General features: G+C 73.0%; 45 protein-coding genes, 2 pseudogenes and 1 riboswitch (2 of these 48 cut by a window edge). Of the genes and pseudogenes, 24 read left to right on the forward strand and 23 right to left on the reverse strand.

Annotated features, from left to right (window positions below; all coding sequences use genetic code 11):
- On the forward strand, window positions 1-260 hold the end of the coding sequence (locus IG64_RS14595; RefSeq protein ID WP_037855822.1) for a hypothetical protein. 1,276 nt of this gene lie to the left of the window's left edge; only the last 260 of its 1,536 coding nucleotides appear in the window; its start codon lies beyond the left edge, outside the window; the stop codon is at window positions 258-260.
- Window positions 261-297: 37 nt separating this feature from the next.
- On the opposite strand, the gene IG64_RS14600 is transcribed toward IG64_RS14595, so the two are convergent.
- Complete coding sequence (locus IG64_RS14600) at window positions 298-1,797, reverse strand: NAD(P)/FAD-dependent oxidoreductase (protein ID WP_037855823.1); 1,500 nt, start codon at window positions 1,795-1,797, stop codon at window positions 298-300.
- Window positions 1,798-2,412: 615 nt separating this feature from the next.
- Entirely contained in the window at window positions 2,413-3,309 is an 897-nt protein-coding gene (locus IG64_RS14605) for a TIGR01777 family oxidoreductase (RefSeq protein WP_037855826.1), read from the reverse strand.
- Window positions 3,310-3,398: 89 nt separating this feature from the next.
- On the opposite strand from IG64_RS14605, the gene IG64_RS14610 reads away from it, so the two are divergent.
- Window positions 3,399-3,977, forward strand: coding sequence for a GNAT family N-acetyltransferase (locus IG64_RS14610; protein ID WP_037855829.1), 579 nt, complete (start codon window positions 3,399-3,401; stop codon window positions 3,975-3,977).
- A 71-nt stretch (window positions 3,978-4,048) separates the two neighbouring features.
- Here IG64_RS14610 and IG64_RS14615 read toward each other — a convergent pair whose 3' ends face one another.
- Window positions 4,049-5,242 carry a MarP family serine protease gene (locus IG64_RS14615; RefSeq protein ID WP_037855831.1) on the reverse strand — a complete coding sequence of 398 codons (1,194 nt, stop codon included), beginning with the start codon at window positions 5,240-5,242 and terminating at the stop codon, window positions 4,049-4,051.
- 498 nt (window positions 5,243-5,740) lie between these two features.
- On the opposite strand from IG64_RS14615, the gene IG64_RS14620 reads away from it, so the two are divergent.
- Window positions 5,741-6,562, forward strand: a complete 822-nt coding sequence (locus tag IG64_RS14620) for a peptidoglycan recognition protein (RefSeq protein ID WP_037855835.1) — start codon at window positions 5,741-5,743, stop codon at window positions 6,560-6,562.
- A gap of 24 nt (window positions 6,563-6,586) precedes the next feature.
- On the opposite strand, the gene IG64_RS14625 is transcribed toward IG64_RS14620, so the two are convergent.
- From IG64_RS14625 to IG64_RS14655, 7 genes are all read right to left on the reverse strand, one after another.
- The gene (locus IG64_RS14625) at window positions 6,587-7,105 is read right to left on the reverse strand and encodes a DUF4240 domain-containing protein (RefSeq protein WP_037855838.1); all 519 of its coding nucleotides are present in this window, start codon (window positions 7,103-7,105) and stop codon (window positions 6,587-6,589) included.
- A gap of 151 nt (window positions 7,106-7,256) precedes the next feature.
- Window positions 7,257-8,399, reverse strand: coding sequence for a helix-turn-helix transcriptional regulator (locus tag IG64_RS14630; protein WP_051812916.1), 1,143 nt, complete (start codon window positions 8,397-8,399; stop codon window positions 7,257-7,259).
- 104 nt (window positions 8,400-8,503) lie between these two features.
- Window positions 8,504-11,206 (reverse strand): pyruvate dehydrogenase (acetyl-transferring), homodimeric type, encoded by a 2,703-nt coding sequence (gene aceE, locus IG64_RS14635; protein WP_037855840.1) that lies wholly within the window; start codon window positions 11,204-11,206, stop codon window positions 8,504-8,506.
- Between the two features lie 315 nt (window positions 11,207-11,521).
- Window positions 11,522-12,145: a GntR family transcriptional regulator gene (locus IG64_RS14640; protein ID WP_037855842.1), complete on the reverse strand. Its 624-nt coding sequence runs from the start codon at window positions 12,143-12,145 to the stop codon at window positions 11,522-11,524.
- A 261-nt stretch (window positions 12,146-12,406) separates the two neighbouring features.
- The gene (gene sucB / locus IG64_RS14645) at window positions 12,407-14,185 is read right to left on the reverse strand and encodes a 2-oxoglutarate dehydrogenase, E2 component, dihydrolipoamide succinyltransferase (RefSeq protein WP_037855844.1); all 1,779 of its coding nucleotides are present in this window, start codon (window positions 14,183-14,185) and stop codon (window positions 12,407-12,409) included.
- Between the two features lie 61 nt (window positions 14,186-14,246).
- Window positions 14,247-15,635: a dihydrolipoyl dehydrogenase gene (gene lpdA / locus IG64_RS14650; RefSeq protein ID WP_037855847.1), complete on the reverse strand. Its 1,389-nt coding sequence runs from the start codon at window positions 15,633-15,635 to the stop codon at window positions 14,247-14,249.
- Window positions 15,636-15,987: 352 nt separating this feature from the next.
- Complete coding sequence (locus IG64_RS14655; RefSeq protein ID WP_037855850.1) at window positions 15,988-17,514, reverse strand: leucyl aminopeptidase; 1,527 nt, start codon at window positions 17,512-17,514, stop codon at window positions 15,988-15,990.
- A 299-nt stretch (window positions 17,515-17,813) separates the two neighbouring features.
- On the opposite strand from IG64_RS14655, the gene IG64_RS14660 reads away from it, so the two are divergent.
- A complete protein-coding gene (locus IG64_RS14660) occupies window positions 17,814-18,725 on the forward strand; it encodes an endo alpha-1,4 polygalactosaminidase (RefSeq protein WP_078884002.1) in 912 nt (303 codons plus the stop codon).
- Here the strand turns inward: IG64_RS14660 and IG64_RS14665 are convergent.
- Window positions 18,685-19,446 carry an RDD family protein gene (locus IG64_RS14665; RefSeq protein WP_037855948.1) on the reverse strand — a complete coding sequence of 254 codons (762 nt, stop codon included), beginning with the start codon at window positions 19,444-19,446 and terminating at the stop codon, window positions 18,685-18,687. The two genes, IG64_RS14660 and IG64_RS14665, sit on opposite strands and share 41 nt — an antisense overlap.
- Window positions 19,447-19,555: 109 nt before the next feature.
- Entirely contained in the window at window positions 19,556-20,371 is an 816-nt protein-coding gene (locus tag IG64_RS14670; RefSeq protein ID WP_051812928.1) for an adenosylcobinamide-GDP ribazoletransferase, read from the reverse strand.
- A 187-nt stretch (window positions 20,372-20,558) separates the two neighbouring features.
- Here IG64_RS14670 and IG64_RS14675 point away from each other — a divergent pair.
- Window positions 20,559-21,302: pseudogene (locus IG64_RS14675) on the forward strand (hypothetical protein); the annotation flags it as partial.
- A gap of 341 nt (window positions 21,303-21,643) precedes the next feature.
- On the opposite strand, the gene IG64_RS14680 reads toward IG64_RS14675, so the two are convergent.
- Window positions 21,644-23,413, reverse strand: coding sequence for a phosphatidylglycerol lysyltransferase domain-containing protein (locus tag IG64_RS14680; RefSeq protein ID WP_037855855.1), 1,770 nt, complete (start codon window positions 23,411-23,413; stop codon window positions 21,644-21,646).
- Between the two features lie 708 nt (window positions 23,414-24,121).
- The gene (cobT, locus tag IG64_RS14685) at window positions 24,122-25,282 is read right to left on the reverse strand and encodes a nicotinate-nucleotide--dimethylbenzimidazole phosphoribosyltransferase (RefSeq protein ID WP_078884004.1); all 1,161 of its coding nucleotides are present in this window, start codon (window positions 25,280-25,282) and stop codon (window positions 24,122-24,124) included.
- 289 nt (window positions 25,283-25,571) lie between these two features.
- Here cobT and IG64_RS14690 point away from each other — a divergent pair, with 289 nt between their 5' ends.
- On the forward strand, window positions 25,572-26,663 hold the full coding sequence (locus IG64_RS14690; protein WP_199811591.1) for a class I SAM-dependent methyltransferase: 1,092 nt from the start codon (window positions 25,572-25,574) through the stop codon (window positions 26,661-26,663).
- A 22-nt stretch (window positions 26,664-26,685) separates the two neighbouring features.
- Here the strand turns inward: IG64_RS14690 and IG64_RS14695 are convergent, their stop codons facing one another.
- Entirely contained in the window at window positions 26,686-27,897 is a 1,212-nt protein-coding gene (locus IG64_RS14695) for a bifunctional adenosylcobinamide kinase/adenosylcobinamide-phosphate guanylyltransferase (RefSeq protein ID WP_037855857.1), read from the reverse strand.
- Window positions 27,898-28,223: 326 nt separating this feature from the next.
- On the opposite strand from IG64_RS14695, the gene IG64_RS42200 reads away from it, so the two are divergent.
- Window positions 28,224-28,442, forward strand: coding sequence for a hypothetical protein (locus IG64_RS42200; RefSeq protein WP_037855860.1), 219 nt, complete (start codon window positions 28,224-28,226; stop codon window positions 28,440-28,442).
- 469 nt (window positions 28,443-28,911) lie between these two features.
- Here IG64_RS42200 and IG64_RS38795 read toward each other — a convergent pair.
- From IG64_RS38795 to IG64_RS14715, 3 genes and pseudogenes are all read right to left on the reverse strand, one after another.
- Window positions 28,912-29,820 (reverse strand): annotated as a pseudogene (locus IG64_RS38795) (S1C family serine protease); the annotation flags it as partial.
- Between the two features lie 576 nt (window positions 29,821-30,396).
- Window positions 30,397-31,098 carry a methyltransferase domain-containing protein gene (locus IG64_RS14710; RefSeq protein WP_037855864.1) on the reverse strand — a complete coding sequence of 234 codons (702 nt, stop codon included), beginning with the start codon at window positions 31,096-31,098 and terminating at the stop codon, window positions 30,397-30,399.
- Between the two features lie 83 nt (window positions 31,099-31,181).
- Window positions 31,182-31,811 carry a DUF3043 domain-containing protein gene (locus IG64_RS14715; protein WP_199811592.1) on the reverse strand — a complete coding sequence of 210 codons (630 nt, stop codon included), beginning with the start codon at window positions 31,809-31,811 and terminating at the stop codon, window positions 31,182-31,184.
- 255 nt (window positions 31,812-32,066) lie between these two features.
- Between IG64_RS14715 and IG64_RS14720 the strand changes: the two genes are divergently transcribed.
- From IG64_RS14720 to IG64_RS14740, 5 genes are all read left to right on the forward strand, one after another.
- Window positions 32,067-32,864, forward strand: coding sequence for a PspA/IM30 family protein (locus IG64_RS14720; protein WP_078884006.1), 798 nt, complete (start codon window positions 32,067-32,069; stop codon window positions 32,862-32,864).
- A 64-nt stretch (window positions 32,865-32,928) separates the two neighbouring features.
- Window positions 32,929-33,207: a PspA-associated protein PspAA gene (gene pspAA / locus IG64_RS14725; protein ID WP_037855870.1), complete on the forward strand. Its 279-nt coding sequence runs from the start codon at window positions 32,929-32,931 to the stop codon at window positions 33,205-33,207.
- Window positions 33,208-33,382: 175 nt separating this feature from the next.
- Window positions 33,383-34,696, forward strand: a complete 1,314-nt coding sequence (locus tag IG64_RS14730) for a sensor histidine kinase (protein WP_234438516.1) — start codon at window positions 33,383-33,385, stop codon at window positions 34,694-34,696.
- The gene (locus IG64_RS14735; RefSeq protein WP_037855872.1) at window positions 34,693-35,370 is read left to right on the forward strand and encodes a response regulator; all 678 of its coding nucleotides are present in this window, start codon (window positions 34,693-34,695) and stop codon (window positions 35,368-35,370) included. Before IG64_RS14730 ends, IG64_RS14735 begins: the two co-directional genes overlap by 4 nt.
- A 215-nt stretch (window positions 35,371-35,585) precedes the next feature.
- Window positions 35,586-38,711 carry an efflux RND transporter permease subunit gene (locus tag IG64_RS14740; RefSeq protein ID WP_037855873.1) on the forward strand — a complete coding sequence of 1,042 codons (3,126 nt, stop codon included), beginning with the start codon at window positions 35,586-35,588 and terminating at the stop codon, window positions 38,709-38,711.
- A gap of 112 nt (window positions 38,712-38,823) precedes the next feature.
- Here the strand turns inward: IG64_RS14740 and nadA are convergent, their stop codons facing one another.
- Window positions 38,824-40,008: a quinolinate synthase NadA gene (gene nadA, locus IG64_RS14745; RefSeq protein WP_037855959.1), complete on the reverse strand. Its 1,185-nt coding sequence runs from the start codon at window positions 40,006-40,008 to the stop codon at window positions 38,824-38,826.
- A gap of 306 nt (window positions 40,009-40,314) precedes the next feature.
- Between nadA and erpA the strand changes: the two genes are divergently transcribed.
- A complete protein-coding gene (gene erpA / locus IG64_RS14750) occupies window positions 40,315-40,671 on the forward strand; it encodes an iron-sulfur cluster insertion protein ErpA (RefSeq protein WP_037855876.1) in 357 nt (118 codons plus the stop codon).
- 84 nt (window positions 40,672-40,755) lie between these two features.
- Here the strand turns inward: erpA and IG64_RS14755 are convergent, their stop codons facing one another.
- Window positions 40,756-42,570: a hypothetical protein gene (locus IG64_RS14755; protein ID WP_037855877.1), complete on the reverse strand. Its 1,815-nt coding sequence runs from the start codon at window positions 42,568-42,570 to the stop codon at window positions 40,756-40,758.
- A 406-nt stretch (window positions 42,571-42,976) separates the two neighbouring features.
- Window positions 42,977-43,201, reverse strand: coding sequence for a hypothetical protein (locus IG64_RS14760; protein ID WP_037855879.1), 225 nt, complete (start codon window positions 43,199-43,201; stop codon window positions 42,977-42,979).
- 131 nt (window positions 43,202-43,332) lie between these two features.
- Here IG64_RS14760 and IG64_RS14765 point away from each other — a divergent pair, with 131 nt between their 5' ends.
- Window positions 43,333-44,307, forward strand: a complete 975-nt coding sequence (locus IG64_RS14765; protein ID WP_037855881.1) for a carbohydrate kinase family protein — start codon at window positions 43,333-43,335, stop codon at window positions 44,305-44,307.
- 35 nt (window positions 44,308-44,342) lie between these two features.
- Here the strand turns inward: IG64_RS14765 and IG64_RS14770 are convergent, their stop codons facing one another.
- On the reverse strand, window positions 44,343-45,722 hold the full coding sequence (locus IG64_RS14770; RefSeq protein ID WP_037855882.1) for a cysteine desulfurase/sulfurtransferase TusA family protein: 1,380 nt from the start codon (window positions 45,720-45,722) through the stop codon (window positions 44,343-44,345).
- Window positions 45,723-46,067: 345 nt separating this feature from the next.
- Here IG64_RS14770 and coxB point away from each other — a divergent pair, with 345 nt between their 5' ends.
- From coxB to IG64_RS14790, 4 genes are all read left to right on the forward strand, one after another.
- Window positions 46,068-47,027: a cytochrome c oxidase subunit II gene (gene coxB, locus IG64_RS14775; protein ID WP_037855884.1), complete on the forward strand. Its 960-nt coding sequence runs from the start codon at window positions 46,068-46,070 to the stop codon at window positions 47,025-47,027.
- Window positions 47,024-48,769 (forward strand): cytochrome c oxidase subunit I, encoded by a 1,746-nt coding sequence (ctaD, locus tag IG64_RS14780; protein WP_037855886.1) that lies wholly within the window; start codon window positions 47,024-47,026, stop codon window positions 48,767-48,769. The genes coxB and ctaD overlap by 4 nt, the downstream gene beginning before the upstream one ends.
- Window positions 48,766-49,164, forward strand: coding sequence for a cytochrome c oxidase subunit 4 (locus IG64_RS14785; RefSeq protein WP_037855887.1), 399 nt, complete (start codon window positions 48,766-48,768; stop codon window positions 49,162-49,164). The genes ctaD and IG64_RS14785 overlap by 4 nt, the downstream gene beginning before the upstream one ends.
- 132 nt (window positions 49,165-49,296) lie before the next feature.
- Window positions 49,297-50,568 carry a L,D-transpeptidase gene (locus IG64_RS14790; RefSeq protein ID WP_037855889.1) on the forward strand — a complete coding sequence of 424 codons (1,272 nt, stop codon included), beginning with the start codon at window positions 49,297-49,299 and terminating at the stop codon, window positions 50,566-50,568.
- Window positions 50,569-50,628: 60 nt separating this feature from the next.
- Here the strand turns inward: IG64_RS14790 and IG64_RS14795 are convergent, their stop codons facing one another.
- The gene (locus tag IG64_RS14795; protein ID WP_037855891.1) at window positions 50,629-51,024 is read right to left on the reverse strand and encodes a hypothetical protein; all 396 of its coding nucleotides are present in this window, start codon (window positions 51,022-51,024) and stop codon (window positions 50,629-50,631) included.
- Between the two features lie 195 nt (window positions 51,025-51,219).
- On the opposite strand from IG64_RS14795, the gene IG64_RS14800 reads away from it, so the two are divergent.
- The 6 genes from IG64_RS14800 to IG64_RS14825 all read left to right on the forward strand — a co-directional run.
- Window positions 51,220-51,840: a cytochrome c oxidase subunit 3 gene (locus IG64_RS14800; RefSeq protein ID WP_009188180.1), complete on the forward strand. Its 621-nt coding sequence runs from the start codon at window positions 51,220-51,222 to the stop codon at window positions 51,838-51,840.
- A 62-nt stretch (window positions 51,841-51,902) separates the two neighbouring features.
- Window positions 51,903-52,712, forward strand: coding sequence for a c-type cytochrome (locus tag IG64_RS14805; RefSeq protein ID WP_037855895.1), 810 nt, complete (start codon window positions 51,903-51,905; stop codon window positions 52,710-52,712).
- The gene (locus IG64_RS14810) at window positions 52,709-53,767 is read left to right on the forward strand and encodes a ubiquinol-cytochrome c reductase iron-sulfur subunit (RefSeq protein ID WP_037855896.1); all 1,059 of its coding nucleotides are present in this window, start codon (window positions 52,709-52,711) and stop codon (window positions 53,765-53,767) included. Before IG64_RS14805 ends, IG64_RS14810 begins: the two co-directional genes overlap by 4 nt.
- A complete protein-coding gene (locus tag IG64_RS14815; RefSeq protein WP_037855897.1) occupies window positions 53,764-55,401 on the forward strand; it encodes a cytochrome b in 1,638 nt (545 codons plus the stop codon). The genes IG64_RS14810 and IG64_RS14815 overlap by 4 nt, the downstream gene beginning before the upstream one ends.
- Window positions 55,402-55,550: 149 nt before the next feature.
- On the forward strand, window positions 55,551-56,615 hold the full coding sequence (trpD, locus tag IG64_RS14820) for an anthranilate phosphoribosyltransferase (RefSeq protein ID WP_037855898.1): 1,065 nt from the start codon (window positions 55,551-55,553) through the stop codon (window positions 56,613-56,615).
- Window positions 56,616-56,698: 83 nt separating this feature from the next.
- Window positions 56,699-56,815: riboswitch (SAM riboswitch) on the forward strand.
- A gap of 179 nt (window positions 56,816-56,994) precedes the next feature.
- On the forward strand, window positions 56,995-57,671 hold the beginning of the coding sequence (locus IG64_RS14825; RefSeq protein WP_037855899.1) for an aminotransferase class V-fold PLP-dependent enzyme. Its footprint extends 685 nt past the window's final position; 677 of the gene's 1,362 nt are visible here — the first part of the coding sequence; its start codon is at window positions 56,995-56,997; its stop codon lies beyond the right edge, outside the window.

The following is a 57,671-nucleotide window of genomic DNA, read 5'->3' on the forward strand; positions in this document are numbered from 1 at the left end:
CCGAGCGCGCACTGCAACTGCGCCCACCGGCGTACGCCCGCAGCCGCCTGTTCTGCCGGGTCGTCCTCGCCACGGCCCGCCTCGCCCTCGGCGATCTGGAGCAGGCCTGCCGCCTGGGCGCGGAGGCGGCCGCCCAGGCCGCGGACATGCGTTCGGTACGGGCCGACGAGTACGTCCGCGACTTCGAACGCCGTCTGGAACCGTACAAGGACGCGCCGCCGGTCCGGACCTACCGCGACAAGGTCGCGGCCCTCGGCTGACGGGGGAGGGGGCGGGGCCGGGGCCCCGCCCCCGGTGTCAGGCCGCCGCCGCCCGCGGGGCCTGTGTCGCGCGGGGGTCCGCGCTGTGCATCGGGCGGCCGGCGCCCAGGTCGGCCAGGATCGCCGCCGCCGCGCGGTGGGCCGAGTGCAGGGCGCCCTGGAGCGTGCTGGTGTCACGGTGGTCGCCGCAGACGTACAGGCCCGCCAGCAGCCGCACCGGCCGCCTCGCGTCGTGCGGGGGACGCATCGCCGGCACCGCCTCCGCGGTGTGGTGGACGGCCAGCGTCTCCCAGCGCCCGGTCGGGGTTCCGTACAGGCGGGCCAGATGGCGGCGTACGGCGGTGTCGACGTCGGCCGGCGGCTCGCCCAGGACCGTCGAGGAGACCAGGGCGCGGCCGGCCGGGGCCCGGGACGGGTCGACCCGGCTGATCACCGCCGTGTGCGCGACCGGGCCGCCCCGTTCCGCGTCGAGCAGCAGGTGGCCGCCCGTCCGGGGCGGCTCGTCCGTCGTGTGGTGGACGACCGTCACGGGGTGGAAGTCCGGCACGTGCAGCCCGGGCAGCAGCTCGGCGGCGGTCCGCGCGCCGGTCGCCACCAGCACCGCGTGGCAGCGGATCTCGCCGTGCTCCGCGGTGGTCACCGCGTTGGTGGACACGGAGGTGACCCGGACACCGGTGCGCACGGTGCCCGGCGGCAGCGTGTTGGCGAGCAGTTCCGGCAGCACCTCGGCCCCGCCCTCCGGCAGACACAGCCGGCCCGTGGCGAAGGCGCGCAGCGCCAGGTCCGCGCACCGGCTGGAGGTGGTGAGGTCCGGGTCGCACAGCAGCGCGGACAGCAGCGGGCGCAGGAAGCCGTCGACGGTGCGGGCGGGCAGCCCGCGGTCCGCGAGGGCCTGGCCGGCCGGGAGTTCGGGCCGGGCCATGAGGCGTTCGACCGGGGTGGCGGCGATACGGGCGAGCGCGGCGCGCAGCCGCAGGGGGGTGCCGATGCCGAAGGGCTGGGCGCGGTCGGCCGGTGCCGCGGAGCGGCCGGCGCTCCCCGGCACCGCGAAGCCGGGCCCTGCGGCCTCGTCGAGCAGGGCCGCCGCCGGTGCCGCGCCGGCCCGGGGCCGCAGCGGCGGGACGGCGCGCAGGGCGCGGCCGGCCCGTCCGCCCGGCGCGGCCGGGGAACGGGGGGCGCTCGCCAGGGCGCGCACGGCGTGGAATGCGCTCCGCGCGCTTCCGCCGCCCGCTGGGGCGCCCGCGCGGTGGTGGCGTCCGTCGTTGTGCAGCAGGACCCCCGGCGCGAAGGGCCGCAGCACGAGCGCGTCCAGCCCCGGGCTGCGGCCCAGTTGGGGGTAGGACGTGAACAGCAACTGCCCGATCCGGTCGAGCCGGAAGCCGTCGATCTTCTCCGTCGACATGCGGCCGCCCACGTAAGGGGCGGCCTCCAGGACTGCGGTCGTTACTCCTGCGCTGGTGAGCCGGTGCGCGGCGGAGAGCCCGGCGACTCCGGCTCCCACCACCACGACATCCACCTGGTACGCGGGCTCAAGCACGTGCCCCTCCTCGAGGTTGCGCGGCCGGTGGAGCGGTGATGCCCGCGACCGGCTTGAGGAATACCCGAGTTCGGCACGAGGTTAGGGCCGCGTCCGGTCAGGAACAGTCGCGCATCGGCAGGGCACGGTCGCACAGCGGTCGCATGCGGGCGCGTACTTTCGGGATCCACCGGGATCCGCCGAGATCCATCGAGATCCACCGGGATCCGCCGGGATTCACCCGGATCCATCGAGAACCGTCACCGGCGGTTCGCCCCACCGGTCGCACACCGCCCGCGCCGGCGGGCGAGAACCGGTGGGGTGGGGTCCGTTCGTCCCGGTGGTCGAGAACCGGTGGTCGGGGCCCGTTCGTCCCGGGCCGTCCCCTGCCGCTCGTGCCGGTGGTCGGGGCCCGTTCGTCCCGCCGGTCCCTTGCCGCGCGCCCCGGTGGTCGGGAACCGGTGGCCCCGGCCGTCCCTTGCCGCTCGCGTCGGCGGTCGGGTCCGGGAGGCCCCCGGTTGTCACGCGCCGCGCGCGCCGGCGTTCACGCCCGGCGGGCGCCGCTCGTCCCGGCCGCCCCGCAGTCGCTCGTACGGGGTTCGCGCGGCCGGCTCGTACGGCGGCTCCCTCCGCTCCTCACAGCGCCGCCCGTACGGCGTCCTCGATCCCCGGGAAGGCGAAGGTGAACCCCGACTCCAGCAGCCGCCGCGGCACCACCCGGGCACTGCCCAGCACGTCCCCGGCCATCTCCCCGAGCGCGGCCCGCAGCACCGGCGCCGGCACCGGGAACAGCGCCGGCCGGTGCAGCACCCGGCCCATGGCCGCGGTGATCTCACGGTTCGTCAGCGGATGCGGAGCGGTCAGGTTGACCGGTCCGGACAGGCTCTCGGTGTCGATGAGGTGGCGCAGCGCCGCCACCTCGTCGTGCAGCGCGATGAACGACCAGTACTGCCGCCCGTCCCCCATCCGGCCGCCCAGACCGGCCCGGAACAGCGGGAACAGCCGCCCCCACGCACCGCCCTCGCGGGCCACCACCAGACCCGTCCGCGCGAACACCGTCCGTACGCCCGCCTCCTGCGCGGGGGCCGCGGCCTCCTCCCACTCCACGCACAGCGAGGGCAGGAAACCGTCCCCGGGCGGCGCGTCCTCGTCGACGGCCCGCTCGCCCGTGTCGCCGTAGAAGCCGATCGCGCTGCCGCCGACGAAGACCCGCGGCGGTGTGCCGAGGGCGGCGACGGCCTCGGCGAGCGCCGCCGTGCCGAGCACCCTGCTGTCCCGCAGCGTCCTCTTGTACGCGTCCGTCCAGCGGTGGTCGCCCACCCCCGCACCCGCCAGGTTGACCACCGCGTCGCACCCGATGAGCCCCGTCGTGTCGACGTACTGCCGCTCCGGGTCCCAGCGGACCTCGTCCGCGCCGCGGGCCGGACGGCGCACCAGGCGCACCACCTCGTGCCCGTCCGCGGCCAGGGACCGCACCAGGGCGCTGCCGATCAGACCGGACGCGCCGGCCACCGCGATGCGTGAACGTTCCATGGACCCATCCTGCCCCGCCGCAGCCCTTCCGCCCCGCCCGCCACGGAAATACCCGGCGGCAGTGCCCCGGCCGCCCCTACAGTGCCCCCATGCCCGACAGTGCCGCCCCCGTGCCCGACAGTGCCCCCATACCTGACAGCGCCGCACCCCTGCCCGGTGGCGCCGCCCCGCCCGGCGGCGGCCGCGTCCCGCACGTCCGCCGTGCCACGGCCGGCGACGAGGAGGTACTGGCGCGGCTCGACCGGGCCGTCTGGTCCCCGCTGCACTCCGTGCAGCCGCGCCCCGAGGAACCGTACGAGCCGTTCTTCACCGAGCGGTCGGGTCCCGAGCAGCACCTGGTCGCCGAACTCGACGGCCGGCTCGTCGGCTACGTCCGCCTCGGCCGCCCCACCGAACTGGCCGCCAACGCGCACGTCCGCCAGATCCGCGGCCTCGCCGTGGCCGACGCGGCCCGGGGCGCCGGCGTCGGCCGCGCCCTGCTGCGCGCCGCCGTCGAGGAGGCCCGCCGTCTGGGCGCCCGCCGCATCTCCCTGCGCGTCCTCGGGCCCAACACCCCGGCGCGCAGGCTGTACGAGTCCGAGGGCTTCGTCGTGGAGGGGATCCAGCCCGGGGAGTTCTTCCTGGACGGCGTCTATGTCGACGACGTCTTCATGGGCCGCCCGCTGTGACCCGCTGAGGCGGGCCCGTCCGGAGGCGGTCGCGCGTCAGGGGCGGTGCCGGGCCAGGCGGTCACCACGTGTCAGGAGGCGACCAGCCGGCCCGTGTCCACGGGCGCGGTGGCGCTCGCCGCCCGCTGCGCGTCCGGGGCCACCTCGGCCGCCGTCAGCGCGTAACCCGTCTCGGCGTCCGAGGTCGAGCGGGCGAACACCATGCCGTACACCCGGCCGCCCGTGGTCAGCAGCGGGCCGCCGGAGTTGCCGGGCCGGACCGTGGAGCGGATCGAGTAGATCTCGCGGGTGACGGTGGCGTCGTTGTAGATGTTCTGGCCGGTGGCCCGGATCCGGTTCGCCACCGTCGCCGCCTGCAGGTTCAGCCCGCCGTCCTGCGGATAGCCCGCGACCACGGCCGCGTCGCCCCGCCCGGCGGTGTCGTCGAAGCGCAGCACGGGAGCGCGCAGCCCGGGGACGTAGAGCACGGCCACGTCCCGGTCGGGGTCGAAGAGGACCACCCGCGCCGCGTACGAATGCCCGACGCCGCCGATCTGCACGTAGGGGCTGTCGATGCCCGCGACCACGTGCGCGTTGGTCATCACGTGCTGCCGCGCGTACACGAAACCGCTGCCCTCGCGGCCCTGGTTGCCCGAGGAACCCTCGATCTTGACCGTGCTGAGCCGGGCGGCGCCCGTCGCGCTCGCCGTCACGCTGTCGCCGGAGGGACGGGCGACGCCCGCCGCGGGCTCGTTCTCGAACGGGTTGAAGACCTGCGGGAAGCCCGCCTCGGTCAGTGCGGAGGTTGCCCGCGAGAACCAGGCGGGGGTGGTGTCCGGCATCGCGTCCTGGACGGTCCCGAGCAGCGTGGAGTCCCGTATCGCCGAGGTCACCACGGGGGAGGAGGAGGCGCCCAGGACGCTCGCCGCGACCCAGGCCACGATCAGCACCGCCACCGAGTTGGCGGCGGCACCGCCGATGCCGTCGGCCACGCGCAGCGGGCCGCGGCCGGCCCGGTCCAGCTCGCGCCGCAGCCGCAGCGCGAGGCGCCCCGCCAGCTCGTGCCCCACGACCGCGGGCACCAGGACGGTCAGGACGGCGGCGACGGTGGCCGCCGTCGTCCCGCGGGTGACCAGGTCCATCACCCACGGCAGCACCCACACGCCGATGACGGCGCCGCCCACGAAACCGGCCAGCGAGACACAGCCGGCCACCAGTCCGCGCCGGTAGCCGGACGCCGCGTACAACACGATCACCAGCAACAGCACGAGGTCGAGCAGGTCCACGCATGCCGCCTTTCTCTCGGACCCGGATACGCGCGGGACGGGCCCGGTGATCAGCGTGTTCGGACACGCGCACGTGGGTCCGGGAACCGGCCACGTGTACGTGTACCCACAGAAACGCCCCGGACCAGGACGATGGTTCCACCAGGTGGCACAGCACACATCGCGGACGGGGCGGATGGGGGTGAGGGTGAGGTCATGCGTGGAGTGGGGAAGGAAGGGCGCGCCGCCCTGCGCCCGCGGGGCCCGGAGCGGCGGCGCGCCCCGTGGCGGCGGACGAGGTGGGCCCGGCGGACGCCGTGCTCCGGACGGTCGCCGCTGTCGCCGCGGACGCCCTGGACGCGGTGGGCCCGGCCCGGCCGGCCGGCCTGGCCGGATCAGGCGGCCGGTCCGGATCTGCCTGCCTGGCCCGGTCGGCCGGCCACTGCGGTCCGGCAGGCTTGGCGGCGACCGCGGGACCGGTGGGACGGGATCCCCCAGGAGCCGCGGAGCGTCCTGGCGGTGCGCCGCCGCACCCGGCTGCTGCGGCGTGCCCTCGTCGCGCTGCTGTGCCTCCTGCCGGCGGCCGGCGCCGCCGGCGCGCTGCTGCTGGGCGCGCGGGACACCGGCCGCACGGTCACCGAGCGGGCGCCGACGGGGGCGCACGCACAGGACGCGGGGCCGTGGGCCGGGCAGACCCTGACACCCGGCCCGGCCGCCCCCGCGCACCACGCGCCCCGGCCGCGCATCGTGCCCCGGTCGGTCTGGCTGGACGCCACCGCGCGGCACGTGCAGCCGCCCCCGCGCTACGACGACAAGGTCGTCGCCGTGTTCGTCCACCACACCGACTCGCCCAACGGCTACGCCTGCGCCGACAGCCCGAGCATCATCCGCCGCCTCTACGCGGGGCAGACCGGCGCCCGCAAGTGGGACGACATCGGCTACAACTTCCTCGTCGACCGCTGCGGCACGATCTACGAGGGCCGTGCCGGCGGCATCGAACGAGCCGTCACCGGCGCCCACACCCAGGGCTTCAACCACCGCACGGCCGGTATCGCGGCCATCGGCACCTTCACGGCGGGCACGCCCGTGCCCCGCGCCCTGACCGACGCCATCGCCGCGCTGGCCGCCTGGAAACTCGGCCTGGCCGGGGTCGACCCGCGCGGCAGCGTCACACTGGTCTCCAGCAACAAGCTCGCCCGCTACACCGCCGGCACCGCAGCGCTGCTCCCGGCGCTCGCCGGCCACACCGACGGCTTCCGCACCACCTGCCCCGGCGCGGCGCTGACCGTCCGCCTCCCCGCGATCCGCGAGACGGCGGCCCGGTTGCAGGGCCGGCGCTGAGACCGGGCTCCGCCCCCGTCCGTGTCAGTCGTGGAACCGGCCCCACAGCCGTGGGTAGCGCTCGGCCAGTGCGCCGTCGTCCTCGAACTCGACCGGGGTGCCCTCCGGTTCGGCCGGCGCGGGCGGGATGCCGAGGTCGGGGGCGACCGTCCCGGTGAGCTGCTCGTAGGCCTCGTCCGCCGCGTACCCCAGTTCCTCGCCGTCGCCGTCGATCTCCTCGTCGAAGTCGTCCAGCAGTTCGGCCAGCGAGTCCGGGTCGTGCAGGGCACCCTCGAACACCTCCCGGCCCTGGCCGATCAGCCAGCACCGGAAGTAGTCGAAGGCGTCGTCGCTCGCCCCGTCCAGCAGCACCCACGCGGCGCCCCACAGATCCCAGCGGTACGCGCGGTTGTAGCGGGACTCGAAGTGACGGGCGAAGTCGAGAACCTGCTCCGGGTCGAACCCGAGCAGCCGCTCCACGAGCAGATCGGCCTGCTCCTCGGGATCCCCCTCGGCGGCCCCGCGCGTCGCGTCGATCAGCTCCCAGAACTCCGTCTCGTCCATCACGGGTTCAAGCATCGGCCCTCACACCGCCCCCCGCACGCGGAGTGCGGCGGATCGTTGCACGTCCTACACCCTCCGGCCGCGCCGCCCCGCGAAAGCGCGCCGGGCACCCTGCGGCGTCCTGCCTCCCCGTGCCACGCGGCCGGTGCCCTCACGCCGCCCCGGTGCCCTCTCCGTCCGCCCCCGGCGCTTCCTCTCCGTCGGCCGGCGCCGCCGGGCCCCCGGTGCCGTACAGGGTGGTCAGGCGCAGGGCGTCCCGGGTGAAGCGCTCGCGCAGGGAGGCGGGGGCCAGGATCTCGGCCTCCGGACCCAGGGCCCTGAGCTGGGCGTGCGCGACCTCCTCCGATTCCACCAGCAGGGTCACCGTCGTCCGGCCGTGTCCGTCCGGGGGACCGGCGGCGGCCAGGGCCTCGCGGGCCGCCGCCGGGTCGACGGCGTGCGGCAGCCCGCGCAGCCCCTCCTCGGACAGCCGTACGACCACCTCGGCGCGCAGGATCGAGCGGGCGAACTGCTCGGCGCGCTCCGCCCAGAACGCGGCCAGGTCGAAGGTCTCGTCCCGGGCGAACCGCCCCCCGCCCGGTTCGACCGCCGTGAACCGGTCGAGCCGGTAGACCCGGTGAGCCGCCGCTTCGGCCCCGCGAGTCGTTTTGTCCCGGTGAGTCGCTTCGGCTCGGGCAGCCGTTCCGGACCGGTGCGCCCCCAGCCCGCCGTCCGGCGCGTGCTCCGCGACCCGCGCGCACAGGTACCACGCGCCCGCCTTCAGCACGAGACCGTACGGCTCCAGCTCGCGTACGACCTCCGTCCCGCCCTCCCCGCGCCGGTAGCGCACGGTGAGGACGAGGTCGCTCCAAACCGCGTCCGCCACGGCGGGCAGCAGCGGGGGCACCGTGGGTTCACGGAACCAGGCCGGGGCGTCCAGGTGGAAGCGCTGCGCCGCCGTGCGGGGGGCGTCGCGCACGGCGGGCAGCAGCGCCGCGGACACCTTCAGCCGGGCCGCCGAGGCGGCGTCCTCCAGACCCATGTCCCGCAGCGCGCCCGGCACACCGCTGAGGAACAGCGCCTCCGCCTCACCGCGCGCCAGGCCCGTCAGCCGCGTGCGGTACCCGCCCACCAGCCGGTAGCCGCCGGCCCGCCCCCGGTCGGCGTACACCGGCACGCCCGCCTCCGACAGCGCCTGCGCGTCCCGCGTGACGGTCCGCTCCGACACCTCCAGCTCACGGGCCAGCTCGGCGGCGGTCATCGGCTGCCGCGACTGGAGCAGCAGCACCATCTTGATCAGGCGGGCGGCACGCATACGGCCATCATGCCGGGGACCACTGACAGCGCCGACGGCGAAGGGGCACGGCGAACGCCGTGCCCCTTCGTGACGGGAACCCCGGCCCTTGCGGGCCGTGCTCCTTACAGGCCGTACTTCTCCCGGGCCTCCTTGACCGCCGAGGCCTTGACCTCGCCGCGCCGGGCCAGCTGCGCCAGGGCCGCGACGACGATCGACTCGGCGTCCACCCCGAAGTGGCGGCGGGCGGCCTCACGGGTGTCCGACAGGCCGAAGCCGTCGGCGCCCAGCGACGAGTAGTCCTGCTCGACCCACTGCGCGATCTGGTCCGGGACCTGGCGCATGTAGTCGGAGACCGCCAGCACCGGGCCCTCGGCGCCCTGGAGCGCCTGGCGTACGAAGGGCACCCGCTCCTCGCCGCGCAGGAGGGCCGCGTCGGCCTCCAGCGCGTCGCGGCGCAGCTCGCCCCACGAGGTCGCCGACCACACGTCGGCGGCAACGCCCCACTCCTCGGCGAGCAGCTGCTGCGCCTTGAGCGCCCAGTGGATCGCCGTGCCCGAGCCGAGCAGCTGGATGCGCGGCGCGTTCGCCGGGGCGGTCAGACCGGCCGACTCCGCCGTGTTGAAGCGGTACAGGCCCTTGACGATGCCCTCGTCGATGCCGAGGCCGGACGGCTTGGCCGGCTGCGGCAGCGGCTCGTTGTAGACGGTGAGGTAGTAGAAGACATTCTGGTCCTCGCCCTCGGCCGCCTCGCCGTACATGCGGCGCAGGCCCTCCTTGACGATGACCGCGATCTCGTACGCGAACGCCGGGTCGTAGGAGAGCGCCGCAGGGTTGGTGGCCGCGATGACCGGGGAGTGGCCGTCGGCGTGCTGCAGGCCCTCACCGGTGAGCGTGGTGCGGCCGGCCGTGGCGCCGACGAGGAAGCCGCGGCCGAGCTGGTCGCCGAGCTGCCACATCTGGTCGGCGGTGCGCTGCCAGCCGAACATCGAGTAGAAGATGTAGAACGGGATCATCGGCTCGCCGTGCGTCGCGTACGACGACGAGGCGGCGATGAAGTCGGCCATGGAACCGGCCTCGGTGATCCCCTCGTTGAGGATCTGGCCGTTCTTGGCCTCCTTGTAGTACATCAGCTGGTCGCGGTCGACCGGCTCGTACGTCTGGCCCTTGGGGGAGTAGATCCCGAGCGAGGGGAACAGCGACTCCATGCCGAAGGTGCGCGCCTCGTCGGGGACGATCGGCACCCAGCGCCTGCCGGTCTCCTTGTCGCGGACCAGGTCCTTGACCAGGCGGACGAAGGCCATGGTGGTGGCCACGCTCTGCGAGCCGGAGCCCTTGTCGAAGGCGCCGAACGCCTTGTCGGCCGGGGCCGGCAGGGCCGCGACGGGGTGCACGCGGCGGGCCGGGGCCGGGCCGCCGAGGGCCGCGCGGCGCTCCTGGAGGTAGCGCACCTCGGGGGAGTCGGCGCCGGGGTGGCCGTAGGGGACCTGGCCGTCGACGAAGTCGCTGTCCTTGATCGGCAGCTCCAGCAGGTCACGCATCTGCTTGAACTCGTCCACCGACAGCTTCTTCATCTGGTGGTTGGCGTTCTTCGAGGCGAAGCCGCTGCCCAGGGTGTGGCCCTTGACCGTCTGGGCCAGGATCACCGTCGGGGCGCCCTTGTGCTCCAGGGCGGCCTTGTACGCGGCGTAGACCTTGCGGGCCTCGTGGCCGCCGCGCGAGTAGTGGAAGCACTCGATGATCTTGTCGTCGCTCAGCAGCTTCGCCATCTCGGCGAGCGCCGGGTCGGCGCCGAAGAAGTCCTGGCGGATGTAGGCCGCGTCGCGGGTCTGGTACGTCTGGATCTGCGCGTCCGGCACCTGGCGAAGGCGGCGCAGCAGCGCGCCCGTGGTGTCGAGCTGGAACAGCTCGTCCCAGGCGGTGCCCCACAGCGACTTGACCACGTTCCAGCCGGCGCCGCGGAACTGGGCCTCCAGCTCCTGCACGATCTTGAAGTTGGCGCGGACCGGGCCGTCCAGGCGCTGCAGGTTGCAGTTGATGACGAACGTGAGGTTGTCGAGCTGCTCACGGGCGGCCAGCGCGAGCGCGGCCGTCGACTCGGGCTCGTCCATCTCGCCGTCACCGAGGAACGCCCACACGTGCGAGGCGGAGACGTCCTTGATGCCGCGGTTGGTGAGGTAGCGGTTGAAGCGCGCCTGGTAGATCGCCGACAGCGGGCCGAGGCCCATGGAGACGGTCGGGAACTCCCACAGCCAGGGCAGGCGGCGCGGGTGCGGGTAGGACGGCAGTCCGTTGCCGCCGGCCTCCTGGCGGAACTTGTCCAGGTGCGCCTCGGTCAGGCGGCCGTCCAGGAAGGCACGGGCGTAGATGCCGGGGGAGGCGTGGCCCTGGATGTACAGCTGGTCGCCGGAGCCGTCGCCCTCCTTGCCGTGGAAGAAGTGGTTGAAGCCGGTCTCGTACAGCCATGCCGCCGAGGCGAAGGTGGCGATGTGGCCGCCGACGCCGTACTTGGAGCCTCGGGTGACCATCGCCGCCGCGTTCCACCGGTTCCACGCGGTGATCCGGGCCTCCATGGCCTCGTCACCGGGGACGGCCGGCTCGGCCGCGGTCGGGATGGAGTTGACGTAGTCGGTCTCCAGGAGCTTCGGCAGGGCGACACCAGTGCCCTCGGCGCGCTCCAGCGTGCGGCGCATCAGATACGCGGCACGGTGCGGCCCGGCCGCCTTGGCAACGGCGTCCAGGGAGGCCTGCCATTCGGCGGTCTCCTCGGGGTCGCGGTCCGGGAGCTGGTCGAGCTCGCTCGGCTGGATGGCGTTGGGGTCGGTCATGTCGCCGCCTTCCTCAGTCGAAGGGGGTTCCCTCATCTGCAAGGGTTCGGGGGTGCCCTAGGTCTTTGGCAGGACAGGGCTGGAGGGGCTCTGGTGGAAGCCCGTCGCCGACTGTAACTCCCTGATCGATGATCGATCAAAGGGTTGAGGGTCAAAACCTCTTGATTACGAGAAAGTCGGCACCCGGTGCCTTTCGAACAGGCACGCGGTGCCGTGTTTTCGAAGCGTTTTCCCAGGTGAGCGGCGAAGTGCTCGACTGCTCGGACGGGGGGAGCCGACGGCTCACGGGCGGGGGCGCGCAGCCCGGACGCGGTGTCACGGACGCGGCGCGCAGCCCAGGACGTGCGCCTTCACCAGCTCCGCGATCCGCGCGTCACGCCTGCGGAACGCCTGCACCAGCTCCTCGTGCTCCTCCGCGTACGACTGCTGGACGGTGCCCAGCCAGCGGATCGACAGCGCCGTGAAGACCTCGATGCCCAGGCCCTCCCAGGTGTGCAGCAGCACCGAGTTGCCGGCCGCGCGCACCAGCTCCCGGTGGAAGCCCACCGTGTGCCGCACCTGCGCGGTGCCGTCCGCCCGCCGGTCGGCCTCGTACAGCGCGGACACGTGCGGCTCCAGGGCCGAGCAGTCCTCGGCCAGCCGCTCCGCCGCCAGCTCCGCCGCGATGGCCTCCAGACCGGCCCGGACGGGGTAGCTCTCCTCCAGGTCGGCGGCGCTCAGGTTGCGCACCCGCACGCCCTTGTTCGGGGCCGACTCGATCAGCCGCAGCGACTCCAGCTCGCGCAGCGCCTCCCGCACCGGGGTCTGGCTGACCTCCAGCTCGGTCGCGATCCGCCGCTCCACGATCCGCTCGCCCGGCTTCCAGCGCCCGCTGACGATCCCCTCCACGATGTGCTCGCGGATCTGCTCGCGCAGCGAGTGGACGACGGGCGCGGTCATGGAGGCTCCTTAAAGCGGGACCGGGCGGCGGCCCCCGGGGGCGTTGACGCTTAGACAATACGGCGGTCAGCGCGGGGCGGAAGGGCGCATACGGGCGCTTTCACGCAGGTGAGACGAGGCTTACACGCCGTGATGGCCAAGAAACGGCAAACGGCGGCGCCCCCGCCCGGAGTGCTCCGGACGGGGGCGCCGCACCCGCTCTTCCCGTGCAGGGACGAGGTCACAGGCCGGTCCCGACGCCGTCGGGACCCTCGGCCCGGGTCACAGACCCAGCTCGACCTCGAACTCGCCCGCCTCCAGGATCGCCTTGACCGCCGTCAGGTAACGGGCCGCGTCGGCGCCGTCCACCAGGCGGTGGTCGTAGGAGAGGGTCAGGTAGGTCATGTCGCGGACGCCGATGACCGTGCCCTCCTCGGTCTCGATGACGGCCGGACGCTTGACCGTGGCACCGATGCCGAGGATCGCCACCTGGCCCGGCGGCACGATGATCGTGTCGAACAGCGCGCCGCGCGAACCGGTGTTGGAGATGGTGAAGGTCGCACCGGACAGCTCGTCCGGCGTGATCTTGCTCGCCCGGACCTTGCCCGCCAGCTCGGCCGTGGCCTTGGCGATGCCGGCGATGTTCAGGTCACCGGCGTGCTTGATGACCGGGGTCATCAGGCCCTTCTCGGAGTCCACCGCGATACCGACGTTCTCGGTGTCGAAGTAGGTGATGGTCCCCTCGGCCTCGTTGATCTTGGCGTTGATGGCCGGGTGGGCCTTCAGCGCCTGCGCGGCGGCCTTGACGAAGAACGGCATCGGGGAGAGCTTGACACCCTCACGCGCGGCGAAGGAGTCCTTCGCCTTGGCCCGCAGCTTCATCAGCCGGGTCACGTCGACCTCGACCACCGAGGACAGCTGCGCCTGCTCGTGCAGGGCCTTGACCATGTTGTCGCCGATGACCTTGCGGATCCGCGGCATCTTCACGGTCTGGCCGCGCAGCGGGGAGGCTTCCAGGGCGGGGGCCTTCTTCGCGGCGGGCGCGGCAGCGGCGGCGGGGGCCGGGGCGGCCGGGGCCTTCGCGGCCTCGGCGGCGGCGAGGACGTCCTGCTTGCGGATGCGACCGCCGACGCCGGTGCCCTTGACGGAGCCCAGGTCGACGCCGTTCTCGGCGGCGAGCTTGCGCACCAGCGGGGTCACGTAGGCGCCCTCGTCGGTCGCCTGGGCGGCGGGAGCCGGAGCCGCGGGAGCGGCGGCCGGGGCCGGAGCCTGGGCGGCCGGGGCCTGCGGAGCCGGGGCGGCCGGGGCCGGGGCCGCGGGGGCCTGCGGAGCCGGGGCCGGGGTGGCCGGTGCCGCGGGGGCGGCGGGGGCCGGGGCGGGGGTCTCGGCGGCGGGCGCCGGGGCGGCCGGGGCCGGGGCGGCGGCGGGAGCGGCACCCGGAGCGCCGATGACGGCGAGCTTGGCGCCGACCTCGGCGGTCTCGTCCTCGCCGACCACGATCTCCAGGAGCACACCGGAGGTGGGCGCCGGGATCTCGGTGTCGACCTTGTCCGTGGAGACCTCGAGCAGCGGCTCGTCGGCCTCGACGGAGTCGCCGACCGACTTCAGCCAGCGGGTCACGGTGCCCTCGGTGACCGACTCGCCCAGCGCGGGCAGGACCACGTCGGTGCCCTCGGCGGCGCCGGCCGGGGCGGCCGGGGCCTCGGCAGCGGGGGCGGGCGCCTCGGCGGCGGGGGCCTCGGCGGCCGGAGCCGGCGTGGGCTCGGCGGCCGGGGCGGGGGCGGCCTCGGCGGCGGGCGCCGGAGCCGCGGCGGGTGCGCCGGAGCCGTCGTCGATGACGGCCAGCTCGGCGCCGACCTCCACCGTCTCGTCCTCGGCGACCTTGATGGAGGCCAGCACACCGGCGGCGGGAGAGGGGATCTCGGTGTCGACCTTGTCGGTCGAGACCTCGAGCAGCGGCTCGTCGGCCTCGACGCGCTCGCCCTCGGCCTTCAGCCAGCGGGTGACAGTGCCCTCGGTGACGCTCTCGCCGAGCGCCGGCAGGGTTACGGAAACCGCCATGGTTTCGGTTGCTCCTTACGAAGTACGGAAGTCTGTGTCGTCGCGCCCGTTGACCGAAGGCTCAGTCGTGGGAGTGGAGGGGCTTGCCGGCCAGGGCCAGGTGGGCCTCGCCGAGCGCCTCGTTCTGCGTCGGGTGGGCGTGGATGAGCTGCGCGACCTCGGCCGGCAGCGCCTCCCAGTTGTAGATCAGCTGCGCTTCGCCGACCTGCTCGCCCATGCGGTCGCCGACCATGTGGACGCCGACCACGGCACCGTCCTTGACCTGGACGAGCTTGATCTCGCCCGCGGTCTTGAGGATCTTGCTCTTTCCGTTGCCCGCCAGGTTGTACTTCAGGGCGACGACCTTGTCCGCGCCGTAGATCTCCTTGGCCTTGGCCTCGGAGACACCGACGGAGGCGACCTCCGGGTGGCAGTACGTCACCCGGGGGACACCGTCGTAGTCGATCGGCACGGTCTTCAGACCGGCCAGGCGCTCCGCCACCAGGATGCCCTCCGCGAAGCCGACGTGCGCGAGCTGGAGGGTGGGGACCAGGTCGCCGACGGCCGAGACGGTCGGAACGTTGGTGCGCATGTACTCGTCGACGAGGACGTAACCGCGGTCCATCGCGATCCCGGCCTCCTCGTAGCCCAGGCCCTGGGAGACCGGGCCGCGGCCGATGGCGACGAGCAGGACCTCGGCCTCGAACTCCTTGCCGTCGGCGAGGGTGACCTTCACGCCGTCCTGGGTGTACTCGGCCTTCTCGAAGAACGTGCCGAGGTTGAACTTGATGCCCCGCTTGCGGAAGGCGCGCTCCAGCAGCTTGGAGCTGTTCTCGTCCTCGACCGGGACCAGGTGCTTGAGGCCCTCGACGATGGTGACGTCGGTGCCGAAGGACTTCCACGCGGAGGCGAACTCGACGCCGATCACGCCGCCGCCCAGGATGATCGCGGACTTCGGCACGCGGTCCAGGACGAGGGCGTGGTCGGAGGAGATGACGCGGTTGCCGTCGATGGTCAGGCCGGGCAGGGACTTCGGCACGGATCCGGTCGCCAGGAGGATGTGGCGGCCCTGGATCCGCTGACCGTTGACGTCGACGGAGGTCGGGGAGGACAGCCGGCCCTCGCCCTCGATGTAGGTCACCTTGCGGGAGGCGATGAGGCCCTGCAGACCCTTGTACAGGCCCGAGATGACCTCGTCCTTGTACTTGTGGACGGCGGGGACGTCGATGCCCTCGAAGGAGGCCTTGACACCGAACTGCTCGCTCTCGCGGGCCTGGTCGGCGATCTCGCCCGCGTGCAGCAGGGCCTTGGTGGGGATGCAGCCCCGGTGCAGGCAGGTACCGCCGACCTTGTCCTTCTCGATCAGGGCGACGTCCAGGCCCAGCTGCGCCCCGCGCAGGGCCGCGGCGTAACCGCCGCTGCCACCGCCGAGGATCACTAGGTCGAAAACGGTGCTGGCGTCGTTCGCCACGTCACGTCCTCCATGCATGTGCGCCGTGCCGGTCGTCGCTGACCGGCGGGCGGCTTGTGTCCGGCCGCTCGTTCTTCGGCCCTTTGGGTGGGGGCCCTGTCCTGCCGTCGCCCATCTTCGCACTTGTCAGGGGTGAACGAGACGCGGGGCCGGGGTGTGAGACATCCCACCCGCCACGGGCACCGCGGCGGACCTCCCGGACCACGACGACGGACCGCCGTGGCCGCCGCGCCCGGCCGTCCGCGTGTCCGGGGTCCGGGGGCCGGCCGGGCGGACGCGGGGGAGTCCGCCGGGCGCGGGGCGGCCCCGGGTGCGTCGCGCACCCGGGGCCGCCCCGGTGAGAGGAAGGGCCTCAGCCCAGGTCGCCGGCCGCCGTCAGCTCGGCGAGCCGCACGAGCGTGCGCACCGCGCTGCCCGTACCGCCCTTGGGCGTGTAACCGAAGGGACCCTGCTCGTTGAAGGCCGGACCCGCGATGTCCAGGTGGGCCCAGGTGATGCCGTCACCGATGAACTCGCGCAGGAACAGACCGGCCACCAGGCCGCCGCCCATCCGCTCGCCCATGTTGGCGATGTCCGCGGTGGGGGAGTCCATGCCCTTGCGCAGGTGCTCGGGCAGCGGCATCGGCCACGCCGCCTCGCCGACCTCCTCCGCGGCCTCGTGGATCGCGGAGCGGAACGCGTCGTCGTTCGCCATGATCCCGAAGGTGCGGGCGCCGAGCGCCAGCACCATCGCGCCGGTCAGGGTCGCGACGTCCACGATCGCGTCCGGCTTCTCCTGCGAGGCCGCCCACAGCGCGTCCGCGAGCACCAGCCGGCCCTCGGCGTCCGTGTTGAGCACCTCCACCGTCTTGCCGCTGAACATGCGCAGCACGTCACCGGGACGGGTGGCGGAACCGGAGGGCATGTTCTCGGCGAGCGCGAGCCAGCCGGTGACGTTGACCTCCAGGCCGAGGCGGGCGGCGGCGACGACGGCGGCGAACACGGCGGCCGCACCGCTCATGTCGCACTTCATCGTCTCGTTGTGACCGGCCGGCTTGAGCGAGATGCCGCCCGAGTCGTAGGTGATGCCCTTGCCGACCAGCGCCAGGTGCTTCTTCGCCTTCGGGCTGGTGTACGACAGCTTGACCAGACGCGGCGGCGCCGCCGAGCCGGCGCCGACGCCGAGGATGCCGCCGTAACCGCCCTTGGCGAGCGCCTTCTCGTCCAGCACCTGGATCTTCAGGCCGTGCGCCTTGGCCGCGTCCTGCGCCAGGGCCGCGAAGGCGGCCGGGGTGAGGTCGTTCGGCGGGGTGTTGATGAGGTCGCGGGCGCGGTTCAGCTCCTCGGACACCGCGGCGGCGCGCTCGACCGCCGCCTTGTACGCCTTGTCGCGGGGCTTGCCGCCGAGCAGCACGACGTCGGCCAGCGGCGCCTTGCCGCCCCGGCCCTTGGCGTCCTTGCCGTTCTCCTTGTACGCGTCGAAGGAGTACGCGCCGAGCAGCGCGCCCTCACCGACGGCACCGGCGTCCGCGGCGTCCGCGAGCGGCAGCGCGAACGCGGCCTTCTTCGCGCCGTTGAGGGCGCGGGCGGCCACACCGGCGGCCCGGCGCAGCGCCTCGGCGTCGAACCCGGCGTCCTTCCCGGGCTCCGCGCCCAGGCCCACCGCCAGCACGAGCGAGGCCTTGAAACCGGACGGCGCGGGCAGCTTCGTCACCTCGCCCTCGGCCCCGGAGGCACCGAGGGTCTCCAGGACGTCGGCGAGCTTGCCGTCGTAGCCGGCGTCGACGGCTTCGGCACCCGGTGCGACGACCGGGCCCTTGGCGCCCTTGGCGACACCGACGACGATCGCGTCGGCGCGCAGGCCGGGCGCCGCGGCGGTGCTGAGAGTGAGAGCAGTCACGGTGGTGATTTCTCGCTTCCCTGTGAAAGGTGGTTGGCCGAATGCGGGTGGGTCGACCGGGCCCCGCGACCGACCTTAAGGCCCTGTCGGACCCGACTCCTCCTGCGGTGCGGTCTTCACCCGGGCAGGCAAACACCCGGCACGAGCCTACGCGCGTCGGTGCGGCGATCCGTCGCGCGGGCGCCGTCCGGGGGTGGCGGGCCGTCGTGCGGGGCCCCGCGCCCCGGTGCCCCGGGGCCGTACGGCACGGCAACTCCCCTGGCGGCGGGGCACGTCGGGGCATCGGAGATGATCGTCGGGTGCACACCCCCACAGATCACCCCGCTCGCCCCGCCGGCCACCGCCCCGCCCGCCCCCCGGCCCGTCCGGCAGGAGGCCCGGTCCTCCTCGCCGCCCTGCTCCTGCTGCTGCTCACCGGATGCGCAGGGCGGGCGGACGGTGACGGCGGCTCGGCCGAGGACGGCCCCAGGGGCCGCGCCACGGACTCCCCGGGCGCCGCCGCGAGTCCGGCGGGCCGCTGGCAGCCCCGCCCGGGCACCACGTGGCAGTGGCAGCTCAGCGGCCGGCTCGACACCTCCGTCGACGTGGCCGTCTACGACATCGACGGCTTCGACCACTCGAAGGAGACCGTCGCCGGGCTGCACCGCGCGGGCCGCAAGGTCATCTGCTACGTCTCCACCGGCGCCTGGGAGGACTTCCGGCCCGACGCGGACCGGTTCCCCGAGGCGGTGCTCGGCAAGGGCAACGGCTGGAAGGGCGAGCGCTGGCTCGACATCCGCCGCACCGATGTGCTCGAGCCCCTCATGGCCGCCCGCCTGGACATGTGCCGGAACAAGGGCTTCGACGCGGTGGAGCCCGACAACATGGACGGCTACCGGAACCGGACCGGCTTCCCGCTGACCGCCGCCGACCAGTTGCGCTACAACCGCCTCGTCGCCTCCCTGGCCCACGAGCGCGGCATGTCCGTCGGCCTGAAGAACGACCTGGGCCAGATCCCGCAGCTGGTGGGGGACTTCGACTTCGCGGTCGACGAACAGTGCGCGCAGTACGGCGAATGCGACGGCCTGAAGCCGTTCGTCGCGGCCGGCAAGGCGGTCTTCCACGTCGAGTACGAACTGCCCACCAGCCGCTTCTGCGCGCAGTCCCGCCGCCTGAAGCTGAGTTCGCTGCTCAAGAAGTACGAGTTGGGGGCGTGGCGCCGGGCGTGCTGAAGCCGGGGCCGCCCGGCGGCGCGGGGTAACCCGGTCCGGCGGGCGGCGACGGGAAACCCGGTCCGGGCGGCGGGGTGAAGTCCGGTCCGGCGGGCGGTGCGGGGAAGCCGGGGACCGGTGCGCCGGGGGCGCCTGTGCCGGCTGGTGCGCCCGGGGCGCGCAGCCACAGGCCGGTGACCGCCGTCCGCGCCACCCGGTCGGCCAGGGACCGCCGGGCGGGGAAGAGCACCGGCAGGGCGTTGACGAGGAAGAGCAGCACGGCCAGCATCCACACCAGCACCGACAGCAGGAAGTGCCCCTCGATCAGCAGGACGCAGGCCACGGCGTAGACGGCGACGTCGGCCGCCGTGGTGACGGCGGCCCTGAGCGCGGCCGAACGGGCCCGCCGGGACAGCGGGGAGAGCGGTGCGACCTTCAGGCCGAGCAGCGCCTTGCCCACCGTCCGCCCGGTGAGGGCGAGGCAGGCCCACTGGTAGAGGAAGGCGGCGAGCACCAGCAGCCCGAACGCCTGCTCCACGTACAGCACCGCCTTGTTCCACAGCGACAGCCCGAGGTGCTCGGAACTGCCGATGACGTCACCGCGCGAACCGAGCAGGTCCAGGCCGCCCCGGGTGGCCAGTTCCGGTACGTCGGTGACGAGGACGGAGATCCGGTGGAAGGTGAGTACGGCGAGCGCGGCGGCCGCGGCGACCACCAGCGCGAAGTCGATCAACCAGGCCATGGCACGGCGCAGCTTCGGCACAGACGTCCCCCGATCCCGCTCACTGTCTGTTCGGCCGTTCAGCCTACCGAGGGCGAACGGGGGGTCGAAGGGGTCGGCGGGAATCGTTTCAGCCCAGTGACAGAACGACCAGCGCACAGGTCGCCGCCGTCTCGGCGAGGCCGCCGAAGACGTCACCGGTCACTCCGCCGAAGCGGCGCGTGCAGTGGCGCAGCAGGAGTTCGGCGGCGGCGAGGGAGGCGAGCACGGCGCCCGCCGAGAGGAGGGCGGTGCCCGTCCCGAGGGCCGCGCCGGCCGCGCCCGCCGCCAGTGTGACGGCGAGCGCCGCGACGAGCGCGCCGGGCACCGGCACCACTCCGGCGACGGCCGCCCCCAGGCCCTCCGGGCGCGCGGCGGGCACCCCGGCACGTGCGGCCAGGGTCAGCGCCAGCCGGGCGGCGGTCGCCGCGACGACGGCCGCCAGGGCGCCCCGGGCCCACGAGCCGGCGTAGGCCTGCGCCAGGGCGGCCACCTGGGCCAGCAGCACGAGCAGCAGGGTGATGACGCCGAAGGGGCCGATGTCCGACTGCTTCATGATGCGCAGCGCGTCCTCGGCGGGTCTGCCGCTGCCGAGCCCGTCGGCGGTGTCCGCGAGCCCGTCCAGGTGCAGACCGCGGGTCAGCGCGGCGGGCACGGCGGCGGTGGCGACGGCGGCGAGCAGCGGTGCGGCGCCGAGGAAGAGCAGCAGCAGACCCACGGCGGCCGCCACGGCACCGGTCACGAGTCCGGCGAGCGGGGCGCACAGCATCCCGCCGCGGGCCGCCCGGCGGTCCCAGCGGATCACCCGCACCGGCAGCACGGTCAGCGTGCCGAAGGCGAACCGGAGCCCGTGCAGCACCGTCCCCGACGAGGACGGCGGCGACCCGGGGGAGGAGGGCGAGGACACGGACACGCAGGCAGCCTACGGGACCCCCGCGCGCCCCCCGGCGGACGGGCGGCCCGCCCTGCGGCCGGGGCGGTTCGCCCCGCGCTCGGGCGCCTCGCCTCGCCCTGGGCTCGGGCGGTGCTCCGGCGGAGGGGCGGTGGCCGCCGGTGGAGGAGCGGCACCCCCGCGCGCGGGGCAGACTGCATACATGGGGCACTGGCTGTACCGCAACATCGTCGAACCCGGCAAACTGCCCCTGCTCCTCGCGCTGGGCGCGTTCGTCGTCACGTTCCTGGTCACCCGGGTCATCACCCGTCTGATCCGCGCCGGGAAGGGCCCCTTCGGGAACGTCAGGGCCGGCGGGCTGCACATCCACCACGTCGTCCCGGGCGTCGTCCTCATCGTCGTCGGCGGCTTCGGCGCGGTCGCCACCAGCAACCGGCACGGCGTGGGCACGTCGGTCTTCGCGGTGGTCTTCGGCGTGGGCGCGGGCCTCGTCCTGGACGAGTTCGCGCTCATCCTGCACCTGGACGACGTCTACTGGACGGAGGCGGGCCGCAAGAGCGTCGAGGTCGTGGTCCTCACGGCGGCCCTGGTCGGTCTGGTCCTCGCCGGCTTCTCCCCGTTCGGCGTCAACGACGTGACCCCCGGCGAACTCCAGGACCGCGGCTCGGTCATCGCCGGCGTGGCCGTCAACTTCCTCTTCTCCCTGGTGGCCCTCAGCAAGGGCAAGCTGCGGCTGGCCGTCTTCGGCGCGATCGTGCCCTTCCTGGCCCTGGTCGCCGCCGTCCGTCTCGCCCGGCCGGGCTCGTACTGGGCCAGGCGCTTCTACCGCCACCGCCCGCGCGCACGGGCCCGCGCCGACCTGCGCGCCTCCCGCCACGACCGCCGCTGGGCCGCGCCCCGCCGCGCCCTCCAGGACTGGATCGGCGGCAAGCCGGACACCCGGCCGAGGGCCCTGGCGCAAGCGGCCCCGGGGGCCGGCTCGGGCACGGTCACGGATTCGGGCACGGTCACGGATTCGGGCAGGGGCGCGGGCACGGGTACGGGCTCGGGCAGCCGTACGGATTCGGACAGGGGCACGGGCACGGGTACGGATCCGGGCACGGGTACGGATCCGTGTACGGGTACCGCTGGGGGGAGGGGGACGGATCCGGGGACCGGTACGGCCTCCGGCCCCGTGTCCGGACCGGGCCCGGAGGCGGACCCCGGCCGGCGCACGTCCGAGTGACCGGGGCCGGCAGGCCGTTTCCGCCAGGCCGTGTCCGTCACACCGGATTCGGCAGGTCTGCGTCAGGGCTGCCCCGCCGCCGCCCGTGTGGCCGGCATGCCCGGGGCCGTGGGCCCCGCCGTCAGGAAACCCTCCGCGCGCGCCGCCGCGAGGCCGATGCGCGGCAGGTCCGCGCTCTTCTCGAAGAGCAGGAACCGCGGCTCCCAGACGGGCCGGTACTTGGCGTTGGCGCGGTACAGCGACTCGATCTGCCACCAGCGGGAGAAGAAGCCGAGCAGCGAGCGCCACACCCGCAGCACCGGCCCGGCGCCGAGCCGCGAGCCGCGCTCGAAGACCGACCGGAACATCGCGAAGTTGAGCGAGACCTGGGTGACCCCGACCTCCCGGGCGCGGCTGAGCAGTTCGATGACCATGAACTCCATGAGCCCGTTCTCGGCGTCCCGGTCGCGGCGCATGAGGTCGAGGGAGAGGCCGTGCGGCCCCCAGGGCACGAAGGAGAGCAGGGCCCGCAGCTCGCCGTGCGCGTCGTGGCACTCCAGCATCACGCACCGCCCGTCCCGCGGGTCTCCGAGCCGGCCCAGCGCCATGCTGAACCCGCGCTCGGTGGGTCCGTCCCGCCAGTCCTCCGCCCGGCGCACCAAGGACGCCATCTCACCCGGAGGGATGTCCTCGTGCCGCCGGACGCGCACCGTGTACCCGGCCCGCCGCACCCGGTTGCAGGCCTGCCGCACGGTCCGCATGGCCCGGCCCTCCAAGGTGAACTCGGCGACCTCCACCACGGCCTCGTCACCCAGCTCCAGGGCGTCGAGCCCGTGGCGCGCGTACACCGTGCCGGCCTCCTCGCTCGCGCCCATCACGGCCGGGATCCAGCCGTGCGCCCGCGCCTCGTCCAGCCACGGCCCGATGGCGCCGGGCCACGCCTCCGGGTCGCCCAGCGGGTCCCCGGAGGCCAGCGACACCCCGCCCACCACCCGGTAGGCGACGGCGGCCTTCCCGGTCGGCGACCAGACGACGCTCTTCTCGCGGCGCAGCGCGAAGTAGCCGAGCGAGTCCCGCTCGCCGTGCCGGTCCAGCAGCTCGCGCAGCCGCTTCTCGTCGTCCGCGCCGATCGGGTCGACGGCGCGCCGGGAACGGAAGGCGGCGTACAGGACGGCGAGCACGAGTGCCGTGGACATGACGTTGATGGCGACGTTCGCCCAGTTGGGGGTGGCGATGCCCGGGAAACGGGCCTCCGGCGCGGCGACCGAGACCAGCCGGAGCGTGCCGTAGTGCCAGCGTTCGAAGTACGTCGAACGGGCCGCGTCCGGCGCCTGGTTGGTCACCGTCACCAGCAGGGTGGCCAGCAGTGAGGCGGCCGGCAGCCCGGCCGCGGCGACGCCGGCGGCCAGCCGGGGGTTGGCGCGGTCCCCCTTGGCGTAGAACTCGCGCCGCCCGAGCAGCAGGGCGGCCACGAAGGCGGCGGTGAGGACCAGGGAGATCCAGTTCTGCGCGGAGCGGCGGATCTCGGGGAGCGACAGCGCGAACCCGAACAGCACCAGGAACGGCCCGCTCAGCCCGAGGTTCAGGATCCAGGCGGCCCGCTTGCGCCGCCGCATGGTGACGGCCAGGAAGGCGGCGAACACGCCGGAGGCGAAACCGGCGGTGAGCAGGTACGGGGTGAACAGGTTCTGCTGGTTGTGCCGGCGTACGTCCTGGCCCAGGGAGACCCACACCGCGCTGAGGAAGTTGACGAACGCGACGGCCCGCAGATACCAGACGGCCCACGCGGCGGCCCGCCGCGAGACCGCTGCACCGGGGCGAGGGCGAACAGGTGCGACTCGGGCATCTCCCATGAAAGCTGATCATATGGGCGCAGACGTGACAGGGGGCGGCACGGACGCGCGTCGCGTCGCACCGCCCCGGGCAAACCCCGGACTCCCCGGACGCCCCGTCTCCGTGGCCGGTGCCCCCGGCTTCGGCAGCACTGCGTTCCGGACTCGGCTGTCCTTGGCCCCAGGCCCAGCGGTTTCCGTCCCGGCCTTCGTGGCCTTCGTGGCCGGTGACCCCGCCCTCGGCGTCATTCCGTCCCGGACTCGGCGGCCCTCGGCCACAGGCCCGGCGAACTCCGTGCCGGCCTTCGTGGCCGGTGACCATGCCCTCCGCGTCATTCCGTCCCGGACTCGGCGACCCTTGGCCACAGGCCCGGCGTGACTCCGCCCCCCGCCTCCGTGGCCGGTGACCCCGGCCTCGGCGTCACCCCGTCCTGCACCCCGTGGCTGGTGGCCGCAGACCCGGCGTCACTCCGTCCCGGACCGCATGGCTCTTGACCACGCGCCCGGCGTCACCCCGTCCTGCACCCCGTGGCTGGTGGCCGTAGACCTGGCGTCACTCCGTCCCGGACCGCATGGCCCTTGGCCACGCGCCCGACGTCACTCAGCCCCGGACCGCATGGCCCTTGGCCACGCGCCCGGCGTCACTCCGTCCCGGACCGCATGGCTCTTGGTCACGCGCCCGGCGTCACTCCGTCCCGGACCGCATGGCTCTTGGCCACGCGCCCGGCGTCACTCAGCCCCGGACCCCGCCTTCTCGTCCGCCGGGCTCCCGGTCCGGTCCGCCGGGTCCTCGGTCCCGTCCACTCGGCTCTCGGGCTCGTCCGCCGGGTTTTCGGGCTCGTCCGCCGGGCCCTCGGGCAGCTCGGCCGCCAAGGCCGCCGCGGCCTGGACCAGCGGAAGCGCCAGCAGCGCGCCCGCGCCCTCCCCGACGCGCACCCCGTGCTCCAGCAGCGGCTCCAGCGCCATCCGGTCCAGTGCCTTCGCCTGCCCCGGCTCACCGCTGCTGTGCCCCGCCAGCCACCAGTCCGGAGCCCGGAACGCCACCCGCTGCGCCACCAGCGCGCACGCCGCCGAGACGACCCCGTCCAGGATCACCGGAAGCTTGCGCACCGCGCACTGGAGCAGGAAGCCCGTCATCGCGGCCAGGTCGGCCCCGCCGACCGCCGCCAGCAGCGCCAGCTGGTCCCCGAGCACCGGACGCGCCCGGCGCAGCGCGTCCCGGATCGCGGCGCACTTGCGCATCCACGCCAGGTCGTCGATCGCCTCGCCGCCCCGGCCGGTCACCACCGACGCGTCCGTCCCGCACAGCGCCGCGATCAGCACGGCCGCGGGGGTCGTGCCGCCCACGCTGATGTCACCGAGCACCACGAGGTCCGTACCGGAGTCGGCCTCCTCGTCGGCCACCGCGACCCCGGCCCGGAAGGCGGCCTCGGCCTCCTCGGAGGTCAGCGCGTCCTCGATGTCGATGCGTCCGCTGCCGCGCCGCACCCGGTGCCGTACGACGTCCTCGGGCAGCGTCTCGGGCGCGCAGTCCAGGGCCATGTCCACCACCCGCACCGGCACACCGTGCCGCCGGGCCAGCACCGACACCGGCCGGCCGCCCTCCAGGACCGCCCGCACCAGCTGCTCGGCGCCGCCCGCGGGGCGGGCCGACACGCCGAGTCCGGCGACCCCGTGGTCACCGGCGAAGAGGACGACCCGCGGCCGCTCGACCGGCCGCACCGGCACGGAGCCCTGCGCCGCGGCCAGCCACTCACCCAGGTCGTCGAGGCGGCCCAGCGCACCGGGCGGCACGATCTGACGCTCCCTGCGCGCCTCGGCGTCACGGCGCACTCCGCCGTCGGGGCGCTCGATCAGATCGGTGAAGTCGTCGAGATTCAGCGAGCTCATTCGCCGAACAGTACCGGCCCCGGTCGAACAGGACGGAGTCACGTCCTCATGTCGCCCCACCGCCCCCGCCGCCCCCACGGCGCGCCGCGGCACCGCTGCCCCCGGCGGCCCGGCTCCCCCGGTTCCGCCTCCGCGGCGCACCCGTACGGCGTCTTCCCGCCCGGGACACGGATCCCATACGTTCCCTTTGCACCTTTACGGGGAATTGTCGGAGGCGGGCGGCCGGACCAGCCGGCCGCCCGCCCGGCGGCTCCCCGCCGTACGCCCTCTCGCCCACCGGGAGCCGCCCATGCCGCCCCTGCCGTACGCCCCGCGCGTCTACGACCCGCGCCGCATCGGCTACGCCGCCGAACTGGCCCAGGGCACCGACCGGTTCCACGAACCGCGCCGCGAGGACTGCCCCTGGTGCGGGTCGGCCCGGCTGCGCACCCGGCTGCGCGCGCCCGACCTGCTCCAGCGCAAGCCGGGCCGGTTCACGCTCGACCAGTGCCGGGACTGCGGACACGCCTTCCAGAACCCCCGGCTCACCCCGGCGGGACTGGCCTTCTACCACCGGGACTTCGACGAGAGCGACCCGGGCGGGCTGCCCGACCCGGTGCTCGCCGCCCGCCGCAGCCACCGCAGGCACCGCTGGGACGCCCGGCTGATGCGCGACGTGGGCGAGCCGGAGAGCTGGCTCGACGTCGGCACGGGCCACGCCCACTTCCCCGCCGCGGCCCGGGAGGTGTTCCCGTACACCTCCTTCGACGGACTCGACCCGACGCCCCGCGTCCAGGCAGCCCGCGCGGCCGGACGGATCGAGGAGGCCCACGTCGGACACCTCGGCGACCCGCGGATCGCCGAACGCCTGCGCGGGCGCTACGACGTGGTCAGCATGTTCCACCACCTCGCCCACGCCCCCGACCCCCGCGCGGAACTGCGCGGCGCGCTCACCGCGCTGCGCCCCGGCGGCCACCTCCTGATCGAACTGCCCGACCCGGGCAGCGTGTTCGCCCGGCTCCTCGGCAAGTGGTGGCTGCCGCACGGCCAACCGCGCCACCTGCACCTGCCGCCCCTGCGCAACCTCCGCGCCGAGCTGGAGTCCGCGGGCTGCACGGTCCTCGTCACCGACCGGCGGACCCCGCACACACCGAACGACCTCTCGGCGGCCCTCGCGCTGGTCCTCGCCCGCGCCCTGCCCGCCCCCGACGCGCCCTGGCGCCGGACCCCGCCGGCCGCGCCCCGGCGGGCCCTGCGCGCGGTCCTCGCCGCCGCGACCGGCCCGCTCGTCGACGTGGCCGCGCTGGTCGACCTCGTCCTCGCCCCGCTGCTGCGCCGTACCCCGGGCCTGTCGAACACCTACCGGGTCGTCGCCCGCCGCGACACGGCCCGGCCGGTCTGACCCGCGGGCGGCACCGGCGGCCTCACCCGCGCAGCGGCAGCGCCTGGCCCGCCACCACCAGCAGGACCTGTTCGCACTCGGCGGCGAAGGCCGCGTTCAGGCGGCCCAGTTCGTCGCGGTAGCGGCGGCCCGAGGCGGTGGCCGGGACGATGCCCGAGCCGACCTCGTTGGAGACGGCGACCACGGTCCGGCGGGCGGCGCGCACGGCCGACGTCAACGCGGCCGTACGCTCCCGCAGGGACCGTTCACCGCCGGCCGCCCACTCGTCGTCGTCCCAGGCGCCGACCGCGTCCATCGCGTCCGTCAGCCACAGGGACAGGCAGTCGATCAGCAGGGGCGGCCCGTCCTGTGCGAGCAGCGGCACCAGGTCGCAGGTCTCGGCCGTGCGCCACGAGCCCGGCCGCCGCTCCCGGTGCGCGGCGACCCGCGCCGTCCACTCGCTGTCGCCGCCCCGGGTGCCGCCGGTGGCCACGTACAGCACCTCGGGGAAGGACCCCAGCCGCCGCTCGGCCTCCACCGACTTGCCCGACCGCGCGCCGCCCAGCACCAGCGTGCGCCGGGGCACGTCGGGCACGGCCGCCATGTTCTCGTACGCCCCGATGGCCAGCGTGGTGCCGTCCGGCACGGCCCGCGCCCCGGCCGCCGCCAGCCGCCGGGACAGCTCCGCACCGGGCGGTACGTCGTGGTCGAGGTGGACGGCGACGACGTCCGTCGCCCGGCCCACCGCTCCGGCCGCCCGCAGCTTCGCCAGCGCGTCCGGCCGCCCCACCACGTCCAGGAGGACCATGTCGTACGTCTGGACCGACCCCTCTTCCAGACCGGCCGGTGCGCCGCCCGGCGGCAGGTACAGCAGCCGCTTGCCGTCCGGCCCGGTCACCGCGTACCCCGTGCCCGGCGAATCCAGCGCCACCGCCCGCACCCGGTGCCCGGTCAGCAGGGCCAGTTCACGCCCGTCGGGCACCCGGCCGGGCTGCGGCAGCCCTGCGGGCACCTCCACGGCGGGTCCGTCGTGCGGATGGGACATCAGCACCTGCGCCACCTGCCCCAGCGACTGCCCGGCACGGGCGGCGGCGAACGCCACCCCGGGCGTCAGGTCCAGCAGCAGCGACCCGTCCACGAGCAGCGCCGTCGCCGCGCGGGCCTGCGCGCCGAGGGCCGTCGCGCAGGCCGCGCAGGGGCAGTGGGGGCGGGGAAGCCCCTCGGGGGCACCGGTACCGAGCAAAGTCACGTCCACGGACCCGATTTTCCAGTGTCGCCGCAGGTCTCGCGCATCCGGCTAGGCCCTGTCGTCACATTTCCGTCCGCCCCGCGACGCCATGCACGCCCTCACGCCGCACCGGGCCCGGACCCAGGTCCAGGACGAGGGTCAGGGCCCGGCGCGCCGGGAGCACGCACCTGACGCCGCGAGGCCCGCCCCGCGGGCGGACGGCGGGAAGATGACGACAGGGCCTAGGCTGCGGGCAGGAGCCGGGCCATGATCGGCGTGGGGCGGCTCCGGCTGGGCAGTGTGTGCAAGTAGGTGCAATGTGTGCGGAGTGTGCTCACATCAGGGAGGCGTACATGGCGGCATGGACGTGGCGGTTCGAGACGGCCGACGGGGCGGAGGTCCAGCCCGCGGTGCAGCCGGAGGAGTTCACCACGCAGGGCGACGCCGAGTCCTGGATCGGTGAGAACTGGAAGGCCCTGGCCGACGGCGGCGCGGACCAGGTGCGGCTGTTCGAGGACGCCTCGGAGATCTACGGCCCGATGAGCCTGCACGCCGACCAGGCCCAGGCGTAGCGCGCCCGGCCCACGGCCCGGCGCCGCCGGATCCGGCACCGGACCACCGGTTCCGGCACGGCCGGCGGGGCCGGGCTTTCCGGTTCCGGTGCGGCCGGCGGGGGCCGGACCGCCGGCTCCGCCGACGGCCCGCGGGGCCCGGGCTTCCCGTCCGGACGGCCCGCGGGACCGGCGCTCTTCGGTTTCGCGCGGTCCGCGGGGCCGCCTTTCCGGTTTCGACGCGATTGCGGCCTGCCGGCGGCGCCGGGCTCCGCGGTTGAGGCCGCCCGGCCGGCGGGGCCGGGGGCCGGGCGCCGCGGTCGGCCCGGTCCGCCGCGCCCGGCCCCTCCGGTTCCGGCGCGGCGGGGGAGCGGTCACCGGCCGCCCTCGCCCACTGCCGCTCCCGCGGTGCTGCCACTGCCGCTCCCGCGGTGCTGCCACTGCCGCTCCCGCGGTGCTGCCACTGCCGCTCCCGCGGTGCTGCCACTGCCACCCGCAGGACGATGTCCCCGGGCCGGATACCCGCCCGGTCCGCCGCGCCGCCGGCCTTCACGTCGACGACCGCCACCCCGGCGGGCTGGTAGGAGGCGTCGACGACGGTGCGTCCGGTGATGCCGAGCGCGGCCCGTCCCGAGTCGACGACCCTGCCGTACTTCACGATCTGACCGGCGATCGTCTTCACCAGGGACGCCGGGATCGCGAAGCCGATGCCGGGCGCCGCGCTGCCCCCGAGCTGCGGGTCGGTGGCGGCCAGCGTCGGGATCCCGATGACCCGCCCGTCGAGGTTCACCAGCGCGCCCCCGCTGTTGCCGGGGTTGATCGCCGCGGAGGTCTGCACCATGTCGGCGATGGTCGCCCCGGTGCCACCGCCGCTCTGTCCCTCGCTGACGGTCCGCCCGGTCGCCGACACGATCCCCTGGGTGACGCTCGACGACAGCCCCAGCGGGGAGCCCATGGCGAGCACGATCTGTCCGACGGCGACCTTGTCCGAGTCGCCGAAGGCGGCCGCCTTCAGCCCGTGCGGCACCTTGTCCAGCTTGACGACCGCGAGGTCCTGCTCCGGGTAGGCCGAGACGAGCGTCGCCGTGAGCGTCTCCTCGCTGCCCGCCGTGGTGACGTGGAACCGCTTCTCGTTCCCCACGACGTGCGCGTTGGTGACGATGTGCCCCTTGTCGTCGTAGACGACCCCCGAGCCGAGGTCGCGGCTCGCCTGGATCTGGACGACCGACGGCAGGACCTCCTTGATCACCCGCTGGTAGTCGCTCTGCAGGTCGTCCGCGGTCGCCGGGGCGGCCACCTGCCGCCCGCCCGACGGCGCCCGGGTGCCGGAGGCCGCCGCCTCCTCCTCGGGCGGCGCGGTGGATCCGCTGCACCCGGACAGCACGGCGGCGCAGCACACCAGCGCGGCGAGCGGCCCGGTCAGGCGACGGGACCGGACACCCGCACGGAGCCCCGCACGAGGACGAGAGCGAGAACGGGAGCGGGAACGGGTACGGGCCCGGGCGCGGCCGAAGGCACGGACACGGGCACAGGCACGGGAGACGTCCATGAGCCGAGTCTGTCGCCGCCCCGGCCGCCAGGCCCCCGGGACTCCGCCGTACGGGCGCCCCGTCCCCACCGGCGAGGGCGCGCCCCGGCCGCCTGCGGCCGGGCCACGCGGAGACGGCCCGCGGCCCCTCGCAAGGCGGCCCGCAGCGACCGAGGGCCGGCGGCCGGCAGGGCGTCAGGAAGGCCGGCCGGCAGGGCGGTACGAGGGCCGGCCGGCGGGCGGGCGACGGGAACGCGGCCGGCAGGGCGGGGGTACGGGGGCCGGCGGTCGGCAGGGGGTCAGGAAGGCCGGCCGACAGGGCGAGGGGGCGGGAAGGCGGCCGGCAGGGCGACACGAAGGCCGCGCTCCAGGGCGGACGAAGACGGCCCGCGGGGCGGCCGGGGGCCGGCCGTCCCCGCGGGCCGATCGTGAGGCCGTCCGCGGGTCCTATCCGCGCACCCCGCACAGATGCAGCAGCGCCGCCACCCCGCGGTACGGGTCGGTCCGCCCGGCCCGCTCCTCGGTGTCCAGCAGCGCCGCCACGTCCGCCGGCGGTTCGGCACCGTCCACCGCCGTGTCCGTGAAGACCCGCACCCCGTACCAGGCGTGCAGCGGCGCCCCGATCCCGGCGAGGGTCGCGGTCAGGTCGGCGAGCCGGTCCGCCCGTACGTCCAGGCCCAGCCGGTTGCGGTACACCGTCGTGTCGAAGGCGGCCAGCGCCGCCGCCCAGTCGCCGGACAGCCCCGGCCGCATCGCCAGCGCGTCGGCGTTGCGCACCAGCAGCGACAGCAGGCCGCCCGGTGCGAGCATCCGGGCCAGCCCGGCCAGCAGCGGGTCGGGCTCCTCGACGTACATCAGCACGCCGTGGCACAGCACGACGTCGAAGCTGCCCGGCAGGAAGTGCACGCCGGTGTCCTGCCCGTCGCCCTCGACGATCCGCATCCGCGCCCGGATGCCCTCGGGCTCGGCGGCCAGCGACCGGCGGGCCACGGAGATCATCTTCTGGTCGCGCTCCAGGCCGGTGACCTGGTGCCCGGCCCGGGCCAGCCGCAGTGCCTGCGTGCCCTGCCCCATCCCGACGTCGAGCACCCGCAGCCGCTGCCCGACGGGGAACCGCCCGGCTATCTGCTCGTCGAGCTGCCGGGCCACCAGTTCCTGCCGTACGACATCACGCAGTCCGCCCAGCTTCGCCAGCCAGGCGTCTGCCGCACCCCCGGAGAAAGCGGTCGTACTCAGGGCCGTTCCCCACGCTTGACCTGCGGCTTCGGCAGGCGCAGGCGGCGCATCTGGAGCGAGCGCATCAGCCCGTAGGCGACGGCGCCCTTGCGGCTCTCGTCCGGGAAGCGCTCCGCCAGCCGCTTCTTCAGCCGCAGGCCGCTCGCGATCGAGTCGAGCACGATCAGCACGATCACGACGAGCCACAGCAGCAGCGCGATGTTCTGGAGATAGCCGACCCGCACCATGCTCAGCACCAGGATGACCACGGCCATCGGCAGGAACCACTCGGCGATGTTGAACCGCGAGTCGATGAAGTCACGCGCGAACTTGCGCACCGGGCCCTTGTCCCGGGCCGGGAGGTAGCGCTCGTCGCCGCTGGCCAGCGCCTGGCGCTGCCGCTCCATCTGGACGCGGCGCTCCTCCCGCTGCCGCTTGGCGGCCTCCTTGCGGTTGGTCGGCGTGTGGGCGACGCTGCGGCGCTGGCTCTGGGCCTCACTCCTCTTCGGCGTGGGGCGGCCCTTGGGCGCCTGCGGGTCACGGGGCTGCTTGGAGATGCTCACCGGCGTCTTTTCGGCCACCGGCGCCTTCTCTTCCTTGGCACGGCTACGGAACACAAATCCCAAGGGTACGGGCTCGACCCGCATGGACCCCAGCCCGGTGGGGAACGATCCGGCAACGCCGGTCGTCTCACAGGGACAGGGGGAGGGCGGTGCGCACGCCCGGCGGAAGGCGTCTCGGGGATCACCTACTCCCTGCGCCGGATCGGAAACGCGCGCAGTCGTCCTTGGGGATGACCGCATCCGTTCCCGAACAGTGCGGTAATGGATGCAGGGCCCGTACTGTGGGTTCTGTCGCAGAGCTGTGAGCTGGAGTCCGTCAGAAGGGGGCGCGCGAAGCCCATGAGCGGTGTCATGAAGCGTATGGGGATGATCTTCCGCGCGAAGGCGAACAAGGCCCTTGACCGGGCCGAGGACCCGCGCGAGACCCTCGATTACTCGTACCAGAAGCAGCTCGAGCTGCTGCAGAAGGTCCGCCGCGGCGTCGCCGACGTGGCGACCAGCCGCAAGCGGCTGGAACTCCAGCTCAACCAGTTGCAGCAGCAGTCCGGCAAGCTGGAGGACCAGGGCCGCAAGGCGCTCGCGCTGGGCCGCGAGGACCTGGCCCGCGAGGCCCTCTCCCGCCGCGCTGCGCTCCAGCAGCAGGTGACGGACCTGGAGACGCAGCACTCCACCCTCCAGGGCGAGGAGGAGAAGCTCACTCTCGCGGCCCAGCGGCTGCAGGCCAAGGTCGACGCCTTCCGCACCAAGAAGGAGACGATCAAGGCCACCTACACCGCCGCCCAGGCGCAGACCCGCATCGGCGAGGCGTTCTCCGGCATCTCCGAGGAGATGGGCGATGTGGGCCTGGCCATCCAGCGCGCCGAGGACAAGACGCAGCAGCTCCAGGCCCGCGCCGGCGCGATCGACGAACTGCTCGCCTCCGGGGCGCTGGACGACCCCACCGGCACGGCCAAGGACGACATCGCCGCCGAGCTGGACCGCATCTCCGGTGGTACGGATGTAGAGCTGGAACTGCAGCGCATGAAGGCCGAGCTGGCCGGAGGCTCGTCCGCGGACCGCCAGGCGATCGAGGGCGCCCAGGGCCAGGCGCAGTCCCAGCAGCAGCCGAAGGACACCCCCCGCTTCGACAAGCAGTGAGCACCGTGGCACCGGCCGCGGCCACCTCACCGGGAACCGGGGCCCAGGCGCCGAGGAGGGCGACATGATCGTACGGATCATGGGGGAGGGACAGGTGAGGCTGGCCGACGGCCACTTCACCGAACTGAACAGGCTGGACGACGAACTCCTGGCGGAAGTGGAGAAGGGCGACGGGCCGGGCTTCCGCCGCACCCTGGCCGCGCTCCTCGCCAGGGTCCGGGAGCTGGGCGAACCCCTCCCGGACGACTCGCTGGAACCGTCCGAGCTGATCCTGCCCGCCGCGGAGGCCACCCTGGAGGAAGTGCGGGACATGCTCAGCGACGACGGTCTGATCCCCGGCTGAGCATCCCCGGCGCGCGAATCCCGGGCGGGCAGCCCCTCCCGGCCGAGGAGCCTCGGCCTGACGGCCCGCCGGGTGAGGACGCGCGCCGGGAACCCCGGCCCGGATGAGCGCTCCGGGGCCGGGTGCCCCCCACGGCACCGCTCCCGCACCGCCCGAGCCCGTACCGTTGGCACACGTGACGACCCTCGACCGCATCCGCAGCCGGCTCACGGCGCACCCCCTCGCACTGGACGCGGGCATCGCGGCGGGGGTGCTGGTCTGCATGGTGGCCGGCTCCTTCGTGGGTCCGCGCGGGGAACACGGCGTCAGCTGGGCGGTGCGCACACCGGAGCCGCTCAGCCTGGTCCTGATCGCCCTCGGTGCCGCCGCCCTCGTGCTGCGCCGCCGCGTCCCGCGCACCGTCCTCGCCGTCACCGGCACCGTCTCGCTCGTCGAATGCGTCACCGGTGACCCGCGCGCCCCGGTCGCCATGTCCGCCGTCGTCGCCCTGTTCACCGTCGCCGCCGCCACCGACCGCCCCACCACCTGGCGCCTGGGCCTGTCCACCATGACCGTGCTGACCGGCGCCGCCATGCTCGGCGGACCCGAACCCTGGTACGCCCAGGAGAATCTCGCCATCTTCGCCTGGACCGGCATGGCCGCCGCGGGCGGCGACGCCGTCCGCAGCCGCCGCGCCTTCGTCCGCGCCATCCGCGAGCGCGCCGAACGCGCCGAACGCACCCGCGAGGAGGAGGCCCGCCGCCGGGTCGTCGAGGAGCGCCTGCGCATCGCCCGTGACCTGCACGACGTCGTCGCCCACCACATCGCCCTGGTCAACGTGCAGGCCGGTGTCGCCGCCCACGTCATGGACAAGCGCCCCGACCAGGCCAAGGAGGCCCTCGCGCACGTCCGGGAGGCGGGCCGCTGCGCGCTGGACGAACTGCGCGCCACCGTCGGCCTGCTGCGCCAGTCCGACGACCCCGAGGCCCCCACCGAACCCGCCCCCGGCCTGGACCGGCTGGACGACCTCGTCGGCACCTTCCGCAGCGCGGGCCTGCACGTCGAGGTCGCCCGCGCCGACAACGGCACCGCCCTGCCCGCCGCCGTGGACCTCGCCGCGTTCCGGATCGTCCAGGAGGCCCTCACCAACGTGCAGAAACACGCGGGCGGCCGGGCCAGGGCCGAGGTCAGCGTCGTACGGGTCGGACCGAACCTGGAGATCACCGTCCTGGACGACGGCGCCGGCGCGGACGGCGTCCCTCCGGTCGGCGGAGGCGGCCACGGGCTGCTCGGCATGCGCGAGCGGGTCACCGCCGTGCGCGGCACCCTCACCACCGGCCCCCGCTACGGCGGCGGTTTCCGCGTCCATGCGATCCTTCCCGTCAGGACCGACACCGGCACCCGCACCGAGCCCGGCACCGGCACGAGGACCGGCACCGGCACCGGTGCCGACGGCCGCGCCGGTACGTGCGCCCGCACCCGCATCCGCCCCCAGGGGGACACCGCATGACGATCCGTGTCCTGCTCGCCGACGACCAGGCACTCCTGCGCAGCGCCTTCCGCGTGCTCGTCGACTCCGAGCCCGACATGGAGGTGGTCGGCGAGGCGTGCGAGGGCGCCGAGGCGGTCCGCCTGGCGAAGGAGCAGCGCGCCGACGTCGTCCTGATGGACATCCGCATGCCCGGCACCGACGGCCTCGCCGCCACCCGCCTGATCAGCGCCGACCCCGCCCTCGACCAGGTCCGCGTGGTCATCCTGACCACCTTCGAGGTCGACGACTACGTCGTGCAGTCGCTGCGTGCGGGCGCCTCCGGCTTCCTCGGCAAGGGCAGCGAACCCGAGGAACTGCTGAACGCCATCCGGATCGCGGCCGGCGGGGAGGCGCTGCTGTCCCCGGCGGCCACCAAGGGCCTCATCGCCCGCTTCCTCGCGCAGGGCGCCGACGACGGCCGCGACCCGGTGCGCTCGGCCCGGCTGGACGCGCTGACCGGGCGCGAGCGCGAAGTGCTCGTCCAGGTCGCCGGCGGCCACTCCAACGACGAGATCGCCGAACGCCTCCAGGTCAGCCCGCTGACCGTGAAGACCCACGTCAACCGGGCCATGTCCAAGCTGGGGGCGCGCGACCGGGCCCAGCTCGTCGTCATCGCCTACGAGTCCGGTCTGGTCCGCCCCCGGGTGGACTGAGCCCGCCGCACCCCGGTACATCCACGGGTGGAGCGCCCTCCGCCCGGGCGTACTGCGGCCGGAGTAGGCGTGCCGTACGGAAATGGACCAGGGGTCTACGGATCACCGGGTGCCCGTGCCCCAGGGTGTAGGGGTGGGCGCCGCTGCGCGCCCGTGCCGCTCCGCCTGCCGCTCCGCCTGCCACTGTGGCGCTCACAGAAGAGAGACCCTGACCCATGTCCTGGCTGTCCAGATTCAGCCTCGCGCAACGGGCCCTGATCGGACTGATCTCGATCGTCGCCCTCGTCTTCGGGGCCATCGCGATCCCCCAGCTCAAACAGCAGCTGCTGCCCAGCATCGAGCTTCCCGTGGTGTCCGTGCTCGCGCCCTACCAGGGTGCCTCCCCGGACGTGGTGGAGAAGCAGGTCGTCGAACCGCTGGAGAACAACCTCAAGGCCGTCGACGGCATCACCGGCGTCACCGCCACCGCGAGCGAGGGCAGCGCCGTGATCACGGCGTCCTTCGAGTACGGCAACGACACGCAGCAGCTGGTCGCCAACGTCCAGCAGGCCGTCAACCGCTCGCGCGCCCTGCTCCCGGACGACGTCGACCCGCAGGTCGTCGCCGGGTCCACCGACGACATACCCACCGTGGTCCTCGCCGTCACCTCCGGCAAGGACCAGCAGGCGCTCGCCGACCAGCTCGACAAGACGGTCGTACCGGCCCTGAAGAACATCGACGGCGTCAGCCAGGTCACCGTCGACGGTGTGCGGGACCTCCAGGTCACCGTCACCCCCGACGACGCGAAGCTCGCCCGTGCGGGTCTCACCGCCGCCGACCTGGCCCAGGCCCTCCAGGCCGGCGGCGCCACCGTCCCGGCCGGTTCCTTCGACGAGGACGGCGCCAACCGGACCGTGCAGGTCGGCGGCGGCTTCACCGCACTGCGGCAGGTCGAGGACCTGATGGTCGCCGGGGGCGCCGGTCAGGGCGGCAACCGCGCCGGCAAGGCGCCGGTCCGCCTCGGCGACGTCGCCACCGTCCGCCAGCAGCCCGCCGAGGCCGACTCCATCACCCGCACCGACGGCCGGCCCAGCCTCGCCGTCTCCGTCACCCTCGACCACGACGGCAGCGCGGTCGCCGTCTCGGACGCCGTCAGGGACAAGCTGCCCGAGCTGCGCAAGAACCTCGGCTCCGACGCCAAGATCACCACGGTCAGCGACCAGGGCCCGGCCGTCTCCAAGTCCATCGAGGGCCTGACCACCGAGGGCGCCCTCGGTCTGCTCTTCGCCGTCCTCGTCATCCTGCTCTTCCTGGCGTCGCTGCGCTCCACTTTGGTGACGGCGGTCTCCATCCCGCTCTCCGTGGTCGTCACCCTGATCGTCCTGTGGACCCGCGACCTGTCGCTGAACGTCCTGACGCTGGGCGCGCTGACCATCGCCATCGGCCGCGTCGTCGACGACTCGATCGTGGTCCTGGAGAACATCCGGCGTCACCTCGGCTACGGCGAGGAGCGCCGCGAGGCGATCCTGGGCGCCGTGCGCGAGGTGGCCGGCGCGGTGACGTCCTCGACGCTCACCACGGTCGCCGTGTTCCTGCCGATCGGTCTGGTCGGCGGGCTGGTGGGCGAGCTGTTCGGCCCGTTCAGCATCACCGTCACGGTGGCCCTGCTGGCCTCCCTGCTGGTGTCGCTGACGGTCGTGCCCGTGCTGTCGTACTGGTTCCTGCGCGCCCCGAAGAACATGCCGGCCGACCCGGAGGAGGCCCGGCGCAAGGCGGAGGAGAAGGAGACCAGCAGCCGCCTGCAGCGCTTCTACGTGCCCATCCTGCGCTTCGCCACCCGCCGCCGCCTCACCAGCGTGCTGATCGCGGTGGCCGTGCTGGCCGGCACCTTCGGCCTGGCCCCGCTGCTGAAGACCAACTTCTTCGACCCCGGCGACCAGAAGGTGCTCAGCGTCAAGCAGGAGCTGAAGCCGGGCACCAGCCTGGCGGCCACCGACGCGCAGGCGAAGAAGGTCGAGAAGCTGCTCGCCGGCACCAAGGGCGTCAAGGACTACCAGGTGACGGTCGGCTCCTCCGGCTTCCTGGCGGCCTTCGGCGGCTCCACGGACGCCAACCACGCCTCCTACCAGGTGATGCTGGAGGACTCCGCGTCCGCCGAGGACGTCCGCAAGGACATCGAGGCCGGGCTGCACAAGCTGTCCGGCATCGGCACCACCACCGTCAACGCCGGTGACGGCTTCGGCGACCAGGACCTCAAGGTCGTCGTGAAGGCGCCCGACGCGCGGTCCCTGCGCACCGCCGCCGAGCAGGTCCGCAAGGCGGTCGCCGGGCTCGGTGACGTCAGCGACGTCACCAGCGACCTCTCGCAGAGCGTGCCGCGCGTCTCCGTGCGGGCGAACAGCAAGGCTGCGGCGGCCGGCTTCACCGAGCAGACCCTCGGCGCGGCCGTCGCCCAGTCGGTGCGGGGCACCACGGCCGGCAAGGCCGTCCTGGACGACACCGAGCGGGACATCGTGATCAAGTCGGCGAAGCCGGCCAGGACGCTGGCCCAGCTGCGCGACCTGCGCCTCGGCCCGGTCAGGCTCGGCGACATCGCCACCGTCGAGCTGGTCGACGGCCCGGTCTCCCTGACCCGGATCGACGGGCAGCGCGCGGCGACCGTCACCGCCAAGCCGACCGGTGACAACACCGGCGCCGTCAGCACCGAGCTCCAGTCGAAGATCAAGGCGCTGGACCTCCCGGCCGGCGCGACGGCCGAGATCGGCGGTGTCACCTCCGACCAGAACGACGCGTTCAAGAACCTCGGCCTGGCCCTGCTGGCGGCCATCGCCATCGTGTTCATGCTGCTGGTGGCGACGTTCCGCTCACTGGCCCAGCCGCTGATCCTGCTGGTCTCCATCCCGTTCGCCGCCACCGGCGCGCTCGGCCTGCTGATCGCCACGGGCACCCCGCTGGGCGTCCCGGCGATGATCGGCATGCTGATGCTGGTCGGCATCGTGGTCACCAACGCGATCGTCCTGATCGACCTCATCAACCAGTACCGCAGGCAGGGGTACGGGGTCGTGGAGGCCGTGGTGGAAGGCGGGCGCCACCGTCTGCGCCCCATCCTCATGACGGCCCTGGCGACCATCTTCGCCCTGCTCCCGATGGCCCTGGGCGTCACCGGCCAGGGCGGCTTCATCGCCCAGCCGCTCGCGGTGGTCGTGATCGGCGGCCTGATCACCTCCACCCTGCTCACGCTGCTCCTGGTCCCGACGCTCTACGCCATGCTGGAACTGCGCAAGGAGCGCCGCGCGAAGAAGCGCGCGGCCAAGCGGCAGCCGGCGCGGGAGACGGAGGAGCTGGAGCCCGCGGGCGTGTGACGCGGCAGCACGGCGAACGGCCGGGACTCCCGTACAGGAGGCCCGGCCGTTCGCCGTGCGGTGTCTGCTCGGCGCCTGCGGGCGGAGGACATCCCGGTCCCGCCCGCAGCTCTTACGGCAGCGCCAGCATCCGCTCGAGCGCCAGCTTGGCGTAAGTCTCTGTCTCCTTGTCGACCTCGATGCGGTTGACCAGGGTGCCCTCGGCCAGGGATTCGAGGGCCCAGACCAGGTGGGGGAGGTCGATGCGGTTCATCGTCGAGCAGAAGCAGACCGTCTTGTCGAGGAAGACGATCTCCTTGCCCTCGGGGGCGAAACGGTTCGCCAGGCGGCGGACCAGGTTCAGCTCCGTGCCGATGGCCCACTTGGAGCCGGCCGGGGCGGCCTCCAGCGCCTTGATGATGTACTCCGTCGAGCCGACGTAGTCCGCCGCGGAGACCACCTCGTGCCTGCACTCGGGGTGGACCAGGACGTTCACGCCGGGGATGCGGGCGCGGACGTCGTTCACCGAGTCCAGGCTGAAGCGGCCGTGCACCGAGCAGTGGCCGCGCCACAGGATCATCTTCGCGCCGCGCAGCTCCTCCGCGCTCAGCCCGCCGTTCGGCTTGTGCGGGTTGTAGACGACGCAGTCGTCCAGGGACATCCCCATGTCCCGCACCGCGGTGTTGCGGCCCAGGTGCTGGTCGGGCAGGAACAGCACCTTCTCGCCCTGCTGGAAGGCCCACTCCAGGGCCCGCTTCGCGTTCGACGAGGTGCAGATGGTGCCGCCGTGCCGGCCGGTGAACGCCTTGATGTCGGCCGAGGAGTTCATGTAGGAGACGGGGACGACCTGCTCGGCGACGCCCGCCTCGGTCAGGACGTCCCAGCACTCGGCGACCTGCTCGGCCGTCGCCATGTCGGCCATCGAGCAGCCGGCGGCGAGGTCCGGCAGGACCACCTTCTGCTCGTCGTTCGTCAGGATGTCCGCGGACTCGGCCATGAAGTGCACACCGCAGAAGACGATGTACTCGGCCTCCGGCCGCGCCGCCGCGTCCCGGGCCAGCTTGAAGGAGTCGCCCGTGACGTCGGCGAACTGGATGACCTCGTCACGCTGGTAGTGGTGGCCGAGCACGAAGACCTTGTCCCCGAGCTTCTCCTTGGCCGCGCGGGCGCGTGCCACCAGGTCCGGGTCGGACGGGGCGGGGAGGTCGCCGGGGCACTCGACGCCGCGCTCGCTCCTCGGGTCGGCCTCGCGGCCGAGCAGCAGCAGGGCGAGGGGCGTCGGCTGAACGTCGAGCTCCTGGGGCTGGGCGGTGGTCACGACACGCACCCTTTCTACTTTTCGTCGAATTGACGTTATCTATCATAACCGCTTCACGTCACTTTGACGATGTCCATCGTGTCGATGTGACGTGAATCCCGGCACCGCCACGGCCCGGGGCCGGCGCGCCGCCACCGCCGCGGCCGGCCGTCCACAGGGCCCTGCCCGGTCCCCGGCGGGTGTGCGAGCATGAAGGGGGCGAGCATGGACAAGAGAACAATCAAGTGCCCGGCCCGGAATGAATCCGCGGCCTTGCCGGTTGCACTCGTCGGCAAGCAGTCTCCGTACAACCCGGGAGAGATGTAGATGTCCGTATCGGACGAGACCACCACCGTCACCGACGGCATCATCCTGACCGACGCCGCCGCGTCGAAGGTCAAGGCCCTGCTCGACCAGGAAGGCCGCGACGACCTCGCCCTGCGGGTCGCCGTCCAGCCCGGCGGCTGCTCCGGCCTGCGCTACCAGCTCTTCTTCGACGAGCGTTCGCTCGACGGCGACGTGGTGAAGGACTTCGGCGGTGTCAAGGTCGTCACGGACCGCATGAGCGCCCCGTACCTCGTCGGCGCCACCGTCGACTTCGTGGACACCATCGAGAAGCAGGGCTTCACGATCGACAACCCGAACGCCACGGGTTCCTGCGCCTGCGGCGACTCCTTCAGCTGAGCCGCGGCCCCGGCGCGACGGGAAACGCACGGAAGGCGGCAGCCCCCGCGAGGGCTGCCGCCTTCCGTGCGTCTCCGCCCCGGCTCAGCGCACCGGCGTCCCCGACTGGGGCAGTCCGGCACCCGCCGCCCGGGAGGGGATCGCCCGGCCGTCCGCCCCGACCACCGCCCGGCCGTCCAGCGGCCGGTCCAGGCGCACGGTCCGGTGGAACACCTTGGCGATCATGATGCAGACCTTGCCCCGCCAGGGCGTCTCGGTCACCGTGACCGTCACCCGCCCGGAGTCCTCCCGGGCCGAGACCCGGTAGTCGGCGCAGACGCCGCCCTCGAAGGTCACGGTCAGGTCCCTGCCGTGGGCGCTGTAACCGGCCGGCCGCACCTCGCGGACGGCCGGAGCGGCCGTACCCGTCCCGGCCGCGGGGCCGGACGGGTCCGATCCGCCGGGCCGCGGCTCGGCCTGTCCGGCCGGCGCGCTCGACGAGGCCAGGTACTTCGGGTCGACGGCCGGGTACGTCACCGTGAAGGCGTCCTGCCCGGCCGCCCCCCGCACCCGGAACAGCCAGGACGGCACCAGCGTCTGCCGCCCGCCGGACGGGTGCGCGGCCAGTCCGAACACGGCCTTCTCGACGGTCAGCGTGTTCCGCGTGCCCTTGCCGGGGCCGGACGCGCCGCACGGGGTCTCCAGCCGGTCCTTCAGCGGCACCGGCCCGGTGCAGCCGCCGACGCCCGTGCGGCGGTCGGCGCCCGGCGCGGCGTTCATCAGGTCCAGTGTCCGGCGCGCGTCCAGCACGGGGTACGTGTCGCCCTTCACCGGCCTCCCCAGCTGCCCGCTGCCGCCGATCACCCCGCCCTGCGGGTCCAGGATCAGGCTCGTCGCCCAGCCCTGGGTGGGCAGCCCGCCGACCACCGGATCGGCGTTCACCACCCGCTGCGCGCCCTGGGTCCGGCTCGCGTCCACCTTCGCGTCGTCCTGACCGGCCGCCTTGAGCACCGGCGCCGCCGCCTTCAGCGCGGCGGCCACGCCCACCGGGTGCGCGGCGGGGGCGGCGGGGTCGTGCCCGCACACCACGCCCTTGCAGTCGTCGGTGCCCGGGGCGTACCGGTCGAACGTCCAGGTGCCCGGCGCCGACCTGCCGATCCGCAGCACCGGACCGCCGCCGTCCTTCACGTTGCCGACCCGCCACGCCTGCCCGTCGGCCACCGGCGTGCCCGTGATGCCGAGCGCCGCGGCGAGCCGGGCCGCCTCGTCCCGGGTGATCTCGCCCCGCGCCGTGAACACCGGCGCCGAACCGGGGCCACCGGGCAGTGTGCCGACGGCCTTGTACGTGGTGCCGTACGGGTCGGGCTCCCCGGGGGCGATGCCGTTGGCACCGCCCGAGCCGCCCACGCCCCCGCCCGTGCCCGCTCCCGTGTTCGTGGCGGCCAGGACGTGGTCGTCCAGGACGAGCGGCGGGGGAGTGCCGTGCCCGCCCGGCGCCGCCGTGTCCGTACGGTCCCCGGAGGCGCCGGAGGCACTCGTGGAGAGGTACGCCCCGCCGCCGCCCACCAGCAGTACGGCCGCCGCGACCGAGGCGGCGACCAGGGGCGACCGCCCCCGCCCCGGACGCCCGCCACCGCCGGGCTCACCGTCGCCGCCCTCACCCTGCTCGCCGCCGCTTCCCGCGCCTCCGCTCCCGCCGCCCGCACCGCGCTCCGGGCCGGCCGGCGTCCCCTTCTCCTGGGCACCGTTCCCAGGGGCGCCGTTCTCCGGGGCTCCGCTCTCAGGCGCCTCGGCGGCGCGCCCCGAGGATTTCCCGGCGGGTCCGGCGCCGCCGGGCGCGCCCGCGTCCCGGGCAGTCCCCGCGGACCCCGCCGTCGCCGTCTCCACCGCGTCCTCGTGGTCGGGTCGCTCGGTGTTCACCGCATCGCTCCTTCGACTGCGCAGCCGTCCCGGTGACCCTGACCCGGCCCTGACAAAGTCAGCAGGCCGACGGGTCGTGTCCCGCGTCCCCCTACGGAGGACAGCGATGGGACGCACGGGAGGAGCGCCCGGTTCCACCCGCCGCCCACCGCACCTCGCCCACGGACCGCGCGACGGCCGGACCGCCGACGGACGGCCGGCAGCCCACGGACGGCGGCTGCCCTTCCGGGCCGCTCACCGAACTGGACCGCCGGACCGCCGGACCGCTCACGGACGGCCGGGCCGCTCTGATGGCCGCCCGTCCGCCCGCCCGTCCGCCCGCTCACGGCCGGACCCCTCCCCGGCCGCCGAAGCGCGCCGCCCCAGGACGGCCCGGCCGCGTCCGCCGGCTCCGGGCGCGCCGCGCTCAGTCCCCGTAGTCGGACATCGACTCCAGCAGCCGGGCGGACGAGTCCGGTACCGACACGCCGTGGATCCGGGCGGCGGACACCGTCCCCGGCCCCTCCGGCCCGGACTTCCGGTCCGGCGCCGACCAGCGCGGGGCCATCCGGGCACAGTCACCGCGCAGCGACGCCAGATCACCGTCCAGGTCGGCGGGGGCGGGGGCAGCATGGACCTCGTGGTTCGTCATGACCGAACCGTAAGCACGTCACACCCCGCCGAGAAAGATCTACTATCGGGTAGTTTCGCCCGCTTCAGCGCTCTGTGCGGAACGGGTAGCGTGAACTGTCCGTCCCTCCGCCCACCAGGAGCGTCCACGCCGTGCGCATCGCAGTCACCGGCTCCATCGCCACCGACCACCTCATGACCTTCCCCGGCCGCTTCGCCGACCAGCTCGTCGCGGACCAGCTGCACACGGTCTCGCTCTCCTTCCTGGTCGACCAGCTGGACGTGCGGCGCGGCGGGGTCGGCGCCAACATCGCCTTCGGCATGGGCCAGCTCGGCACCCGTCCGGTGCTGGTCGGTGCCGCGGGCGCCGACTTCGGCGAGTACCGCGCCTGGCTGGACCGCCACGGCGTCGACACCGCCTCCGTACGCATCTCCGAGACCCTGCACACGGCCCGTTTCGTGTGCACCACCGACGCCGACCACAACCAGATCGGCTCCTTCTACACCGGTGCGATGAGCGAGGCCCGCCTCATCGAACTGAAGACCGTCGCGGACCGTGTCGGCGGCCTGGACCTGGTGCTGATCGGCGCCGACGACCCGGAGGCGATGCTGCGGCACACCGAGGAGTGCCGCTCGCGGTCCATCCCGTTCGCCGCCGACTTCTCCCAGCAGATCGCCCGGATGAACGGCGACGAGATCCGGATACTGCTGGACGGCGCCACGTACCTGTTCTCGAACGAGTACGAGAAGGGCCTCATCGAGACCAAGACCGGCTGGAGCGACGCCGAGATCCTCGACCGCGTCGGCCACCGGGTGACCACCCTCGGCTCGCGCGGCGTGCGCATCGAGCGGTCCGGCGAGGACCCGATCGAGGTCGGCTGCCCGGACGAGGACCGCAAGGCCGACCCGACCGGCGTCGGCGACGCCTTCCGCGCCGGGTTCCTCTCCGGCCTGGCCTGGGGCGTCTCCCTGGAACGCGCCGCCCAGGTCGGCTGCATGCTCGCCACCTTGGTCATCGAGACCGTCGGCACCCAGGAGTACCAGCTGCGCCGCGCCCACTTCATGGAGCGCTTCACGAAGGCGTACGGCGACGAGGCGGCCCGCGAGGTCAGGGCCCACCTCGCCTGAGACGGTCCGTCAGGCCGTCGAGCCGGCCAGACGCGTCAGGAGATCCGGCGGACGAGGTAGGCCGTACCCCGCTCCGCCGGTTCCTCCCCGGCGTACTCCTGACCCCGCATCTCGCACCAGGCCGGGATGTCCAGGCGCGCGGCCTCGTCGTCCGCCAGCACGCGGACCGTGCCGCCGACCGGAACGTCCCCGATCACCTTCGCCAGCTCGATCACCGGGAGCGGGCAGCGCTTGCCCAGGGTGTCGAGGACCAGCTCCCCCGGCCGCGCGGCCGTCCCGGGCGCGGGCGGCGCGCCCAGCTTCTCCCGTACGCCCGCCACCACGCCCGGCAGCACCGACAGGAACCGCTCGACGTCCTCCTCCGGCGTCCCGGCGGGCAGCGACACCCGGACGTTGCCCTCGCTCAGCACCCCCATCGCCTTCAGCACATGACTGGGGGTCAGGGTGCTGCTGGTGCAGGAGGAGCCGGACGAGACCGAGAAGCCCTCGCGGTCCAGCTCGTGCAGCAGGGTCTCCCCGTCGACATAGAGACAGGAGAAGGTGACGACCCCCGGCAGCCGGCGGACCGGGTCGCCCACCACCTCCACGTCGGGCACCGACCGCGGCACCCGGGCCCGGATCCGCTCGGTCAGCTCCCGCAGCCGTACCGCCTCAGCCGCCGCCTCCGCCCGCACCGCCCGCAGCGAAGCCGCCGCGGCCACGATCGCCGGGAGGTTCCCGAACCCCGCCGCCCGGCCCGACTCCCGCTCGTCCACCGGGCCGCGCAGCGCGAACCGCACCCCCTTGCGCACCACGAGCAGTCCGACCCCGGGCGGCCCGCCCCACTTGTGCGCGCTCGCCGTCAGCAGCGACCAGCCGCCGCCCACCGGCCCCCAGCCCAGCGACTGGGCCGCGTCCACCAGCAGCGGCACACCGGCCGCCCGGCACACCTCGGCCACCTCGGCGACCGGCTGTTCGGTGCCGACCTCGTGGTTGGCCGACTGCAGACAGGCGAGGGCGGTGTCCGCGCGCAGCGCCCGCTCGTACGACGCGGCGCTCACCGCACCGCCCCGGTCGACCGCGACCCGGGTGGTCGTCCCGCCGTCCGCCTCGTGCGCCTCGGCCGAATGGAGCACCGAGGAGTGTTCGACGGATGACACGATCAGGTGACGTCCGACCCGGCGCCGGCCGGCCAGCGCCCCCGCGACACCGGTGTGCACCGCCTGGGTGCCGGACGAGGTGAACACCAGCTCGTCGGGCCGGCACCCCACCGCACCGGCCGCCGCCTCCCGGGCCGCGTCCAGCAGCAACCGCGCCCGCCTGCCCTCCTTGTGGAGGCGGGCGGGATCGGCCCACCCCTCGTCGAGCGAGGCGAGCAGCGCCTGCCGGGCGACGGGGTGCAGGGGGACGGCGGAAGCAGCGTCGAAGTAGGACACGTGCTCACGCTAAGCGCTCCGCGGGGGCGCGCGACAGCGCCCGGCGTGCGGCTGCGCCGCGGGGCGCGGGAATCCCCGCACGGCCCCTGGCCACCACGAACGGCGTACCCGCGGGCCGGAGGGGGCCACGACTCGCCCGGCCAAAGCACGCCACTTCGGGGCATCCCACCCGTCGGCGTGACCCGCGGCGCGTTGGGCACCCCTCCCCGCGACCCGCCGGAAGGCGTCCAGTAGGGTTTGGTCCGCATAAACATCCAAACCCCTGCCCGACGCAGGGCGGCGACCGACCAGCGAGAAGGCAGGCCGCAGCCAACCGCGCGGGCGAGACTCTCGGGAAGGCGCTACGTGAGTCCCAACGGCTCCGACCGCTCGCCGCGGCGCCCGATGCGGCGGAAGCTGCTGCAGGCACTGACTGCGGGCCTGGTCCTGGCGACCGCGACCGGTTGCACATACAAGGACTTCCCCCGGCTGGGTATGCCCACCCCGGCCACGGAAGAGGCTCCGCGGATCCTCTCGCTGTGGCAGGGGTCCTGGGCGGCCGCGATCGCGGTCGGCGTGCTGGTGTGGGGTCTGATCCTGTGGAGTGCTTTCTTCCACCGGCGCAGCCGCACCAAGGTCGAGGTACCTCCGCAGACCCGGTACAACATGCCCATCGAGGCCCTGTACACGGTGGTCCCGCTCATCATCGTCTCGGTGCTCTTCTACTTCACGGCCCGCGACGAGTCGAAGCTCCTCGACGAATCCAAGAAGCCCGACGTCACGGTCAACGTCGTCGGCTACCAGTGGAGCTGGGCCTTCAACTACGTCGCTCCCGTCGCCGGTTCGGCGGGTGACGCGAAGACCGACAAGAACCTGCTGGCCATCCCGGACCGGTTCAAGAAGGACTTCCCGGCGAAGGCCGGCGGTGTCTACGACTTCGGTACGCCGGCCACGCGGAACCCGCAGAACGGCAACCCGGGTCCGACCCTGTGGCTGCCCAAGGGCAAGACCGTCCGCTTCATCCTCACCTCACGGGACGTCAACCACTCCTTCTGGGTGCTGCCGTTCCTGATGAAGATGGACGTCATCCCCGGCCACACCAACTCCTTCCAGGTGACCCCCAACCAGGAGGGCACCTTCCGGGGCAAGTGCGCCGAGCTCTGCGGCCAGGACCACTCCCGGATGCTGTTCAACGTGAAGGTCGTCTCGCCGGACCGTTACGAGCAGCACCTCAAGGACCTCGCTAAGAAGGGGCAGACCGGTTACGTTCCCGCCGGCATCGCGCAGACGAGCCACGAGAAGAACCGGGAGACGAACAACCTGTGAGCATCCTCAACGAACCCCAGGGTGCCGCGGCGGCTGAGGGCTCTTACGAGAGCGAGCTGCCGGTCCGGCGCAAGCAACCCGGGAACGTGGTGGTGAAGTGGCTGACGACCACCGACCACAAGACGATCGGCACGCTGTATCTGGTGACGTCGTTCGCGTTCTTCTGCATCGGTGGCGTGATGGCGCTGCTGATGCGTGCCGAGCTGGCCCGGCCGGGCCTGCAGCTCATGTCGAACGAGCAGTTCAACCAGGCGTTCACGATGCACGGCACGATCATGCTGCTGATGTTCGCGACGCCGCTGTTCGCCGGCTTCACGAACTGGATCATGCCGCTGCAGATCGGCGCCCCGGACGTGGCGTTCCCGCGGCTGAACATGTTCGCCTACTGGCTGTACCTGTTCGGCTCGCTGATCGCGGTGGGCGGCTTCCTCACCCCGCAGGGTGCGGCCGACTTCGGCTGGTTCGCCTACGCGCCGCTGTCCGACGCGGTGCACTCGCCGGGTATCGGCGGCGACATGTGGATCATGGGTCTGGCCTTCTCCGGCTTCGGCACGATCCTCGGCTCGGTCAACTTCATCACCACGATCATCTGCATGCGCGCGCCCGGCATGACCATGTTCCGCATGCCGATCTTCACCTGGAACGTGCTGCTGACCGCGGTGCTGGTCCTGCTCGCCTTCCCGGTGCTGGCCGCCGCGCTGTTCGCCCTGGAGGCGGACCGCAAGTTCGGTGCCCACGTCTTCGACGCGGCGAACGGCGGAGCCCTGCTCTGGCAACACCTCTTCTGGTTCTTCGGCCATCCAGAGGTGTACATCATCGCGCTGCCGTTCTTCGGCATCATCAGTGAGGTCATCCCGGTCTTCTCCCGCAAGCCGATGTTCGGCTACATGGGTCTGATCGGTGCCACGATCTCCATCGCGGGTCTGTCCGTGACGGTGTGGGCCCACCACATGTACGTCACCGGTGGTGTGCTGCTGCCGTTCTTCTCCTTCATGACCTTCCTGATCGCGGTCCCGACCGGTGTGAAGTTCTTCAACTGGATCGGCACGATGTGGAAGGGCAGCCTGTCCTTCGAGACGCCCATGCTGTGGGCGACCGGCTTCCTGATCACCTTCACCTTCGGTGGTCTGACCGGTGTCATCCTGGCCGCGCCGCCGCTGGACTTCCACATCTCCGACTCGTACTTCGTGGTGGCGCACTTCCACTACGTGGTCTTCGGCACGGTCGTCTTCGCGATGTTCTCCGGCTTCCACTTCTGGTGGCCGAAGTTCACCGGCAAGATGCTCGACGAGCGTCTGGGCAAGATGACCTTCTGGATGCTGTTCATCGGCTTCCACGGCACCTTCCTGGTGCAGCACTGGCTGGGTACCGAGGGCATGCCGCGACGCATCCCCGACTACCTGGCGGCCGACGGCTTCACCGCGCTGAACACGGTGTCGACGATCTTCTCCTTCCTGCTCGGCCTGTCGATCCTGCCGTTCTTCTACAACGTGTGGAAGACGGCCAAGTACGGCAAGCCGGTCAACATGGACGACCCGTGGGGTTACGGCCGCTCCCTGGAGTGGGCGACCTCCTGCCCGCCGCCGCGGCACAACTTCCTCACCCTGCCGCGGATCCGCAGCGAATCCCCGGCGTTCGACCTGCACCACCCGGAGATCGCCGCGCTCGACCAGCTCGAGAACGCCGGTCACGGGGGCTCCGAGAAGGCTGCCGTCGCCGGCGGCAAGGAGGCCGGCAAGTGAAGATCCAGGGCAAGATGTTCATCTGGCTGAGCGCCTTCCTGCTCGTCATGGCGATCGTCTATGGCGTGTGGTCGAAGGAGCCGGCCGGCACCACGGCCCTCTTCCTCTCCTTCGGCCTGAGCATCATGGTCGGCTTCTACCTCGGCTTCACGGCCAAGCGGGTCGACGCGGGCGCTCAGGACAACAAGGAGGCCGATGTCGCGGACGACGCCGGTGAGCTGGGCTTCTTCAGCCCGCACAGCTGGCAGCCGCTCGCCCTCGGCGTCGGTGGCGCGCTGGCCTTCCTGGGCGTTGCCCTCGGCTGGTGGCTGCTGTACTTCGGAGCGCCGATCGTCTTCCTCGCGCTGCTCGGCTGGGTCTTCGAGTACTACCGCGGTGAGAACCGCACCCAGTAGCACAGACTGAACACCGGGGAACCCGGGCACTCCATCGGACGAGTGCCCGGGTTCCCTCTTTTTGTCGTACCGGCATCCCCCGGACGGACGACCCACCGTGCCGGAGTTGACGAAGCTCCTTAGCGTGCTGCCATGAGCACCACACTGTTCTCGCGGGGCGCAAAGGCCGGTGTCAGCTGCACTCTTCTGGTGGTCGCCCTCGGCGCGGGCGTCACCGCCTGCGGTGCGGACGACAACCCCCTGGCCGCCGACCCCTACGACGCGGCGGACCAGATCTCCTTCAGCGGCCTCACGGAGGCCGGCAAGAAGGCCGACCCGGAAAAACCCCTGGTGGTCACCGCCTCGGGCTCCGAGGGGCGCATCACGGACGTCACCGCCGTGGACGCCACAGGGCGGCACGTCTCGGGTGAACTCGCCGCCGACGGCAGCCGCTGGCACAGCACCTCACCACTGGCCGCCGGCGCCCACTACACCCTCACGGTGAGCACCGAGAACGACGACGGCGCACCCGGCCGCAAGGTCGTCGGCTTCGACACCAGCAAGCCCGCGACCACCAAGCGCCTGAACGTCACGTTCGGCCCGGAGGCGGGCACCTACGGCGTCGGCGAGCCCATCGTGGCCGAACTGGACCAGCCCGTGAAGGACAAGGCGCAGCGCGCCGTCGTGGAGCGAGGTCTCCAGGTGGTGTCCACGCCCGCCGTGCAGGGCTCCTGGTACTGGGTGGACGACAAGCAGCTCCACTACCGGCCCAAGGACTACTGGCCCGCGAACGCCACCATCCAGGTGCACAGCACCCTCCAGGACATCCGCATCGGCGACCAGCTGTACGGCGGCACCGCCAAGCCGCTGACCGTCACCACCGGGGACCGGGTCGTCGCCGTCACGGACGCGGCCACGCACCGGCTGACGGTCTACCGGAACGACGAGAAGATCAAGGAGATCCCCGTCACCACCGGCAAGCCCGGATTCGAGACCCGCAACGGCGTCAAGGTGGTACTCGCCAAGCAGTACTTCGTGCGGATGAAGAGCACCACCGTCGGCATCGCCGCGGGCTCCTCGGACTCCTACGACCTGCCGGTGTACTACGCCACCCGGGTCACCTGGAGCGGCGAGTTCGTGCACGCCGCCCCCTGGTCCGTCGGCTCCCAGGGCAGCGCCAACGTCAGCCACGGCTGCACCGGCATGAGCACGCCGAACGCCAAGTGGTTCTTCGACAACATCCACGAGGGCGACGTCGTCCAGGTCGTCAACTCCAAGGGCGATCCGATGGAGCTGTTCGACAACGGCATCGGCGACTGGAACCTGTCCTGGCAGAAGTGGCTCCAGGGCAGCGCCCTGGCCTCCGGGACCCGGTCGGCCGCCCCGCAGGGGAACCAGGCGCGGCTGAGCCCCCAGAGCCTCTGAGACCGCCGGTCCGGGACGGCCCGCGCCCGCTGGGCAGCGGGCCGCCCGGAGCCGCCGCTCCTACACCAGCGCGGGCTTGCGCAGCAGCGCGGCCAGTGCGGCGGCGAACTCCACCGGCTCCACCGGAAGGGTGACCGCAGCGTCCGCGCGGCTCCAGGTGGCCAGCCAGGCGTCCTGCGGCCGCCCGATGAGCAGCAGCACCGGCGGGCACCGGAAGACCTCGTCCTTGATCTGGCGGCACATCCCCATGCCGCCCATCGGCACGGCCTCGCCGTCCAGGACGCAGACGTCGATCCCGCCCCGGTCCAGTTCGGCCAGGACCGCCGCGGGCGTGGCGCACTCCACGAACTCCACCACGGGCGCGTCCTGGGCCGGCCGCCGGCCCGTGGCCAACCGCACCTGCTCCCGGGTGTTGGCGTCGTCGCTGTAGACCAGGACCGTCGCGGTCGCCTGCATTGTTCCTCCACGCCTCTTGAGAAGACACAGCATTGTGCGGAACTTCCGGGTACCGATGGCGCGGATGCTACTCCCTCGCGGACCCGGTCAACACCGCCTTGAACACCCCTTCGATGGGCCATACGGGCTGGACACACCCCACAGACACTCCGAACGGCACCCCCCGGAGTGAGGGCGGGATAAGCGACCGACATAATGTCGGTCGTGGCGACAGCAACGACAGTAGAAACCGGGCACGCGCACCCGTCGGTCAACCGGCCGAACCTCACCAGCGTCGGAACCATCATCTGGCTGAGTTCCGAGCTGATGTTCTTCGCGGCCCTCTTCGCGATGTACTTCACCCTGCGATCGGTGACGGGTCCGGCGCACTGGAAGGAGATGGCGGACCACCTCAACGTCCCCTTCTCGTCGGCGAACACCACGATCCTGGTGCTCTCCTCACTCACCTGCCAGCTCGGCGTCTTCGCCGCCGAGCGCGGTGACGTGAAGAAGCTCCGGGGCTGGTTCATCGTCACCTTCATCATGGGTGCGATCTTCATCGGCGGTCAGATCTACGAGTACACCAGCCTGGTGAAGGAGGACGGGCTCTCCCTGTCCTCCGACCCGTACGGCTCGGTGTTCTACCTGACCACCGGCTTCCACGGGCTGCACGTGACAGGCGGTCTCATCGCCTTCCTGCTGGTCCTCGGCCGTACCTACGCGGCCCGGAGGTTCACCCACGAGCAGGCGACCGCGGCCATCGTCGTGTCCTACTACTGGCACTTCGTCGATGTCGTCTGGATCGGCCTCTTCGCCACGATCTACCTGATCAAGTAGCCGACGAACCGATCCAAGTCCGCAAAGCATCGACGCAGAAGATCCTGACACCGGGGTAATCCGTGAAAAAGCTCTCCGCACGACGACGCCATCCGCTGGCGGCGGTCGTCGTCCTCCTTCTCGCGCTGGCGGCCACGGGGGGGCTGTACACCGCGTTCGCGCCCGCGAGCAAGGCGAAGGCCGACGACTCCGCTCAGTCCCTCACCATCGAGGAGGGCAAGAAGCTCTACCAGGTCGGCTGCGCAAGCTGCCACGGCACCGGTGGTCAGGGCACCACTGACGGTCCGACCCTGGTGGGCGTGGGCGCCGCCGCAGTCGACTTCCAGGTCGGCACCGGCCGTATGCCGGCCCAGCAGCCGGGCGCTCAGGTCCCGCGCAAGAAGGTCATCTACACCCAGGCCGAGATCGACCAGCTGGCGGCGTACATCGCCTCCCTGGGTGCCGGCCCGGCCGTGCCCACGAAGAACGAGTACAGCCCCCAGGGCGCGGACATCGCCAAGGGCGGTGAGCTGTTCCGCACCAACTGCGCCCAGTGCCACAACATCACCGGCAAGGGCGGTGCGCTCACGCACGGCAAGTTCGCGCCGGACCTCGAGGGCGTCGACCCGAAGCACATCTACGAGGCCATGCAGACCGGCCCGCAGAACATGCCGTCGTTCCCCGACACCACGATGTCCCAGAAGAACAAGAAGGACATCATCGCGTACCTGAACGCGGTCAACGGCGACCAGACGGAGAACCCCGGCGGTCTGGAACTGGGCGGCCTCGGGCCGGTCAGTGAGGGTCTGTTCGGCTGGATCTTCGGGCTGGGCGCCCTGATCGCCGTCGCCGTGTGGGTCGCCGCCCGGACCGCAAAGGCCAAGAAGTCATGAGTAGCCAAGACATTCCAGAAGAGAACCTGCCTGCCGAGCAGGGCACGGCGCACGGCGCCGTAGGGGTCGCGGACGACAAGAACCCGTTCGCCGACCCGGGCCTGCCGCCCCACGAGCACCGGATCCAGGACATCGACGAGCGGGCCGCCAGGCGGTCCGAGCGCGCCGTCGCCCTGATGTTCACGGTGTCGATGCTGGCCACCGTGGGCTTCATCGCCTCGTACGTGACCATCCCGAACGACAAGTCGATCTACGTCTTCCCGATCGGGCACATCAGCGCGATGAACTTCGCGCTGGGTCTGACGCTGGGCGTGGCGCTGTTCTGCATCGGCGCGGGCGCGGTCCACTGGGCCCGCACCCTGATGTCGGACGCGGAGGTCGCCGACGAGCGTCACCCGATCGAGGCGTCCCCCGAGGTCCGTGCGAAGGTCCACGCGGACTTCAAGCAGGGTGCCAAGGAGTCCGCGATCGGCCGCCGCCCGCTGATCCGCAACACCATGCTGGGTGCCCTCACGCTGGTGCCGCTGTCCGGGCTGTTCCTGCTGCGCGACCTGGGCCCGCTGCCCAAGGAATCGCTTCGCCACACCATGTGGGCGAAGGGCAAGCGCCTGGTCAACATGAACACCAACCAGCCGATGCGTCCCGAGGACATCGCCGTCGGCTCGCTCACCTTCGCCAAGCCCGACGGCCTGGAGGAGACGAGCGAGGAGTTCCAGCAGGAGATCGCCAAGGCGGCCCTGATGATCGTCCGGCTGCAGCCGGACAACATCAAGGACAAGCGCGAGCTGGAGTGGTCGCACCAGGGTGTCGTGGCCTATTCGAAGATCTGCACCCACGTCGGTTGCCCGATCTCCCTGTACGAGCAGCAGACGCACCACGTGCTGTGCCCGTGCCACCAGTCCACCTTCGACCTCTCCGACGGCGCCCGAGTCATCTTCGGCCCGGCCGGTCACGCCCTGCCGCAGCTGCGCATCGGCGTGGACAGCGAGGGGTACCTCGAGGCGCTCGGCGACTTCGAGGAGCCCGTCGGTCCTGCATTCTGGGAGCGCGGATGAGTACTTCAGCGAGCAACCCGACCCGCTCGCGCGGGAAGGCACCGGCCGGCGAGAAGCTCGCCGACTGGGCCGACGGCCGGCTGGGCATCTACAGCCTGGCCAAGGCCAACATGCGCAAGATCTTCCCCGACCACTGGTCGTTCATGCTGGGTGAGGTCTGCCTCTACAGCTTCCTGATCATCATCCTCACGGGTGTGTATCTGACGCTGTTCTTCCACCCGTCGATGAACGAGGTGGTCTACCACGGCAGCTACGTCCCGCTCCAGGGACAGCTGATGAGCGAGGCGTTCAACTCGACCCTGCACATCTCCTTCGAGGTGCGCGGTGGTCTGCTCATCCGGCAGATCCACCACTGGGCCGCGCTGATCTTCCTCGCGGGCATGTTCGTGCACATGATGCGTGTGTTCTTCACCGGCGCGTTCCGCAAGCCGCGTGAGGTCAACTGGATGTTCGGCTTCCTGCTGTTCGTCCTGGGCATGTTCACCGGTTTCACCGGTTACTCGCTCCCGGACGACCTGCTGTCCGGCACCGGTGTCCGCTTCATGGAGGGCGCGATCCTGTCCGTGCCGATCGTCGGCACGTACATCTCGTACTTCCTCTTCGGCGGCGAGTTCCCCGGTCACGACTTCGTGGCGCGGTTCTACTCGATCCACATCCTGCTGCTGCCGGGCATCATGCTCGGCCTGGTCGTCGGCCACCTGATCCTGGTCTTCTACCACAAGCACACGCAGTTCGCGGGCCCCGGCAAGACCAACAACAACGTCGTCGGCATGCCGCTGCTGCCGGTCTACATGGCCAAGGCCGGAGGCTTCTTCTTCCTGGTCTTCGGTGCCATCGCGGCCATCGCGGCGATCGCGCAGATCAACCCGGTCTGGGCCATCGGCCCCTACCGTCCGGACCAGGTGTCCACCGGCGCCCAGCCCGACTGGTACATGGGCATGGCCGAGGGCCTCATCCGCGCGATGCCCGGCTGGGAGATCAACTTCTGGGGCCACACGCTGGTCCTGGGCGTGTTCATCCCGCTGGTGCTCTTCGGTGTGGTCCTCGCGGTCATCGCGCTGTACCCGTTCATCGAGTCCTGGGTCACCGGCGACCGGCGCGAGCACCACATCCTGGACCGCCCGCGCAACGTCCCGACCCGTACGGCCTTCGGTGCCGCGTGGATCGCCTGGTACTTCGTGCTGCTGGTCGGTGGTGGAAACGACCTGTGGGCCACCCACTTCCACCTGTCGATCAACGCGATCACCTGGTTCGTGCGCATCGCGTTCTTCCTGGTGCCGATCGTCACCTTCGTCGTCACGAAGCGGATCTGCCTCGGCCTGCAGCGCCGGGACAAGGACAAGGTGCTGCACGGCCGCGAGTCCGGCATCATCAAGCGCCTGCCGCACGGTGAGTTCATCGAGGTCCACGAGCCGCTCAGCCAGGAGCAGCTGTACACCCTCACGGCCCACCACCAGTACGAGCCGGCCGAGATCGGCCCGACGGTCGACGAGAACGGTGTCGAGCGCAAGGTCGGAGGTACGGAGAAGCTGCGCGCCAAGCTCAGCAACGCGTACTTCGGTGAGGACAGCCAGATCGCGAAGCCGACCGTCGAGGAGTACAAGGAGATCACGAGCGGCCACGGCCACCACTGATCACTTAACCCTGAGCGTCGCCACGCCACGGTGAAGGGCCCCGTCCGAACCCCGGACGGGGCCCTTCGCCGTGCCCGGGGCTGGATAGGGTGGACATCGGTACGAGAGGTAGCGTCCGGGAGCCCCGGGCACCGATTCAGGAGCGGCTTATGAGCGCTGTGACCCCCGCTGGAGGCGACACCGCGGCGGGCCGTTCCTGGCCCCGGATGCTGAACGGTCTGCTGGAGGGCCGGGACCTGGTCGCCGACGACACCGCCTGGGCCATGGACCGGATGATGGGCGGCGAGGCGACCGACGCCCAGATCGCGGCCTTCGCGGTGGCCCTGCGTGCCAAGGGCGCCACCGTCGAGGAGATCACCGGTCTCGTCCGCACGATGTACGAGCACGCCAACGTGATCGAGGTGCCCGGCGCCACCGTCGACATCGTCGGCACCGGCGGCGACGGCGCCAAGACGGTGAACATCTCCACCATGTCCTCGATCGTCGTCGCGGGCACCGGCGCGAAGGTCGTCAAGCACGGCAACCGGGCGGCGTCCTCCGCCTCCGGCGCCTCCGACGTCCTGGAGAAGCTCGGCGTCAACCTCGACCTGACGCCGCGGCGGGTGGTCGAGGTCGCCGAGGAGGCCGGGATCACCTTCTGCTTCGCGGTGAAGTTCCACCCGGCGCTGCGCCATGTGGGCGCGGCCCGCGGGCAGTTGGGCATCCGCACAGTGTTCAACCTGCTCGGTCCGCTGACCAATCCGGCCAAGGTGAAGGCCCAGGCGGTCGGCGTCGCGGTGGCGCACGAGGCGCCGATCGTGGCGGGCGTCTTCGCCGAACGCGGCAACTCCTCCCTGGTCTTCCGCGGCGACGACGGGCTCGACGAGCTGACCACCACCGCGACCTCGCGGGTGTGGGTCGTGCGGGACGGCAAGGTCACCGAGGAGGCCTTCGACCCGCGCGACGTCGGCCTGGACCTGGTGCCGGTGGAGGCGCTGCGCGGCGCGGACGCCTCCTACAACGCCGAGGTCGCCCGCCGGCTGCTGGAGGGCGAGAGCGGCCCCGTACGGGACGCCGTCCTGCTGAACTCGGCGGCGGCCCTGGTCGCCCTGGAACCGGGCTCGGGGACGCTGGCGGAGCAGATCCGGGCCGGGATGGAGAGGGCCGCAGAGTCGATCGACTCCGGGGCGGCCCGGCGCACGCTGGAGCGCTGGGTGGCCGCCAGCAACGCCTGAGCCGTGCGGTGCGCCGCAGGGCGCGGTCCACGATCCGGACCGCGCCTTGCGCCCGGAAGATCGTGTGGCAAGATGTTGGACCAGGTCATGAGTGACAGCCATGTGGCCCCGGCCGGCTGTCCGGCAACCCTCCGTCCGTGGCGGGGTGCCCCGGGTGAAGACCAGGTCGTAGGCAGCGAGGTCTACGGCAAGCGCGGACCCCTCGCATCACCAGGGGTCCTGGTCGTACGAGGGAGCCTTCCGTGAGCAACCGAATGCGTTAGGGCGACCGGCCTAGAGGCCGCAGAGCCCCGCCTCCGCACACCTCTTCTCACCTCGCCACGCTGGAGCCCTGTCCGCTCGCGTGGTGGATTCACCCTGCTTTCACGGGAGTTCACCCATGTCTGTCTCCACCGTTGCCGCCGACCAGTCCGTTTGTGCCCCGCTGGCCGTTCTGGGACGGGATGTGACCGTTCCGCTGGTGACCGGCGGCGAGGTCACCTACGCGGCCCTCGACTACGCGGCCAGCGCCCCCGCGCTCCAGCGGGTCTGGGACGACGTGGCCGCGTACGCCCCCTACTACGGCAGTGTCCACCGCGGGGCCGGCTACCTCTCGCAGCTCTCCACCGACCTGTTCGAGAACGCCCGGCGCACCGTCGCCGAGTTCCTCGACTGCCGCGCGGACGACCAGGTGGTGTTCACCCGCTCCACCACCGACTCCCTCAACCTGCTGGCCCGTGCCGTCCCGGCCGACTGCCGGGTGTTCGTCTTCGAGACCGAGCACCACGCGTCCCTGCTGCCCTGGCGCGACGCCCAGGTGACCTACCTCAACGCCCCGCGGACCCCGGAGCAGGCCGTGGCGACCCTGGAGCGGGCGCTGGCCGGCCGCGAGCCCCACGGCCCCGCCCTGGTCTGCGTCACCGGCGCCTCCAACGTCACCGGTGAGCTGTGGCCGGTGCGGGAGCTGGCCGCCGCCGCCCACGCGCACGGTGCCCGGATCGTCCTGGACGCCGCCCAGCTCGCCCCGCACCACCCGGTGTCGGTCAAGGACCTCGACGTCGACTGGGTCGCCTTCTC

It is taken from the genome of Streptomyces sp. NRRL S-340 (assembly GCF_000720185.1).
GTDB lineage: Bacteria > Actinomycetota > Actinomycetes > Streptomycetales > Streptomycetaceae > Streptomyces.

Coding starts and splice junctions, on each gene's coding strand:
- IG64_RS14690 (WP_199811591.1), top strand. CDS start 25,572: ATGCCGCCCCTGCCGTACGCCCCGCGCGTCTACGACCCGCGCCGCATC.
- IG64_RS14610 (WP_037855829.1), top strand. CDS start 3,399: ATGCCCGACAGTGCCGCCCCCGTGCCCGACAGTGCCCCCATACCTGAC.
- IG64_RS14680 (WP_037855855.1), bottom strand. CDS start 23,413: ATGGGAGATGCCCGAGTCGCACCTGTTCGCCCTCGCCCCGGTGCAGCG.
- pspAA (WP_037855870.1), top strand. CDS start 32,929: ATGATCGTACGGATCATGGGGGAGGGACAGGTGAGGCTGGCCGACGGC.
- trpD (WP_037855898.1), top strand. CDS start 55,551: ATGAGCGCTGTGACCCCCGCTGGAGGCGACACCGCGGCGGGCCGTTCC.
- IG64_RS14790 (WP_037855889.1), top strand. CDS start 49,297: ATGAGCACCACACTGTTCTCGCGGGGCGCAAAGGCCGGTGTCAGCTGC.
- IG64_RS14735 (WP_037855872.1), top strand. CDS start 34,693: ATGACGATCCGTGTCCTGCTCGCCGACGACCAGGCACTCCTGCGCAGC.
- IG64_RS14720 (WP_078884006.1), top strand. CDS start 32,067: ATGAGCGGTGTCATGAAGCGTATGGGGATGATCTTCCGCGCGAAGGCG.
- IG64_RS14715 (WP_199811592.1), bottom strand. CDS start 31,811: ATGCGGGTCGAGCCCGTACCCTTGGGATTTGTGTTCCGTAGCCGTGCC.
- sucB (WP_037855844.1), bottom strand. CDS start 14,185: ATGGCGGTTTCCGTAACCCTGCCGGCGCTCGGCGAGAGCGTCACCGAG.
- erpA (WP_037855876.1), top strand. CDS start 40,315: ATGTCCGTATCGGACGAGACCACCACCGTCACCGACGGCATCATCCTG.
- IG64_RS14640 (WP_037855842.1), bottom strand. CDS start 12,145: ATGACCGCGCCCGTCGTCCACTCGCTGCGCGAGCAGATCCGCGAGCAC.
- aceE (WP_037855840.1), bottom strand. CDS start 11,206: ATGACCGACCCCAACGCCATCCAGCCGAGCGAGCTCGACCAGCTCCCG.
- IG64_RS14800 (WP_009188180.1), top strand. CDS start 51,220: ATGTCGGTCGTGGCGACAGCAACGACAGTAGAAACCGGGCACGCGCAC.
- IG64_RS14740 (WP_037855873.1), top strand. CDS start 35,586: ATGTCCTGGCTGTCCAGATTCAGCCTCGCGCAACGGGCCCTGATCGGA.
- IG64_RS42200 (WP_037855860.1), top strand. CDS start 28,224: ATGGCGGCATGGACGTGGCGGTTCGAGACGGCCGACGGGGCGGAGGTC.
- IG64_RS14625 (WP_037855838.1), bottom strand. CDS start 7,105: ATGGACGAGACGGAGTTCTGGGAGCTGATCGACGCGACGCGCGGGGCC.
- IG64_RS14665 (WP_037855948.1), bottom strand. CDS start 19,446: ATGGCCTGGTTGATCGACTTCGCGCTGGTGGTCGCCGCGGCCGCCGCG.
- IG64_RS14815 (WP_037855897.1), top strand. CDS start 53,764: ATGAGTACTTCAGCGAGCAACCCGACCCGCTCGCGCGGGAAGGCACCG.
- IG64_RS14760 (WP_037855879.1), bottom strand. CDS start 43,201: ATGACGAACCACGAGGTCCATGCTGCCCCCGCCCCCGCCGACCTGGAC.
- IG64_RS14605 (WP_037855826.1), bottom strand. CDS start 3,309: ATGGAACGTTCACGCATCGCGGTGGCCGGCGCGTCCGGTCTGATCGGC.
- cobT (WP_078884004.1), bottom strand. CDS start 25,282: ATGAGCTCGCTGAATCTCGACGACTTCACCGATCTGATCGAGCGCCCC.
- IG64_RS14630 (WP_051812916.1), bottom strand. CDS start 8,399: ATGCGTGCCGCCCGCCTGATCAAGATGGTGCTGCTGCTCCAGTCGCGG.
- IG64_RS14810 (WP_037855896.1), top strand. CDS start 52,709: ATGAGTAGCCAAGACATTCCAGAAGAGAACCTGCCTGCCGAGCAGGGC.
- IG64_RS14795 (WP_037855891.1), bottom strand. CDS start 51,024: ATGCAGGCGACCGCGACGGTCCTGGTCTACAGCGACGACGCCAACACC.